Origin of the sequence: Selenihalanaerobacter shriftii, assembly GCF_900167185.1 — a bacterium.
GTDB classification, from domain to species: Bacteria; Bacillota; Halanaerobiia; order Halobacteroidales; family Acetohalobiaceae; genus Selenihalanaerobacter; species Selenihalanaerobacter shriftii.
This window is the reverse complement of the sequence record NZ_FUWM01000010.1, coordinates 83,747-125,861: the sequence shown is the minus strand read 5'-3', so window position 1 is coordinate 125,861 and position 42,115 is coordinate 83,747. Positions and strand designations below refer to the sequence as shown.

Sequence of the window (42,115 nt, the reverse complement as noted above, 5' to 3'; positions counted from 1 at the left end):
ATATACCCCTTGGGCTATTTCTGGCACATAAACTTCTCTATCAGACCAATCTGCGTTTTTAAAAGTAGTTAAACCCTTTTTTATTTCTCGGCTTATTGTTGTCCTATGACAGTTCATTTCTCGGGCTATTTCACTATAATTTTTATTTTGCTTATTATATAAATGAGCAATAATCTTACGAGCTCCTAGTTTTAAATGTTTCCCTTTTTCTCTTTCTATGATATAATTACTTTGACGCATATTTGTGCCTCCTTAATGTTTAAGTGTGGTTACTTAACATTTTATCAGAGGAACAAGTATGTGTCATTTTTTTATTAGCCCGTGCATTTAATTATACAATGCACCATTAACTAAATAATGATAATTGATTAGTCTCTGGCATTCCATCTAAACTACCATGTTCTTTCATAACTTCAATAACTGTTTTACTTACACTAGCTCTATTACTAAGCTCTTCGATAGATGTAAATTCACCATCTTGTCGAGCCTCTATAATGCTTTGTGCTGCACTTTTGCCTAAACCTTGTAAACTAATTAAAGGCGGTAATAATCCATCATCAGTAATTTGAAATTCATCTGCTTTAGACTTATAAATATCAACTTCAGTAAATTCAATCCCTCTAACCATTGCTTCAATCACTATTTCAAGTACAGTTAAAGTATTCTTATCTTTAGCTGTAGCATCATTTCCTTTAACTTTAATTTCTTGAATCTTCTCTTCCACAAAATCTCTTCCCTGTAAAACAATTTGAGAATCAAAGTCGTCAGCCTTAATAGTAAAATAAGTATTATAAAAAGCTTCTGGATGATGGACCTTAAAGTATGCAATTCTAAAAGCCATCATTACATAAGCTGCTGCGTGAGCTTTAGGAAACATATATTTTATCGTTTTACAGGATTTAATATACCATTCTGGAACATCATTCTCTCTCATTGCTGCTTCTTCTTCATTAGTTAATCCTTTTCCCTTTCGAACATGCTCCATAATCCAGAAAGCCTGAGAAGGTTCTACACCTTTTTGCAATAAGTAATTCATAATATCATCACGTACTGAAATGACTTCAGCTAACTCTGCAGTTCCTGCTTGAATTAAATCTTGAGCATTATTCAACCAGACATCAGTCCCGTGAGATAGTCCACTAATCCGAATCAGCTCAGCAAAAGTAGTTGGACGTGTTTCCCGCAGCATACCCCTTACAAAACTAGTACCAAATTCAGGTATCCCTAATGTCCCTAACTCCACTCCCACATCATCTTCTGTAACACCTAAAGGTTCTATAGTAGAAAAGATATTCATAGTTTCTGGATCATCTAAAGGAATATTCTGAGGGTCAATCCCTGTAATATCCTGTAACATCCTAATACTAGTCGGATCATCATGACCTAAAATATCTAGCTTTAATAGATTATCATGGATCGAATGAAAATCAAAATGAGTCGTCAATGTGTCAGTGTCCATATCATTAGCCGGTTTTTGGATTGGAGTAAAATCAAAAATTTCTTTATCTTGAGGTACAACTATCTGCCCTCCAGGATGCTGCCCAGTTGTTCGTTTTACTCCAATACAGCCTGATGATAGTCTGTTAGTCTCAGCTCTTCTCAAAACTAAATCATTATCATCTGCATGACCTTTAACAAAGCCATAAGCTGTCCGATCAGCAATAGTAGAGATAGTTCCTGCTCTATAAACATAATCTTTACCAAATAATGTTTCAGTATACTTATGAACTTCTGGCTGATATTCTCCAGAAAAGTTAAGATCAATATCTGGTACTTTATCTCCTTTAAATCCTAAGAAAACTTCAAAAGGAATATCAAAACCATCTTTAAGCAATTCCTCACCACATTCAGGACAATCCTTATCCACTAAATCAACTCCAACTCCACCGGATCCATCAGTAATAAACTCTGAATATTTACATTTCCGACAACGGTAATGAGGAGGTAACGGATTAACTTCCGTAATATCTGTCATTGTAGCGGCAAAAGAAGATCCTACTGACCCTCGGGAACCAACCAAATAACCATCATCTAACGACTTCTTAACTAATTTTTGTGAGGTTAAGTATATAACAGCATATCCATTACCAATAATAGAGTTTAGCTCTCTTTCTAACCGTTTTTCTACAAACTCAGGTAAAGGATCTCCATACCAAGATTTAGCTTTTTCATAAGCCATAGTTCTAACCTCTTCATCTGCCCCTTCTATAGTTGGAGTAAAGAGTTCATCAGGAATTATCTCAATCTCTTCTGTCATATCTGCTATTTTTTTAGGATTATCAATTACTAACTCTTTAGCTATATCTTCGTCAAAATAAGAAAATTCCTCTAACATTTCATTAGTCGCCCTAAAATATAAAGGTGCTTGCTCTGCTGCATCATTAAATCCTTGACCTTCCATTAATATTTGACGATAGATATCATCATCTGGATCTAAAAAGTGAACATCACCTGCTGCAACTACTGGCTTACCTAACTTTTTACCTAATTGATAAATCTTTCGATTAATTTCTTGTAAAGCTTCTACAGATTCTACTTCTCCTTTTTTTAATAAAAATTTATTATTTCCTGTCGGTTGAATCTCTAAATAATCATAAAAGTTAGCCAGATCTTCAAGCTCATTGTCAGGTTTACCATTTAATATAGCTTTATATAACTGTCCAGCTTCACAAGCTGAACCAATAATTAATCCTTCCCGCTTTTCTAATAAATCGCTCTTTAAAATCCTAGGTTTTCTATAGAAAGTCTCTATATGAGCTTTAGAAATTAATTTATAAAGATTCTTAAGCCCTTGTTGGTTCTTTACTAAAATAGTAGTATGATATGGATAAATACGTTTATGGTCAATCTCACTGGTCAATTCGTTAACTTCTGTTAAATTAAGAATTTCTTCTTCTTGAACTAATTCTATTAACTCTAAGAAAATTTCTGCTGTAACCTTAGCATCATCAATAGCTCGATGATGATTTTCTAAATTTTTATTAAATCTTTTAGCTAATTTATTTAATTTGTAACTCTTCATATCAGGCAAAATAGCTCTAGCTAAATTTAGAGTGTCCAATGCTGAATTAGTTAACTTAGATTCATTTAACTTACGTAATTTATCTTCAATAAATCCTAAATCAAAAGGAAGGTTATGGGCAACTATTGTGTTATCTCCAATAAATTCTAAAAAATCATCCATGATTTCTTCTAACTTAGGTGCATCCTTTACCATATTATTATTAATACCTGTCAGTTGTATGATTTCTGATGGAATCTTCTCTTCAGGATTAATAAACGTTTGATAGGAATCAATAATTTGACCTTCTTTTACTTTAACCGCTCCAATTTCTATAATTTGATTATTGTGGGGATTAAATCCTGTTGTCTCTAAATCAAAGATAACAAAAGTCTCTTCTAATATTTCTTTATCAGTAGGGTTAAAGATAATCGGTTCACCATCATCAATTAAGTAAGCTTCCAAACCATAAATCACTTTAATATCCCTATCTTTAGAAGCATTATAAGCCTCCGGAAAAGCCTGAGCAACTCCATGGTCAGTAATAGCAATAGCTGGATGTCCCCAGTCATCAGCGCGTTTAATAACCTCATTTACATTCACTATTGAATCCATAGCACTCATCTGAGTATGAAGATGCAATTCAATTCTCTTCTCATCAGCATCATCAGTCTTAACCTCTGGAATAAACCTACTAATATCTCGAGGCATTATAGTCAGTTCCTGAGTATACTTATCTATTTGGACTCTACCTCTAATCTTTAACGAATCACCTTCAAAAAGATTATTTGCAACATCTCCATCTTTATCTTCGAAAACTTTAGCGGTAATAGAGTCTGTACCATCAGTTAGGGCAAAAATAACTAAATTTCTACCACTTTTTAAGTTGCGAATCTGCAAATCTATTACTTCTCCACAGAAAGTTATACTCCGTTCTTCACTCTGTACTTCTTCAATTTTAGTAGCCTCTGATTTAATCTTCTTACCTTTAATGATTCCAGGTTTATTATTACCACTTTTACCATTCTGATTTGTTTGTGTATCAATGCTAGCCATTAAATTCTTAATATAATCATCATTTTCTTCTTGACGTTTTTTATCTAACTCTTCTACTTCTTCGCTATAATCACCTAATTTAAATTCAACTTCTACTCTTTGATCTAACTCTTTATCTATTAGCTTTGTAATTACACGATCACAGCTCTTTTCTCTTAATTTTTCAATCCCCAATTCATTCTTAAGTTCAATAACTAATTTCTGATCATTAACTAACTTCCACTTAGAATTTAACAGCCAGCCATTAGTTGCAGGAAATTTTTCCCTAACTTTAGTAGTTATTTTAGACCAAGACTCTTTCAATCTATCTGTTAAACTTCTTTCAAAATTACTTTCTGAACGATCTGAACTTTGCTGTATTTGACAATAATTAAATCGACATTCTACATCGGTTAAAGATTCAACTCTTTGTTCGATAACTCTTGTGATAATGTTCTCTAAATCTTTACTCTTTAAACTTCTTTCAGCTTGTCCATAAACTTCCAATCGTTTTGCTTCTAAATCTAATACAATATTCTTGAATTGAACCAGTTCAGGCATAATATTATCTACTATCTCGGCTAACTCTGCCATTAATTCTTGCTGGATTTTATTCTTCATAGCAGGTTTAATATATACACGAATCATTTAAACACTCCTTTAACTTCCGCTATCTTTCCACTCTACCTGAATGACTCCACTAGTTTGAGCCAAATGTTGAATTACTTGATTCTGATTAACATCACTAGGGACTCGAGCTTGTAAATTAACATAAATGTTAGGTTCATTCCTAATATGATCAATACTTACATCAATAATGTGTATATTATAGTCTCCTAAAACAGACCCCAGCTTACCTACTTCTCCTGGCTGATCAAAGACTTTAATTCTTAAATTCTTTAAGCCGCTTTTTTGAGCAATACTATGTTCAACAGTATTTAAAATACTTAAAGTTAAAATAATTAATACAGTTCCACTAATAGAGCTAAAATAAAAGCCTGCTCCTACAGCTAAACCGACACCAGCTACTGCCCATAAACTAGCTGCAGTAGTTAATCCCTTTACGGAAAAGCCTTCACGAATAATTGTACCGGCTCCTAAAAAACCGATCCCACTAACTACTTGAGCTGCAATTCGAGAAGGATCAGCAGCTCTAGACGCTTGGAAAAGTACATATAATTTTATAGAAACAATCATTATTAATGCTGAACCAATACATACTAAAATATTAGTTCTAAAACCTGCTGGTCGTGAATTGCTCTCTCGTTCCCAACCAACTAACCCTCCTAATAATGTTGCTAAAAGTAGCCTTAAAAATATTTCAGTCTGACTTAAAATTTGAATCACTCCTTAAAATCAAATGTTGTTGCTTAGTGAAACAAAGCAACAACATGGACTAATCTATCAATTCTTTCTACGATGATAAGGAATATTCTTTATTATTTCCCAATACATCTTTAATCGAGCTAAGAAACCTTTAACGATTCCAAGTTTCTCCTCTTTCATAACATGAGTTAGATCTTCTAAAACAACTTCTTTAATCTCAACCTCATTCTCTTTTACATACTTAGTTAGGGCAACTTCAACACCAAATCTAGTCATATCTAAATTCGATATACCTTGTAATACTTTTCGTTTAACACCTCGTTGCCCTGATAAAAATGGAGTGATTTTTTGTGCTAAATCGGTAGCTACTCTTCCTTGATTAAAAATTCCTACAGTCATATCTATATCTTCTTGTATAATCGGGTTTATTAATTTATTAATATGTCTTTTGGTTAATCCTACTAAATCGGCATCTAAAAAAAGAATTACTTGGGCATCAGTAGCCTCTATGCCTAATTTCATCGCTCCACCTTTTCCAATATTCTTTTCTAAATCAATTACTTCTACCATCTGTCTTTGTGCTACTGTAGCTGTATTATCTTCTGAACCATCGCTTACTACAATAGTCTCCGTGATTATATCATGATTCTTTACTACATTAATTACTTGGGCAATTCTTTCTTCTTCATTATAAGCCGGGATAATCGCGGCTATCTTCATTAATTAACCTCCCAAGTCTTAATTTTATTTTAATCTAGTTCATTTAATAATTCTGCTACCTTATCTATTACATTATCAACCTTAATGTTGAAGTCATCACCAGTACTTCTAACCTTAACTTCAACTTTACCTTCAGCTAAAGAACGAGAGCCTATAGTAATTCTAACAGATGCTCCAATTAAATCAGCATCATTAAATTTAACCCCTGCTCTTTCCTTACGTTCATCAAATAATACATCAATACCTGCTGACTTTAAATTTTGATATAATTCTTGCCCAGTTTCTAAGACTTCTCCATCACCTAATGTTAATAATGAAACTTCATAAGGCGCAATAGCTGCTGGCCAAATAATTCCATATTCATCATGATTCTGTTCAATAGCAGCAGCAACTGTACGGGTAATTCCAATACCGTAACATCCCATTACCATTGGTTGGGCTTTCCCATTATTATCTAAATAAGTTGCTCCCAGAGCTTCACTATATTTAGTTCCTAATTTGAAGACCTGTCCTACTTCAATTCCCTTAGTTAACGTTAAGTCTCCTCCACAATAAATACAAGACTCTTCTTCTTTAATTTCTCTAATATCAGCTATTTCATCTACATCAAAATCTCGCTTAGCATTAACATTTACATAATGGTAATCTGCTTCGTTTGCCCCAGTAACTCCATTAACTACTTCCATTACTGATGGGTCTGCTACTACTTTGACTTCCCCAGAAGTTTCTATTGGACCAGCAAATCCAGTAACAACTCCTGTATCGTCTAATAATTCTTCACCATCAGCCATCTCTAAGTTTGGTGCACCTAATAGATTCCTTAATTTAATCTCATTAAGCTGATAATCTCCTCGTACTAAAGCTAATACATAACCATCTTCTGTTTGATAAGCTAAAGTTTTGATTAACTTACTTTCAGGAAAATCTAAAAATTTAGCTAAACTTTCAATAGTGTCTACACCTGGAGTCTCAACTTTTTCTATCTCAGCTTTTTCTTCATCACCAATAACAAACTTTACATCTGAGACTGCTAATTCTAAATTAGCTGCATAATCACACTCACTACAAAAGACTACTGTGTCTTCTCCTGAATCGGCCAAAACCATAAATTCATGAGATTCACTACCACCAATAGCTCCATTATCTGCTACTACTGGTCTAAAGTCTAATCCACATCTATCAAAGATTCTATCATATGCATCAAACATCTTTTGATAATTTTCTTCTAATCCTGCTTCATCTACATCAAAACTATAACCATCTTTCATAATAAATTCTCTACCTCTTAACACACCAAAACGAGGTCTAATCTCATCTCTAAACTTTGTCTGAACTTGGTATAAATTTAATGGTAAATCTTTATAAGAACGTACTTCATCTCGTACTAAATCTGTGATAACCTCCTCATGAGTTGGCCCTAAACAGAAATCTCTATCATGTCTATCTTGTAACCGCATTAATTCTGGGCCATAATCATTCCACCTTTCAGATTCCTGCCATAACTCCGCCGGCTGTAAAGCGGGTAATAATAGTTCTTGAGCTCCTTCTCTATTCATTTCCTCTCTAACTATCTCTTCTATCTTTTGAATTACTTTCTGTCCTAATGGTAAATATGTATAAATTCCTGAGCTCAACTTACGCATCATGCCTGCTCTTAACATTAATTTATGACTAACTACTTCTGCTTCTGATGGTGTTTCTTTCAAAGTCGGTATATATGCTTTCGACATCTTCATAACCAATAAACCTCCCCTAATATTTCAATAACTTTATATTTAATTATCACTTCAACTTTATCAAATTAGTAAGTATTTGTCAATATATCATCATTATAAGTTCTCTATTTCAGTTAATAAAGTATCAACTAATTTATCTCCTGGTACTTTCTCAATAACTTCTCCTCTTTTAAAGAGTAAACCAACATCTTTACCTCCAGCAATTCCAATATCTGCTTCTCTAGCTTCACCAGGACCATTAACTACACATCCCATAATCGCTACTTTAATATTAGTATCTAAATTTTTGATCTTTTCTTCAACCTGGTTAGCCACACCAATTAAATTAATCTCACAACGGCCACAAGTAGGACATGAAATAATTTTTGGTCCTTTCTGACGTAGATTAAGAGATTTTAAAATTTCATAACCTACTTTAACTTCTTCAACAGGATCTCCTGTTAATGAAACTCTGATTGTATCACCTAATCCTCTACTTAAAATACTACCGATTCCAACTGCTGATTTAATAGTACCTGACCATTCTGTTCCTGCTTCAGTAATACCTAAATGTAATGGGTAATTCACCTTTTTAGCTATTAATTCATAAGCCTCTAATGTCATTAATACATCTGAAGCCTTAAGTGAAATAATAATATCTTCAAACCCATACTCCTCTAATAATCGAACATGTTTTAAAGCACTTTCGACCATTGCTTCCGCTGTTGGTGCTCCGTACTTTGTCAATAGTTCCTTTTCTAAAGAACCAGCATTAACTCCAATTCTAATAGGAACATCTTTTTTATTAGCTAACTCTGTTAACTCTTTAACCTTATCTTCTGAACCAATATTTCCAGGATTAATTCTTAATCCATCAATTCCTAATTCTAGAACACGCAAAGCTAATTTATGATTAAAATGAATATCAGCAATTAGCGGAATACTAATCTTTTCTTTAATCTCTTTTACTTTATTAGCAGCTTCCATATCAGGTATAGCTACTCTAATTAATTCACAACCTGCTTCTTCTAATTGTTTAATCTGTTCTATAGTAGACGCCACATCTCTAGTATCAGTATTAGTCATAGATTGTACTGAAATAGGGGCATCACCACCAATCTTAATGCCCCCTAGATTAACCTGTCTACTTTTAGCTCTCCCCATTACTTAGCTCCCCCACTCTGCCATCACAGTCCTTACATTGACGTTTGCAATCTTTTAACATTTTATAGACTAATATATCTAATCGTCGTACTCTTTCTAAAGCTTCTGTAAAATCTATTTCTAAATTATGACGTTCTTCATCCTTCTCATGATCCATATCGTCAGCATCAAAGACTAATTTTTGCATTGGCGTTAAGGTCACATTTTCACTAATAGGACTAGATGCACTATGAAAAAGAATAGCTAAAGAAATATCCCGTGACTTCCCTAAATCTTCTCCCTTAAAAATCAAAAGTTCATGTGCTCTCTCTGCTCCTTTAATAGTATGAATATCAAAATAATTATAGGATTCATAATCCCATTCCCCTTGATTTTCCCAGCTAGTATGACCTATATCATGTAAAAGACCAGCTTTAGTTGCCACATCCACACATAAATTCCGCTCTTCACCTAGTTGAAAGGCATGTTCTGCCGTAATTACAGCATGACGTAGACCTCCTTTAGGTAAATGCTTCCTAGCTACACTATCTGTAATTAAAGTTTCCAAAGTAACATGGTCTTCTAACATAATCCCCCTCCCTTCTTACAAGTACAATTATCACATTTTGTCGGCACATTCATCGCAATATCCATCATTTCTTCTAACCTGAGCTTCTGCTTCTTTACCACATTCCTTACAATTAGTTCCCATTAATTCGAAACATGATTCACAAAAACCATGTTTTTTAGCAAATTCAGGATCCGGTTTTCCACAGACTCGGCAACAGCAATCTTTACAATATCCATCATTCTCTTGAACTTGTTCAGGTACTACTTTTCCACAACCTTTACATGCATATTTTCCTTCTTTTTTCTTTTCTAATTCTCTGACACAATCCTCACAAAGATTAGAATGTTTTAAAATCCTAACATCCTTTACAGTCTGACCACAACGCTGACAATATCTCTCAGAACGACGACCATGTCCTTTACCCTCTTTATTAGGATCTAGCCATTTACTCCCTTTTCTTTTCTTCTGCTTAGCCATCAAGAATCACCTCAAATTTTAAAATATATTTACGATATCTTTATAAACAATAACTACCATCAATGCTAATAAAAGTACTAGACCAACAAAATGAACAAATCCTTCTTTTTCTGGATCTATTTCTTTACCACGAATAAGTTCAATTCCTAAGAATGCTAAACGTCCTCCATCTAAAGCAGGAAAAGGTAATAAATTCAGAATTCCTAAATTCACGCTTAAAATAGCCATTAAATTTAAAACTTTTAAAATACTAGCCTTAGCGGCATCACCAACTATTTGAGCAATCTTTACCGGACCAGCTACCTCTGGAGCCATCTGTCCAGTAATCATTCGCCAAACTCCACTAATAATTCCGACTGTCACTCCTATAGTCTGTTTAAACCCATATTTGATTGAAGTAAAGATGCCAACTTTTTCTCTGATTAATCTTGGTGCAATTCCTATTAACCCTACATCCCTCTTTGGATCCTTTTTTGGGGTTACTTTAATTTTTTCTATATTCCCATTTCTTTTAACAGTTAAAGTAAGCTCTTCTCCAGGATGATTATTAATCTTTTTAGCTAACTCTGACCAATTATCTACTCCTTCTTTATTTACAGATAAAATTTTATCATTAGCTTGTAAACCTGCTTTTTGAGCTGGTCTATCTGGTAATATAGTACCAATTACAGTTGATGAAGAACCTGAAACTGGTACTCCAAATATTGCAAAAATCAAAGAAAATACCACCATAGCTAGAATAAAGTTCATAAGTGGTCCTGTAAATATAACTGCAGCACGTTCAAAAACAGATTTTTGAAAAAGACATCTTTCATTTTCATAAGCTTGTTGATAATGCTCAACATCTTCTATCTCATCCTCATCATCCACTGGGAACTCACCTGTCATCTTGCAATAACCACCTAAAGGAAGTAACCTTATAGAATAAAGTGTTTCACCTCTCTGTTTACCTATGATTTGTGGTCCCATTCCAACTGCAAATTCCTCTACTAAAACCCCTGTTTTTTTAGCAACTATAAAATGTCCAAACTCATGAACAAAAACTAAAATACTAATGACAATTATAAACGATATAATCGTTGTTAACAAAGATTCTCACCCTCCTTCCAACTTTGAGCCCTAGCCCATTCGTCGGCATCCAATATATCATCTAATCCTGGTTTTTGAACAACTTGATGCTGATCCATAACCTTTTTAATTAATTGAGGAATCTCTATAAAACTTAAATCACCATTTAAAAACATCTCCACTGCTATTTCATTAGCAGCATTCAATACAGCAGGTAAAGTTCCTCCTGTCTTACCTGCTTTATAGGCATAACCTAAACAGGGAAACAATTCTGTATTAGGAGCTTCAAAATCTAAACTACCTATTTTAGCTAAGTCTAATCTTTCTAATCTATTTTCTGTTCTTTCCGGATAAGTTAATACATATTGAATCGGTACTTTCATATCAGGCAACCCTAATTCTGCTAAAATTGAAGCATCCTTAAACTGTACTAATGAATGGACAATACTTTGTGGATGAACTACTACTTCAATATCACTAAAATCAATATCGAATAACCATTTCGCCTCGATAACTTCTAATCCTTTATTCATTAAAGTTGCTGAATCTATAGTAATCTTACCCCCCATATCCCAATTTGGGTGGTTTAAAGCTTCTTCTACAGTTACATTAGCTAAATCCTGAGCAGTGCTCTCCCTAAAAGGACCACCAGATGCTGTTAAAATTAATTTCTCAATATCCTCTCTATTTTCCCCATCTAATGCCTGAAAAATCGCGTTATGTTCACTATCAATTGGAAGAATCCTTACTCCATATTCTTTTGCTTTAGCCATTACCAATTCTCCAGCGGTTACTAATGTTTCTTTGTTAGCTAAACCTATATCCTTCTTAGCTTTAATAGCTTCTAAAGTAGGGAATAATCCTGCTGCTCCTACTACTGAATTAATAACTAAATCAACTTCATCACTAGTTGCTACTTCAATTAATCCTTCCTGTCCTACCAATACTTTAGTATCTAAATCTGATAATTCATATTTTAACTCTTTTGCAGCTTCTTCATTCATTAGAACTGCAAATTGAGGTTCAAACTCTTTAACTTGTGCCGCTAATTTCTCTACATTTGTATTAGCAGTTAAAGCTAAAATCTCATAATTTAATTTTAGTTCATTAATGACTTCTAAAGTTTGTGTGCCAATTGATCCTGTAGAACCTAAAATAGTAATTGCTCTCATTACCAATCCTCCATTTTATTATTCAATTAAAATAGAAATAAATCCAGCTCGTGCTATTGCTTTAACTACAATTAAAACTGCTGGGCCTATAAAAAAACCACTTATCCCTAACAGTTGCACTCCTACATACATAGAAATTAAAGTAGCTAAAGGATGTAGACCTATATTCTTTCCAATAATCTTAGCCTCTGTTAATTGTCTAACTATCGCTATCAAAGTATATAAAACTAATAAAGCAATTCCAAAACTAGATTGCCCTATTATCAAGCTATAGATAACCAAAGGACCGAAAACTAGACTAGGTCCAATTACTGGAATCAAATCCAAAATCCCAGCTAAAAGCCCTAACGTAATAGCATAATCACTACCTAAAATTAATAATCCACTAATTGACAATATAGTAGTTATCGATATCAAAATTAACTCCGCTCGTATAAAGCCAACAGCTGCATCCATAATTTCAGCTTCTAATTTTCTAGTTTTTTGTTGCCATGCATTAGGGATTACCTTTAAAAAAGCTTCATTAATCAACTCTCTATCACGGCTAATGAAAAAGGTAGAAATTAAACTAATTAACAGAACAGTTATCAATCTAGGTAAACCCTTAAGTAGATTTAAAAATGAAGTAACCCCTATTCTAATTACTTCTCTTAATTGCTGATATAATTCTTGTAAATTATGAGTAATAACATCCTTAACTGTTGGTGGTAACTTTAATTCCGTTAATATTTTACTTAAATTTTGATTCTGTTCTACAACCCAGTCCATCTTCTCTCCTAACACTTTAAACTCTGGAATATTATTTGCTAACCTATTTAACTCAATGAATAATCTAGAGAAAAATATAGTAGTTACTAATATAATAATAATTAATATAATACCTAAACAAATAGCAACAGCTATTCCTCTACTTAATTTGAATTTTGTCTGTAGTAATTTAATAATTGGCTCAATTAATGAAGTAATAATAAAGGCTATTACAAAAGGGAGTAAATAGACTAGAATATATTTAAAAAAGATAACACTTAATAATACTACTCCTAAAATCACTAAACCCAATTTATAAACAGGCTTCATCTAATTTCACCCCTAAATTCATTTGACCAAAAACTGAAAATAATAATAAACTAATGGTAAAGTAAATAATAAACTATCAAACCTATCTAATATACCCCCATGTCCTGGAATTATATTTCCTGAATCCTTAATTTGGGCATCTCTTTTAAAAGCAGATTCTACTAAATCACCAAGTTGGGAAACTATAGCAAGCAAAACCCCTAAAACAATTCTTTCTTTGATCCCTATTGATAACCAAGACCCATAAATTAAAACTATTAATAAACTACCAGCTATTCCACCTAATGCACCTTCAATTGTCTTATTTGGACTGATATTAGGAGCTAATTTATGTTTACCGAAATTAAGACCAGTAAAGTAAGCAGCAGTATCTGCCATCCAGGTAGCCAAAATAGGTAACCAGACTAGCTTTCTCCCTATCTGCATGCCATCTAAATTAAAATTATAAATTAAAATTAAATAAAGTAATAATCCACAAACATATAGAATCCCTAACATAGTTACAGCCGTATCTAAAAGAGCTGACTTATCTTGGTCCTTACCACCAACTAAATTATTCAATAATAAAAGAAATAAAATGCTAATTATAATTAATTCAGGTTTAAAATATATCAAAAGCTGTTTACTATTTAAGTATGTAACAGTTAACAAAAATAGACCACTAAGTAGTCCTAAAGATCTATTAGGCCTAACACCTTTAGCAGATGCCAATCTATAAAATTCATTTAACCCTAAAGCAGCTAACAATAAAACAGTTAATAAGAATAATATTCCCCCTATATGTAAAATCAATATAAGTAATGGAATCCCAATAATGGCACTAATAACTCTCTTGTTTAACAATTTATATCACCTACTGTCTTTTTCTCTAATCTTTTAAACCACCAAATCTTCTTTCCCTACTCTGGTAATCAGCTATAGCTAATAAAAGGTCTTCTTCACTAAAGTCAGGCCAAAGTGTAGAAGTAAACCAAAACTCTGTATAGGCCAATTGCCACAATAAGAAATTACTGATTCTCATCTCACCACTAGGTCTAATTAACAATTGGGGATCAGGAATATCTTTAGTATATAACTCTTTACTCAATATTCTTTCATCTATCTCATCTAAATCTAATACTTCCTCTTGAACCTTAGTAATTAATTCCTTGGTAGCATCCACAATCTCAGCTCTTCCTCCATAATTCAAAGCAATATTCAAATTTAAAGCTTGATTTCTTTTAGTTAATTCTATAATATTTTCAACCTTATTTTTAATCTCAGTTGGTAGACCTTTCTGTCTACCTAATACTCTAATCTTAACTCCTTGCTCATGTAATTCCTTAGCATCATTATCTAATGTTCTACTAAAAAGTTTCATTAGAAAATTAACTTCTTTTTCTGGCCTTTCCCAATTCTCTGTAGAGAAAGCAAAGACTGTTAAATATTTTATCCCTAATTTTTTGACAATTTTAACAATTTCTTTTAATCTTCTTACTCCATTTTTATGTCCAGCTTTACGTGGAAGTCCTCTTTTTTTTGCCCATCTCCCATTTCCATCCATGATAATAGCTATATGTTCTGGTAAATCCCTAGATAAAACTCTATCTCGTAGTTCTTCTATATCTAATGTCTCTATTTCTTTTCTCGAATTAAAAAGCCCTGGATACATCACTTTGCCTCCTATCAATTACAACATAACCCCCTCTACTTCTTAGAGGGGGTTTATAATAAACTTTAATTTATTCTTCAATAGCTTCTACTGGGCACTCATCCGCACATACTCCACAATCTGAACAGAGTTCATCATCTATGACATACAGATCATCACCTTCTGAAATAGCCTCTAGTGGACATTCTTCAGCACATACACCACATACTACACATTCATCAGTAATATTATAAGCCATTTAACCATCCACCTCCTTCCCCTTATTCTTCCATTAATAACTACTAGCTCTTCATCTATTCGTTATTATCTAATCAATCTCTGAGTTGGGAATATGAGACTTTTAAAAGGTGGATTGGTTTTTATTATCACTAGATCATAATCAATTAAGATCATCTCACTCATACCCTACTCAGATGTAATATTTAAATTTCTAAAATATCACTCTCTTTTTTAGCTAATAATTCATCAATTTTATTAATATATTCATCTGTTAAATCTTGAATATTATCTAGTCCTCGATGATAATTATCTTCTGAAATATCACCGTTAGATTCTAATTCTTCTAGTTCATCATTAGCTTCTCGACGAATATCACGGATTACTATTCTTTTGTCCTCAGATTTAGTCTTAGCTAACTGGACAAATTCTTTTCTACGTTCTTCAGTTAATTGAGGAATATTAATTCTGATAACTTCACCATCATTGTTTGGAGTTAACCCTAAATCAGACTTTAAAATAGCTTTTTCTATTTGCTCTAAACTATTAGTATCCCAAGGCCGGACCAGCAACTGTCTTGGTTCTGGAGCAGAAACTTTAGCCATCTGATTAATCGGCGTTTGTGTCCCATAATAATCAACAGTAATCCCTTCAACTAGAGAAGGCTTAGCTCTTCCAGTTCTAATTGTAGCAAAATCCTTCTTAGTCGCATCAATTACCTGATCCATCTTTTTTCTAGTCTTATTTAATACTTGTTGAATCACTATTATTCCTCCTTATTAAAACTATCGGACAAAGGTCCCAATCTCTTTACCTAATACCACTTTCTTAATATTCTCCATTTCCTTAAGACCAAATACAACTATAGGGATCTTATTATCCATACATAAAGAGACAGCTGTAGAATCCATAACTCCCAACCCACGATTAATTACATCTATGTAATTTAACTCTTTAAACTTAATAGCATCTGGATTTTTAACCGGATCTGAATCATAAACCCCATCAACATTTTTAGCCATTAAAATAGCATCAGCAGAAATTTCTGCTGCTCTTAAAGCTGCAGTTGTGTCTGTAGAGAAAAATGGGTTACCAGTTCCAGCTGCAAAAATCACTACTCTACCTTTTTCTAAATGACGCATGGCCTTTCGTCTAATATAAGGTTCTGCCACCTGTCTCATAGCAATGGCTGTCTGAACTCGAGTCTCAATATCTAACTTTTCTAAAGCATCTTGCAAAGCTAGAGAATTAATTACAGTAGCTAACATCCCCATATAATCAGCAGTTCCGCGATCCATTCCTTTAGCGCTACCTGCTACACCTCTAAAAATATTACCGCCACCAACTACAATAGCAATTTCTACTCCTGTTTTTAAAACTTCTTTAACTTCCTTGGCAATTGAATTAATAAATTGCGGATCTATACCATATTCCTGATTACCACTTAATGCTTCTCCACTTAGTTTAATAATCACTCTTGAAAATTTTGCCTCGGGCATTAAAATAACCTCCAGTCTTTCATTACATTACATTTCGATATACATAATGAAATCCCTTTTTTTAGAAAAACTTTATTTAAAAAGGAGAACACGGAATCGTATTCTCCTTATTAAGTTTACTCTTTATTTTTCAACTTCATTCATTACTTCAGAAACAAAATCTTCCTCTTCAACCTCAATACCTTCACCTAATTCATACCGAGTAAACCTTCTAATATTAAGATTTTCTCCTAGTTCAGCAATCTTTTCAGTGATTAATTCTTCAACTGTCTTATCATCATCACGAATATAAGGCTGTTCTAAAAGACAATTTTGAGAGAAAAATTTATCTAATCTTCCTTTTACTATCTGATCTACAATATGTTCTGGTTTTCCATCATTAAGTGCTTGAGTTCTAAGTACATCTTTTTCATTTTCAATAGCTTCCTCTGAAACCTCATCGCGGGATAAATACTTTGGATTAGAAGCTGCAATATGCATAGCAATATTATCAACTAATTCTTTAAAGGCATCATTTTTAGCTACGAAGTCTGTTTCGCAATTTACTTCTAATAAAACTCCAATCTTACCACCCATATGAATGTAAGACTCCACTAATCCTTCTGCTGCTGTTCTTCCAGCTTTTTTTTCTGCTTCAGCAATCCCTTTTTCTCGTAAATACTTAACTGCTTCATCCATATCTCCATCAGTCTCTTCTAATGCCTTTTTACAATCTAAAATACCTGCACTAGTTTTTTCTCTTAACTTTTTAACATCTGCTGTTGAATATGACATTTTTCATCCCTCCTCCTTAAAATCAAACTTAAAAAAAGGGCGTTACAAGGGCTCTCCCCTTAGATAACACCCTTACTCATCTGCTTTAATTATTATTCTTCAGAATCTGTTGTTTCAGCTTCTTTAGCTTGTTCACCTTGGTTGCCTTCTAATACAGCATCAGCCGTGACTCCAGTTAATAGTTTAACTGCTCTAATAGCATCATCATTACCTGGAATTATATAGTCTATTAAGTCAGGATCACAATTTGAATCTACAATCCCTACAATAGGAATACCTAACTTATTAGCTTCAGCTACAGCAATTTCCTCTTTACGAGGGTCAACAATGTAAATGGCATCTGGAAGACCATTCATATTTCTAATTCCACCTAAAAATCTAACAAGCTTATTACGCTCTTTTTCTAATTCCATAACTTCCTTCTTAGGTAAAACCTCAAATAGTCCATCTTCTTCCATCTGCTCTAGTTCATTTAATCGCTCAATTCGCTTACGAATTGTTTGATAGTTAGTCAACATTCCACCTAACCATCTCTCATTTACATAAGGCATCCCACATCTCTCAGCTTCACGTTTAATTGTATCCTTAGCCTGTTTCTTAGTACCTACAAATAGAATTTCTTTACCGTCACTAGCAAGATCACGCACAAAGTTATAAGCAACCTCAGCTAACTTAACAGTTTGTTGTAAATCAATAATGTAAATTCCATTTCTTTCAGTAAATAAGTAAGACTTCATTTTTGGATTCCAACGCTTAGTCTGATGACCGAAGTGGACTCCTGATTCTAACATTTGCTTCATTGTCACTACAGCCATTAACCGCACCTCCTCTCTGGTTTTACTCCTCCACTTTCATCATCTCTCTATTAGACCTATTATTTATAGGCACCCTAATAGAAATCAAAAAGTGTGTGTAATATGGTATATAATCTATATACACCATTAGGTAGTATAACACAAAACTAATATAATATCAATAATTTTTACAAAAAACAAGAATCAGTAATCAATCATTTGATTTTAATGATTAATTACCGATAATTTTTAATAATACTTTTTCTATAGGAGTATTATCTTTAAACTTATATTTACCTGCTAAAATCATATTGCTGACTCCTAATTTTTCAATTAACTCTGATAATGCTGTCTTCTCTTCAATAATCTCTGCTTGATATAATTTATCCACCACTTTATTAGCAGTTGTTCCTTTTTTAATTTCAATTATTATATCTTTATTATAATCTAATAATTTAACACTCTTTAACCCTCTACTCTTTAATTGAGTTTTTATTTCCTCATCAGATAATTTATCAGGAAACTCCATCCCTAATTGTCTAGCCTTCTTAATTACTGTTGCTTTCTTGGTAATTGCTGCTGAATTTGCCTGTGAATCATCATCTTGCTCATTTAATCCACCATTAGCAATTAATAGTAAAGAAAATATAATAAGTAAAATACCAATACCTAATAAAGATTTCCTAAGCAATTACATCTCACCTCGATTATTTAACTTCCAAATTAATTCTACTTCTCTTTGTCCTAAATTCAGTTCCTGAGCAATTTCAGTAAAATTAAGGCCTGAATTATATAATTTAGCTACCTGTTCCTCTTTATCAAGAGTTGAATTTAAACTAGATAAATTAAGTTCTTTTTGGTTCTGTAAGGTATTCTCATCTACTTTATTTTGTTCTTGTGGCTCTTTCATTTCTGACTCTTGGGTCATTTCAGAATTTAAAGTATTGATAAATGCCATAGTATTATTATCTTTAAATGAACCTTCATTATTAAGCAATTGCTCTAACTTTGTCTGTTTATCATCTAGTTCATCAAGAATATTATAAAAATTATAATTCATTTCTTTTAATAATTTACTTAAGTTCTCTTCACGTTTCTTTAATTTTCTATTAAGCTGAATATAATCTGTTATAATCTCATCATCAACTTCTTTATCTTGATGATATGTTAAAAACAATGAAACCAGAATAAAAATTATTCCAACTACGAAGATTAAGATCTCCAATATCTTCCCTCCAACTCTCTTTATATCATACTTTAATATCGATATAATTCCCTCGGTTTTTTTGTTTTAATTTAGACTCCTGATCACTCTCTTGCTCACTATCTAAGTCCCTATTTTGCCCTTCATTATCATGATTTTTTTCATCTTCATCGTTTACTCGTTTCTGTAATGATTCCTCTGATTTATTGACTTGATTTTGCTTTCTCTCATTAACCTTCTGCATCTGATTAGTCAATTCCTGCTGTTGTGCTTGAGGTTGGTGTTGTTTATTCTGCTGCATTTTACTAACTTTTAATGAACGAGGGACTTGAGTATGGGGATTAATTGATTCAGCCATTCAAGTCACCACCTTTTTTAAGAATAAGAACCTTTCTTAATCTCTCCATCTGCTACATAAAATTGAAGATTAGATAATTGTTTTGTCACTTTCTTAACTTCTGTACCAATAGTAATCTCTACTCCTGAATAAAGTTTATCTTGAACTTTAATCTTACCATTTTTACCTTCTTCTAATCGAGTTTCTAAGCTGATCTTTTCTTTCTTTAACTCTTCTATATTTTTAGCTACTTTAAATCTAGTTCTAGTCTTTTGACTCAATAAATTTCTTTCCTTTTCCGATAACTCTCCATCATCCTCTTTTTGACGTTTTTTAAGATACTTAATTGTCTTTAAAGCCTCATCTAATTCTTTTTGATAATCCTCTAACTTCTTCATCAAATTATTATATTGATCTCTTAATGCTGGGGTAATACCTACAAATATCTTAGTTTTAGTAGCTAAATTAGACCCTACTACCTTAGCGTCTATTTCTCTACCTGCTCTAACTATTCCTCCTACAATTAAACCTTTATTCTCTATCCTAATTATTCTGGCTGCATCGATATCACTATGCATAATTGCTTCTGTTACTATTAGATCATTTTCAGTAGTTAATTTCCCATTTTCTATAAAGCGCACTTGAACATTTCCGTCAGCCTTTATTTCTCCTTTGTCTTTACCTATAAATCCATTCTTAATTAGAATTTCACCTTGAGCTTCTAATTTAGCACCATGAACGCTACCTTTTACATTTATATCATTTTTAGCCTTAATTTCCATTCCATCTCTAACATCACCTTCAACTACTACTGTTCCAACAAATTTAATATTCCCTGTAGATAAGTCTACGTCTCCATTTACAGTATGGACAGGCATAACTTCTATTTTATCTCCATTATAGGATACTTGTCCTTCAATTTCTGCTTGTAAATTAAGTTCATCAGAACTTAGAATAGTATTCTTACCCGATGGAATTTTTTTATCTTTGGGAGGTTTTGGTTTCACATCTTTACCAGTTACTGTAGTCCCTGGAGTTCCTGGCTTTGTCGGTTTCTTAGTTGCTAATATATCTCCAGGTTTAACATTGTTAATTCTATTTAGATTACGATAATCTACTGACCCATCTTCTAGTTTTTGTACTTTCTTCTCTTCACTTTTGATATTAAACTTAAAATTAACCTCTGCATCTTTTCCTAATAATGGTTCTACTCCTTCAGCAACCAATACTCTTTCTATTGCTTCATCAATAATTTCTTCATCATTAACCAATTCTTTTAGCTTCTCATTCTTGATTCCATAAGTTACTCCTACTTCTTCCAATGTATCTTCTATTCTCGTTAAAGTAGCTTCCTTACCACCTAATGGTAAACTAGTTGATAAGTAAGCCTTCATTCCATCAGCACTGACATCTACTCTTATTTCTGCATTTCGGTCTAACTCTTCCTTCCTAGGTGCAACCTTTACTGGTTCATAAATATCCTCAGTTAAGGCTTCACTAATTTTATCATAATTTACATCCTCTATTTCCTTAGCCCCTAATATTTCTTCAACTTCAATTAAACTTACCGCTTCTCCATTACCTTCTGGAGGTGTCAACTGAATATAAACTCCTTCTTCATCAATAATTAATTCTACATCTCCATCTTCTGCCTCTACTTCATCCTCAGTTTCTTTCTCTGAATTCTCAATTGACCCTTCATCTTCTTTTTCTTTCCCTAAATCATCAATTGATTCTTCTACTTCATCTTCTTTTTCATTTAAATTAATTCTAAAAACTTTCTTCTTGCCAATACCTAAAAACCCACTCTTCTCTTCAATTAGCTCTAATTCTAAATCTGTTTTATTAATCTTTTTATCAACTTTTAGTTCCAATTTTTTTAATGCCTTATCCTTAGCTTCAACTTCATTTTTAGCTTCTACTGTAACTTCCGTTGTCACCACCTCCTTTAATTAGTCAACCAATAATTCCTTCTTTCTACTAAGATAACCTCTTAATCTATAAATAGCTTTAGTGTGTAATTGTGAAACTCTAGCAGTAGTAAGTTCTAGCACTTTGCTAATCTCTGTTAAATTTAAACCTTCATAGTAATATAAAGTAATTACTAATCGTTCTTTATCTTTTAACTTTTCAATAGTTTCTCCTAAAATCCTCTTTATTTCTTCGTATCTAAAACTTCTTTCTGGATTAACTGCTTCTCCGTCGGAAATCATTTCTAGTAATGTAATCCCTTCTGTCTGACTCCCCTTAATAAAGCTATTTAATGAAGTCTGTTGAGGAATATTAACCTCTGTTAATAATTGATTATATTCTTCACTATTCAAATTTAATTCTTCTCTTAACTCTTGATCCGTCGGTAATCTACCTAACTCTTGAGATAATTTTGAATTAACCTGTGCTACTCTTTTAGCTTTATGCCGTACTGAAGTTGGCACCCAATCTAATTTTCTTAACTGGTCTATAATACTACCTTGAATTCTAGAAATAGCATAAGTAGAAAATTTAACCTGTCGCCGATGATCAAATCGTTCAATAGCATCAATTAAGCCTACTATCCCATAATTTTTAAGATCATCAAATTCAAACTTATCAGGAAGGTTAACTGTTATCCTGTTAACTACATATTTAACCAATGGTATATATTTAAGGATTAACTCTTCTTTAGCATCCTGGTTATCATTCTCTTTAAATTTAATCCATAATTCTTTTTCCTTTTCATGTTTATGTTTAGCTATCTTTATCCCTCCTTCTCCTTCTTCTTTTTATTAATCAGTTACCTTTTAAACTCTTAACCATTTCTGCTAATTTTTCTGGGTCTTGGTCTGCTAATTGATCTATCTCTTCGACTTCGTTATCTTTTTCTTCCTCTTCATAATCTATCTTTTCCAAATTTAATGGTTGAAAATCAGATTCTTCATCAGTTCCTTGGCTATCTTGATCTTGATTTTGATTAGCATACTGTTGAGCAGCTTGTTGTTGAGACACTGCTTTTATCTCTTCTCTTTGCTCTGAATTATTTTGCTGACTTTTGGAATTATCAATCTTAGTTAAATTAATTAATATATATCCTATTAACCCACCTAAAATACCAAAGAAAACAGCAGCTAATAAACTTCTTTTAATAATAACTATTATATTTAATTGGTTTGTTACAGTAATTATAGCTACTAATAAAAAAGCAATTACAGAAAAGATAATTGATAAAGCCTTTATTAAACCATTCAACCCTTTTCAACTCCCCTTTTTATAAAACCCGATCTTCACCTTTAACTGTCTTAATTAATACTTCACCATTTTCTAAATAAAATTCCATAGTCCGTCCATAATTTTTACCTACATCTTCTGCTAACAGTCTAATATTCTTCTCTTTTAAAATCTTCTTTACCGCTTCAATATTACGAGCTCCAATCTGCATTTGAGGATTAGAATTATCAAATTTGAACATATGTGCTCCTCCAGCAATCTTAGCTACTAGCCTTCTAAAATTCGCACCCTTTTGCCTCAATTTCTTCAACAGTAATTCTATAGAAGTGTCAGCATATTTAGCCGGATTCTTACTTTTACGGTTAGTAGGTACTTCTGGTAACATAATATGAGCTAATCCTCCTATTTTAGTTCTAGAATCATAAAGAGCAATACCTACACATGATCCTAATCCAGAAGTTATTAAAACGTCATCAACTTCTCCAATATTTAAGTCTGCCATTTTTACTCTAATCTTCTTCATATTTTGCCAACTCCAAGCTTGTCTAAAATTTTTTGCAGTGATTCAGGAGTAGGAATAAAGAAAAAATGTCCCTGAATTCCCTCATCACCATCTAAAAATTCAGTCTCTACTACTAAAGCATAATCCCCAATATGTCCAGCCTGTAAGAATGTTACTTCTAAAATAGCTCCTGCCATATCATAAGCTAAAGCTGGTACAGAAGGCAATAACGAAAAATCTGTCATTCTGCTTAAAGCATTTAAATAAGAATTAGTTAAAATATTTCCTATTTCTTCTAAAGTTGAATCTTGAATTTGGTCTGTCTTACTCTTTAAATCTAACTCTAATTTTTCATCTAACAACATATTTGTTAGCTTCTCCGCACTCTTTTCTTCTAAAGCAAATAAGATTTTCCCTGGTGCATCCCCAGCTACTTTAACTAAGATCCCAGCTATTAAAGTTTCTGCTCCTCCTAAAATCTCAGGAACTTCACTCAAAGGTAAAATATTGGCTTCCGGAACACTCATATCTATTCTTTGCTCTAATAATTGTGAAAAAGCAGTAGCTGCATTACCTGCTCCTATATTAGCTATTTCTTTTAAAGCATCTAACTGTATTGAAGAAAGTTCATTAATATTGATCTGTTCATTGTTCATCTAATAAACCCTCCTTTCTACTCCAAACTTCTAATCTTTTTGAACATTATTCAATCCTACCTCTTTTATTTTATCTGGACTTAAAATTGGCGTTAAATTTAATAAAATCAAAGATCTATCTTTAAATTTAAATACCTTTTTTAAGTATTTTTCATTAATTTCTCTATTAATTTTAACTGAAGGACTAATCTGCTTATTAGAAAGATCTAATATTTCTATTACTTCATCTACTACTATTCCTACTTTATTTCCTTCTGCTTCAACTATTATAATCCTTTCTTCTATTGGTTTTTTTGATTCTTTTAAATTAAATCTCTTTTTAAGATCAATAGTTGGAATAATCTGCCCTCTTAAGTTAATTATTCCTCTTATAAATTTTGGAACATTAGGTACTCTTGTAATTTCCTGCATTTCTATAATCTCTTGAGTTTCTAAAACCTTTACTCCATACTCTTTTTGATTTAACCTAAATATAACTAATTCTAAATCTGTTACTATTCCTTTAGATTGTAGTTGATTCATTATCCTAAGTCCCTCCTTTGAACAAAGCTTAAGCAATATTCAGCATATTTAAGATTAAAGCAATTTGACCATTACCTAAGATAGTTGCTCCAGAAATACTAGAAATATTACTTAAAAGTCCATTTAAAGGCTTAACTACTATCTTCTGTTGACTAATTAATTCATCAACTACTAACCCTTCTTTTTTTTCTCCAATCGAAATTATAATTATAGGCACTTCATCATCTGGATTATAGATAGGTTTTGTTAAAGCTAATCTATGATGTAAATATGTTAGTTCAATTTTTTCTTCTCTTAATACAAAAGAACTTTTTCCTTGACGTTCTTTTATATCTTTAACAGCCACATTATGTACTTCATCAATATGATTAAGAGGTAATACATATTTTTCTACATCAACTCTAACTATTAAGGCTTGAATTATGGATGAAGTTATTGGTAATTCAATGATAAATTTTGTACCTTCCCCTTTAATAGAATCTACTCTAATCTGTCCTCCTAATGATACAATTTTAGAGTTTACTACATCCATCCCTACCCCTCTACCAGATATACTTGTTACTTCTTCTGAAGTACTAAATCCTGACACAAAAATTAGATCGATAATCTCATCCTTCATCATTTCTTCTGCTTCTGCTGAATTGATAATTCCTTTTTCAATAGCCTTTCTCTTAATAACTTTATCATCTATACCAGAACCATCATCAGATACTACTATCTTTACCTCATTTCCATGTTGAGAAGCTGTTATCTTAACTGTACCAACCTTTTGCTTCTTATTTGCTATTCTTTCTTGTGGTTTCTCTATTCCATGATCAATACAATTCCTTAAAAGGTGAACCAATGGATCACCTAATTCTTCTATAATAACTCTATCTATTTCTATGTCCTCACCTTTAACTTCTAGCTTAACCTGTTTATCCATCTTTTTAGACAAGTCTCTAACCATCCGGGGAAATCTATCTATAATCTTAGTTAAGGAAATCATTCTTAATTCCATAATATCTCCATGTAATAGATTAATAGATTTATCTATATCTTCCCAGACTTCTTTCCTTTTTCTAAACTTATTTTCACGGTCAAGATTTACAACTTGTGATTTATTAATCATTAATTCTCCTACTAAATTCATTAAATCATCTAATTGATCAATCCCTACTTTAACAGTTGGATCCCAATTAAAATCAACATCTTTTGAATAATCATTTGCTTTTGATTCATAAGAGTCAATATTTAATTGATTAAGGGAAATCTCATTAATAATAACTTTAATAACCTCAACCTCAGCAGTAATTTTCGATTTTAATTTCTGTTTAGCTTCAATAGTGGATAAAATCAATGTGAAATTCGGAGTTTGTAATTTTCCTTGTTCAATAATTTCTAACTTTGGGGTAATTTTTATAATATCTCCATAATCTTTTAATCTGTTAATTATTGTAAATGCTCTAGCAGATATCAACTGTATATCTGAATTTAAGATTACTTTTATTAATAAACAATTTTTTCCTTGGTCTAGTTCTTCTTTCATATTTAAACTAATAGTTGAATCTAAAGTTAATTGTAGACTTCTTTCTCCAGTCTGTATTGAGTTAAACAACTTTTCGTTTGTTGAGAGATCAGTGATATTATCCAATTTAGAAATCACTTTATTAATCCTAGAATTAAATCCAGTATGCATTTTACCATTCTTCCGATTAATCTGTTTAATTATCTGTTCTAATAAATCTACTACTTCTAATAAATCATCAACTAATTCTGAATTGATTTTCAATTCTTGATTCCGCAAAGCATTAAATACATTCTCTAATTTATGAGTTAATCTAACTATTTCATCATACCCTATAATACTTGCCATCCCCTTAAGAGAATGAACTGCTCTAAATAGCTTATCAGCCTCTTTAAAGTCCTCTTTTAATCTCTCTAAATCTAAAAGATAGTGGTTTAAAGTTTGTAAATATTCATTAGCCTCTTCTATAAAGACTTTTAAATAACGAGAATTATCCACTTTACACCATCTACCTCCTCTACCTTCAGCCATTAATCAAAGAATTCTAGTTACTGTTATACTTCAATAAAGATTATAAAAGACCTTTTCTATGTAACTCTAATTGCTTTTGTAATACCCACTGAACTATTTCATCTTGACGTTTCTGAGAAATATTAATAAACTTGATTCCCGAACCTACCTTATCATTTCGATCAACAAACTCATCAACCCTAACTACTTTTCCAATTATTGTTTTAAAATCCAAATCATCTAAATCCAAACGTAATTCTATCAATGAATTCAATGGAATTTCCTCATTAACCCTAAGCAACATGCCCCCACCACTTATATCCTCACTTAAAGTTTCTTTAAACTCTTCTTGTTTATCTTCATTATATTTAACTCTTTTCGAATTACCTTTAGAATTTATAATATCTTCACCAACTAATTTTCGATACTCAACTGTAATTTTTATTGGGACTCGTACAAAATCTCTTCTTTGAATCTTATAAAGTTTATTTGGTTTTTCTACGCTAAAAGTTCCTATCTTATTATTCCTCTGTCTAGAATTGATTTTAGCTTTAAATTTATATTGTGCTCTTTGATCAGAAAAAAAGATTTCTAACTCAGTTCCTACAGGTAATGGCACTAAATTTTCTTTCTTAATCGGTAATGTAATCTGTATTTCATCATCATCTATTTTAGTTACTTGACTTATATACTCTCCTTCATATACTCCAGATTCAACATTCAATTCTACAGATTGATTAACTTTTAATTTTAAATCTGCCATTAAATACTCTCCTCCTTATCAGTCCTTATCTATGATGATAATCCAATTAGTTTTTTGAAAAATGATTTTACCCCTCCAGAATTTTTCTCCGGTTCAATATCTAACAATTGATTCCTAATTCTTTTAATTGCATTTGCAGCTTGACAATTAGGAAACTCTATAATAAATGGACATTGTTTTTTTACAGCCTTCACTACATTTTTATCACTAGGAATTAATCCTAAAACTTCTAAATCAATCTCTAAAAAATCGCCAGCCACTTTACTGATTCGTTTTGAAATGTTATTACCTTCTTGATTACTTTCAATTTGATTTACTACTAAATTAACTTTAGAATTCTCTTGATAACCTGCTATAACTTTAATTATTCCATAAGCATCTGTTACTGAAGTCGGTTCCGGAGTGGAAATGACAATAATTTCATCAGCAGCTAACGTGAAACTAATTACTGTTTTAGATAATCCAGCACCCGTATCTATTAAAATAATATCATAATTATCTTCTAGATTTTCTAAACCTTCTATTAAATTTTGTAACTGATATTCAGATAGATTAGCCAATTCTTCTACCCCAGATATACCTGGAATAATACTTAAACCTTCGGGGTCTTTCATTATTATTTCATTTATTCCTTTTTGTCCGTTGATTACATGACTTAAATTATACTGAGGAGTTAATCCTAAAACCACATCTATATTTCCCATTCCTAAATCAGCATCAATAACTGCTACTCGTTTATTCTTAGCTTGAAGTGATAATGCTAAATTTACTGTGAAATTTGTCTTACCTACTCCACCTTTACCACTAGTAACAGTATAAATATGGGCAAATTCACCTTCTCGTTGCTCTTTCTTATCTTTATGCCGATTATTCTTACCTTTAACTAATTCTCTTAACTTATGTGCTTGATCTTTTATCATAAATAGAACTACTCCTTTAAGAAGATATCAACTACTTTTTGAGGATCAATTGCTTCTATATCCTCCGGTACATTTTGTCCATCAGCTATATAAGATACAGGTATATCAAATTCATCTATTACATTCAAAATAGTACCTAACCCTCGAGTTTCATCAAGTTTAGTAAAGACCAAATTATCTATTCCTACTTTTTGAAATTTTAAAATAATATCTATAATATCACTTAACTTTGTAGTTAAATTTAATACTAAATAATTTTCATCTACATTGGCATTTTCTAGCAAAGTACTTAGCTCTGACATTTGCATTTGATTCTTCTGACTTCTTCCTGCTGTATCAATCAAGATTAAATCTTTATCAGAAAATTTATCTATAGCTTGATTTAATTCATTAACACTAAAAACTACTTCTAAAGGAGCTCCAATAATTTCACTGTAAGTCTTTAATTGGTCTACAGCAGCTATTCGATAAGTATCTGCTGTAATTAAAGCCACATCTTTATTTTTAACTAAACTAAAATCTGCTGCTAACTTAGCTATCGTGGTTGTCTTACCTACTCCTGTAGGCCCTAATAACGCCACTACTTTAGGTTGTTTATCATGAAGTATTAATGGTGAGGTTTGTTTTAAACGTTTTTTAATATCTGAAGCTATAACCTCTTTAATTCTATCCTGATTATTAAATTCTTGAGGAGTTAATTCCTCATTAATTGACTTTAATATATCCATTACTATCTCTTCTTTAACTCCTTGATTAAGTAATTTATCTATCATTTTTCGTAAAACTTCTGGTAAATGATCATATGAAGAATTCAATTGTTTAGTTTCTAATTCATTTAAAAGATTTCCCATCATTTGCTTCATCTGATGTAATTCATCCTGTAATCTTTCATATTCTTCATCAGATTCTTTTTTATCTAAGGTTGCTACTACTTCTACAATTTTTTTACCAAAAAAACCTAAAAAACCACCTTTATTTAATTTACGTGTATGAAGAATAATAGCATCAGCTCCAAGGTCAGCTTTAACCTTAAACATAGCTTCCTGCATGTTTTCGCCACGATAACGTTTAACTTGCATTATTATAAGCTCACCATCCCTACTGTTTGTACATTAATATTTGGCTCTAATTCATTAAAAGAAAGAACCGTTAAATCACTTGCCACTTGTTCTGTTAAGTTCTTAAAATGATATCTAATAATCGGTGAAGTTAATACTATTGGCTCATAACCTTGATTCATCATCCTTTGAATTTCTTGAGATAGATTATTAAGTAACTGTTGAGCTAAATTAGGTTCTAATGTCACATATGAACCTTGTTCAGTATGTTCAATTGAATTAGAAATAGTTTCTTCTAATTCCGGTGATAAAGTCAATACATGTATATTATTATTATCATCTCTATATAATTCTGAAATCTTACGTGATAATGCTTGACGAACATATTCAGTTAGTATATCTGTATCATTAGTATTCCGTGCTTGATCAGCCAAAGTTTCTAATATCGTTAATAAGTCTCTAACTGGAATTCCTTCTTTTAATAGATTCTGTAATACCTTTTGAATCTCACCAATGGTCATTAAATCTGGGATCAATTCATCAATTACTGCTGAATATTCTTCCTTTATGTTATCTATTAACTCTTTAACTTCCTGTCTACCTAATAATTCATGGGCATGCTGCTTAATCAATTCAGTCAAATGAGTAGCTATTACTGACGGTGGATCAACTACTGTATAACCGGCTAACTCTGCTTCTTCCTTCTGCTCTTCACTTATCCATAAAGCTGGTAAATCAAAAGCTGGTTCAGTAGTATCTACCCCAGTTAATTCTTGAGTAGCCATACCTGAATCCATAGCTAAATAATGATCAACCAATATCTCATGTTGAGCAATTTCGATTCCTCGTAAATTCACTTTATAATAATTAGGTTCTAACTGCATATTATCTCTAATTCTAATCGGTGGAATAATAACTCCTAATTCTAAAGCACATTGCCGTCTAATCATTGATACTCTATCTAAAAGGTCTCCTCCTTGTTCCGGAACTACTAATGGAATCAAGTTATAACCAACTTCTAATTCCATAGGATCAACCTTTAATAGTTCATCAAGACTATCCTGTTCTTGATATTGTGCTACTTCTTCCTCTTCTTCTGTTACTTCTTCTTTTTCCACCATTTATTTTTGTGACTGATATAATACATAGCCTAGTCCTGCTAACATAATAGATAATAATAAAAATGGAATTGTAGGTAATCCACTGACAAAAGAGAAAATTGCTAAAATTCCAGATACAATTAATAAACTCTTTGGTTGTGATAAAAGCTGATTAGCTAAATCTGTCCCCATATTTGATTCTGAGGCAGCTCTAGTTACCACAATACCTGTAGCAGTAGAAATTAAAAGAGCTGGAATCTGACTAACCAACCCATCACCTACTGTTAATAATGTGTATGTCTGTAAAGCTTCTGTGATAGGCATCCCTTGTTGTAAAACTCCAATTATTAAACCGCCAATTACATTTATTAAAGTAATTATAATTCCAGCAATGGCATCTCCCTTAACGAATTTACTGGCACCATCCATTGCTCCATAAAAATCTGCTTCATCTCTTATTTTTTTTCGTTGTTCTCTAGCCTCTACTTCTGTAATCAGTCCAGCATTTAAGTCAGCATCAATACTCATTTGCTTTCCTGGCATAGCATCTAAAGTAAAACGAGCAGCCACTTCAGCTACTCTCTCAGAACCTTTAGTAATTACTACAAATTGAATTACAACTAAAATTACAAAGACAACAAAACCTACTATATAATTTCCGCCTACTACAAATTCTCCAAAACTTAAGACTACTTCTCCAGCATAACCTTCCCCTAAAATCAATCTAGTTGTCGACACATTAAGAGCTAATCTAAAAAGAGTTGCTATCAACAATAAAGAAGGAAATACTGAAAATTCCAATGGTTCTACCATATATATTGAAACTAAAAGAATTGTCAATCCAAAAGCAATATTACAAGCTAATAATATATCCAATACAAAAGTAGGAAGTGGAATAATAAACATAACCACAATCAAAACAACTGCTAAAGCAAAAATAATATCACTATATTGAGTCAATCTTTCTTGAGGCACACTATTGGCAGAAGTTAACAAGCCTAATACCTCCTTTCAGCGTCTAACTGGTATACATAAGCTAATATTTCAGCTACCGCCTGATATAATTCTACTGGAATCTCTTCTCCAATTTCACTTTGTGCATATAATGCCCTAGCCAAAGGCTTTTCTTCTACAATCTCTATTTCATATTCCTTAGCTTTCTCTTTAATCTTTTGAGCTATTTCTCCTTTACCTTTACCGAGTACTATCGGCGCCTCCATTGTCTCTATATCAAATTTAATAGCTATTGCAATATGAGTAGGGTTCGTAATTACCACATCAGCATCTGGAATATCAGACATCATTCGACTCATAGCTAATTTCTGTTGTTCTTCTTTAATTCGTTTTTGGACTTCAGGATTACCCTCAGTCTGTTTTCTTTCTTCTTTTACCTCTTGTTTAGTCATCTTTAATTGCTGTTCATGTTCCCATTTTTGATATATAAAATCTCCAATACCTAAGATAATTAAAATTATACTAATTTTAATAGCTAAAGAATATATTATACTTCCTAATAAGTCAAGAGCTTGATCTAAGCCTACTCTGCCTAATAATATTAAATTAGGTAACTTATTTTTAACTGCTGAATATGCTACTGTTCCAACAATAATTATCTTTAAAACCGATTTTAAAAATTCAACTAATGTTTTTTTAGAAAATATATTCTTAAAACCAGAAATAGGGTCTAACTTATTAAACTTAGGCTGTAATACTTTTGGTGTAAAAAGAAACCCTGTCTGCAAGATCCCTACAGCACTACCTATAACAGCTGTTACAATCATAATAGGAGCAACTAATTGAACAACAAATTTAATAGTTTCAATTAAGAGAGTATGAAAGTTATTAGCAGTTAAATTAAGAGTTAAATAATCGGTAAAAAACCTTGTCATAAACTGCATAATATCCCCAATCATACTATCAATTAAAAAGAACATTACAATAAAACTGAATAATAAAGTAAAAGCCATTGAAAGATCCTGACTTTTAGCAACTTGTCCCTCTTCCCTTGATTCTCGTCGTCGTTTGGGGGTAGCATCTTCAGTTTTTTCTCCTGCAGGCATATTCTTACATCCCCTTTATTTTAGTTGCCTAAAATTTAGTTGCCTAAAATATTAATTATATTATTTAAATCCATAAACACATCTTTAAATAGTCCTTTCATAAGTGAAATGTAAATTGGAATTGATACTGAAAGTAATAACATACCTACTAAAATTTTAGTAGGTAATCCAACCACAAAAATATTAATCTGTGGTACAGCCCTAGCAACTAATCCAAAAGCTATATCAGTTAAAAACAAGACTGCCATTACTGGTAAAGCAATCTTAAAAGCTACAGGAAATAATTCACCAATAATCTTTAACATTTCTTCCAATAATACTTCTGAAAATCTCAACTTGGTTAAAGGAATAATCTTAAAACTTTTATGCAAAGCTCGTAATAGATAATGATGTCCATTAATCACTAAAAAAAGTAACGTTGCTAATATATTCTTGAATTGTCCAGTTAAAGCACTAGGATTCCCGTTTTGGGGATCCATTACATTAGCTAAAGCAAATCCCATTCTCATATCCATAAATTGTCCTGCCAACTGTATACTAGTGAATAATAATAAAACTATAAAACCTAGAATAAGTCCAATACTAACCTCAGTAAGAATATCGAATGAAAGATAAAGTATATTAGCTGGTAATTCTAAATTATTATTAGAAACTACATTCCTTAAAACTACAGTCAATAATAATGCTAAACCAATCCGAATCCGTTTAGGAATTACTCTACTACCGTAAAAAGGAACAAGCATAAATAAACCTGTAATTCTCACCATTATTAAGCTACTATGATATATCATCTGCATAAAAGCTAAATCCATAAACTATCTCCTTCACTATCCTACATAACTAGGTATATTAATAAATAAATTATGCACATAATCTAAAAGAGTTGTTAACATCCAAGGGCCGAAAATAATCATTGCTCCTAAAACAGCAATGATTTTGGGAATAAAGGCTAAAGTCTGTTCTTGAATTTGAGTAGTAGCCTGAAAGATACTGACCGCTAAACCAGTCAACAATCCTAAACCTAACATAGGAGCCGTTACCATTAAAACTTTTAATAATGATTTTCTACCTAGTTCTATTACTAATGCTTCTGACATAAGTAAGCTCCCTTCTTAAACTTATTTAAAGGTCATAAATAATGATTTAATAACTAAATACCAACCATCAACTAATACAAAAAGTAGAATCTTAAACGGTAATGAAATCATTACTGGCGGTAACATCATCATCCCCATAGACATTAAAGTACTAGCTACTATCATATCAATAACTATAAACGGAAGATAAATTATAAAACCAATTTGAAAAGCTATTCTTAATTCATTAATAATATAAGCTGGTACTAAAACATAAGTTGGTATTTCCGTTCGATCTTTAGGTCTAGACATTTCTGCCAAATCTACAAAAAGAGCTATATCCTTCTCCCTGGTCTGTTTGAACATAAATTCCCTTAATGGCTTAATCGCCTCTTGATAAGCTTCTACTTGATTAACTTCATCAGCTAAATAAGGTTGAACTGCATTATCATATATCTGCGTACCTACAGGTGCCATAATAAATATAGTCAAGAATATAGATAGTCCAATAATAATTTGATTTGGAGGTGCCTTTTGAGTAGCTAAAGCTCTACGAAGTAAAGATAAAACTACTACAACCCTAGTAAATGAGGTTAGCATAATCAATATCGCTGGTGCTAATGATAAAACCGTTAATAGTAAAATAATCTGTAATGGCAAAACTAAATCCTGACTACTATTTGCATTATCTACAGTTAAATTAATATCTGGTAAACTAAAATCTGGTGCTGCATGTACCACACCTTGATACCCAAGAACTACTATTAATAATAATCCTAGACATATCCAAATATATTTTTTTCTCAATTTGGTCATTATTTTATTCATCCTTATTAAAATACTTTTTTACTTCTGTTTTTAAATTAAAGTTTTTCCTCTCTGAGTCTTGTTGAATTAATTCTTCTATCCTCTCTGAATCTTCTATTCTACTCAATAATTCTATATTATCATTACTAACACCTATGACCCAAACTTCGTCCATGACTTCTACTAAATATAAACCTTGATCAGAATTAAAATGTAATTTTTCTATAATTCTAAGATTTCTATTAAATCCAGGCAGTCTGCTCTGCCTATTAATAAATTTTATTAATACAAAAAACAGAATAATAATTATTACTAAATAAAATGCAGTTTTAATTAACTGCCAGGAAAAATCCATCATAACACCTCTATCTAACCTGAAGTTTTATTAAATTCTTCTATAAATTATTAATTCTTTCCATTGGACTTACTATATCTGTGACTCTAAAACCAAAGTTTTCATCAATTACAACAACTTCTCCTTTAGCTACTAATTTACCGTTAACTAAAAGATCTACAGATTCACCTGCTAACTTATCTAATTCAATTACTGATCCATTACCTAATTCTAAAATATCTTTAATTAACATCTTGGTTTTACCTAACCTAACTGTGACCTGCAAAGGTACATCTTGGATTAAACTAATATTATTCTGTTCTACATTCTGACCATTAGCACCTAATTGGCCAAATTGAACCGACTGTACATTAACACTTTCATCTCGACTAACAGCCCCACTCTTGCTAGCTTCCATACGTTGTTGCCCTTGTTGATTTTGAACAGGTGTTTGCTTTTGCTGTGGTTGTTGATTCCCATTAACCTGCTGACTATTATCATCCATCTGATTTGAAGTTGGTTCATCACCACTGGTTTCCTCTGCTGATGTAGCATGATCTGATTCAGTAGTCTCCTCATCAGAAGGCGGATTCATCAAGTACTCAACTAATTCTTTAGCAAAATCTACGGGCATTAACTGTATAATCTCGCTATCTATTAAGTCTCCAATGCTTAAGTTAAATGATACTTTTACGATTGGTTGGTCTGGATCTATTTTTCGATTCTCGATTTCACCAGAATTTAATGTTAATAGCTCAGAATGTGGTGGAGAAATATTAACTTTATCACCTTGCATAATTGTAGACATAGAAGTAGAAGCTGAACCCATCATTTGATTCATGGCTTCACTAATTGCACTTAAATGCAAATCATTTATTTCATCATCTGGGTCATTACCATCCCCACCCATCATTAGGTCGGAAATAATTGCCGCATCCGTTTGTCTAATTATTAAAATATTAAGCCCTTCTAACCCTTCAACATATTCAACATCTACTAAAACACATGGTCTTTCATATTCATTAATTAAATCATTAAGTGTTGTTAAAGAAACTTCTGGAGCTGTAATATCGACTGTTTGATTTAATAAACTATAAAGAGCAGTAGCAGCCGACCCCATAGATATATTACCAATTTCTCCAATAGCATCCTTCTCTACATCATTTAAAGTCACACCTGCTACAGCACCAGATTCTTGTTCTTCGTTATTCTCATTTTCATCATCTTCTGAATCTAATAAAGCATTGATCTCATCTTGTGATAAAACCTCTTTATTCATCTTGCCACTCCTCCTCAAGAACATCACTAATCTCAACAGCTAATTTACTTCCTAAAACCCCAGGCCTTGCCCTAAATTTAGGTTTTTTTCCAACTTTAATTATTGCTTCAGTATCAGCTTTCTGATCTAATTTTATCACATCTCCTGTTTGTAAGTCTAATAAATCTGCAACCGTAATCGTAGCATTGGCCAAGTTAGCTACAACAGGTAATTTTGCCTTACTTAACCTATCTTTTAATTGTTCTAAACTACCATCATTCTTCCCTTCATGAGAAGTTGAAAACCAATACTGTGCATTCAATTTATTAACTATTGGCTCCAATACAATATAAGGAATACAGACATTAATTAATCCATCAGATTGAGCAATCCGAGAGTCAAAAGTTGCTAGAATTACCATGTCATTACTCGGAACAATCTGTGTAAACTGTGGATTAGACTCTAAAGATTTAATTCTAGGTTTTAATTCAACTACATTCTCCCACGCTTCTATAAATGCTCCTAAACTATTCTTAAGTACTTTTTTTATTACCATCTCTTCAATATCTGTAAAATCCCGAATATTCTTTGGAGGAGTTCCTTGACCACCAAATAATCTTTCAATAATTGCATAACCAATTCCAGGATTCAATTCTAAAATAAATTCTCCAGGTAACGGATTGAATTCACAAATACTCATAATTGTCGGCTGTGGCAAAGAACGTACAAATTCATCATATGATAACTGTTCAATAGAAGTTAATTCTATTTGAACTACTGATCTAAGCTGTGTAGAAAAACTAGTGGTCAATAATCTAGCAAAATTTTCATAAATCATTCTTAAAGTTCTTAATTGATCCTTTGAAAGCTTATCAGGATGTTTAAAATCATAAACTTGTACAGTCTTTTCTTCGCTCTCTTTCTTTATCTCTTCAGCCTCTACTTTACCTGAATTAAGATCATGTAATAAAGAGTCTATTTCATTTTGGGATAAAACTTTATCACTTGACATTTATAGTCCCCCCTACTGAACAACAAACTCTGTAAAGAAAACATTACTAATATTTCCTTCCGAGACTAATTTATCTAACTCCCGTCTAATCTCTTCTCGTAAATCACGAGTGCCAGCTTTAGTTTTAATATCATTTTGTTGTTTATTTCTTAATATAGAGATTACTGCATCTCTAACTTGTGGATTTCTTTTCTTAAGCTCTTCAATAATATCTTCATTACTAACTTCTAATACCAAATTTAATCTAATATATCGCTGTCCATTAGCTAAATTAACCACAAAATCTCCTACTTTATAAGTCGGTCCTAATTTAGTAATTGATTTTTTTTCTTTAGCAGTTTGATTCTTACTTCCTCCTACTTGTTGCAACATAAAATATGACGTACCTGCAGCAATAATTAATGATAGTACAACCATGGCTACTAACATTAATTTGAAATTTTGCCCCTCATCACTCATCTAAATTGCCTCCTTTTGTATCAGCACCCTTATCAGATTTATTTTTCAAAACAATTACATCGACTCTTCTATTTAATGCCCTATTCTTAATAGTGTCATTGGGTCGAATTGGTTTATACTTAGCATAACCTGCCGCAGATAACTTGGAAGGGTCTATTCCGTTATCCTCAATAAAATGTTTAACTACATTAGTAGCTCTAGCAGTCGACAATTCCCAATTAGATGGATATTTAGAATTATTTATAGGCAAGTTATCAGTATGGCCTTCTACCATGATTTTATTAGGTACTTGATCAATAATACCTGCAATCTTATTTAAAATATTATATGAATTCTCTTTAATTTTAGCCTCTCCTAAATCAAATAATACCTTCCCAGTAAATCTAATAGTTAAACCTCGATCTGTCATTTCCAATTTAATATCATTTTTTAAATTATTATCCTTTATATATTTAGAAATTTTTTGATGAATTCTATTAAATTGTTGTAATCCCATTTCGTTATTCTTAACTCCAGCGGTAATTAGATCTGAAGAAGAAATCGTTTTTCCACCTTCTAAAACCCCTAATTTTCCTTGAAGAGCCTCAACTACCATTTGAAATTTTTGCGCATCAACTGATGAAAAAGAATATAATAATACAAAGAATGCTAATAATAAAGTCATCATGTCTCCATATGTAGTTAGCCAATTACTACCGCCTGATCCTTCATCTGATTTCTTTTTTTTACGACGCGGCATTATTTTCCACCGCCATTTCACCTTCCATGCTTCCTTCTTCCTCTAAAGATTCACGAATAGACCCAGATAGGAAAGCTTTTAGCTTTTCTTCTACAATTCTTGGATTCTCTCCCGCTTGAATTGATAAGATTCCCTCAATCATAACTTCTTTAACCAAAATTTCTTCTTCACTGCGCATCTCAAGCTTTTTAGTTATAGGAAGAAAGATTAAATTAGCCATAAAAGTACCATAAAAAGTAGTAATTAAAGCAGTAGCTAATCCACCACCTATGTTATCTGGACTATCTAACTTACTCAACATCTGAATTAATCCGATTAAAGTTCCCATCATACCAAAAGCTGGTGATAATTCAGCCATAGTTTCAAAAATCCGACGACTAGTACCATGTCTTTCTTCTAAAAAAGCTAATTCTGTCTCTAGAATACTTCTTACTAAATCTGAATCTGTACCATCAACTACTAATTGAATACCTTTTTTTAAAAAAGGGTCGTCTAAATCATTTGCTTCATCCTCTAAAGCTAATAGACCTTCCCGTCTAGCTTTTTCAGCAAAACTAACTAAGGTAGAAATAACTTCTTGAGGATTCATGCTCTGTTCATAAAAAACTATTTTTATAACTTGAACTAAATCCTTAATATGATCTAACGAAAAACTAATTGTAGCTCCTGCTAAAGTTCCTCCAGCTACTATCATTAAAGAACTTATACTAATGAAGATAATCGGTTGTCCTCCAAGAAGTATAGCTCCTAAAATCAAAACTAATCCTACTCCAAATCCACCTACTGTTGCTAAATCTAACTTCATTCTCCCACCTCATTTCTAGAACATAATCTATTCAAATCCCTTATTTATCTCTTGCTTATATTTAATCACTCGTCCTATGATCAATTCACTACCCTCTTGTACAACTATCTTTCTTCCAGTTGTTAATGAAATAATAGTGTCTGGAGTAGATTCTATTAACTCTATTAGCTCACAATTGATTACTAATACTTTACCATTTAGCTTAGTAACTTCAATCAAAGAATTCACCCCTTTTTATTTAATGTCAATGTCAATGTCAATGTCAATGTCAGTGTCAGTTGTCAGTGGCAGAACCCCTAACTACTGACACCGCCACTGATTACTAACACTAACTACAATCTCCTCACTAACTCAATTATCTCTTTAAGTTAACTAATGTCTGTAACATCTCATCAGATGTACTGATTATTTTAGAGTTTGACTGGAAACCTCTTTGAGCTGTAATCATTTCTGTAAATTGTTGAGCTAAATCAACATTAGACATTTCTAAAGTTCCTGGTGCTATCATTCCTCGTCCGCCAGTACCGGCTAAACCGATTTGAGGATCTCCTGAGTTATTAGAAACACTAAATAATGTGTCTCCTTCTCTTGACATTCCTGCTGGATTACTAAAACTAGCAATTCCTATCTTAGCTAATGTTTTATTATAACCATTATCATAAGAACCAGTAATTGCACCTGATCCATCTATAGTAAAGCTTTTTAAATCACCTTGTCCATAACCATCAGAAGTATCAAAATCAGCCGTCATATCTCCGGCAAATTGTGTGAAATTAGAAAAATCTAAAGCAACTGCCTGACCATCAGCTGCTCCTCCATTAGGATCAAAAGTTAAGTCTACTGTTCCACCTCCAACAACATTACCATCGGCATCAAAATTAATAGTATGTGGAGAATTACTTAACCAACTTGCAGTACTCATTGTTGCATCACTAACATCTACATCATTATTCTCGATTTCCCAAGTATTGTCTCCCACTTTCTTAGCAGTTAAATCAATTGTATGTAATGTTCCTTGGGAATCATAGACATCTGTAGTAATTGTTCTTTTAGCATTTAATGTATAATCTCCTTCTACTGTTTCACCAGCAGCTTCTGCTCCTTTGAATAAAGGAGTAGATGATAAAGAATCACTAACACTTGGTAGATCTAAGGCAACAGTGTCACCGGTGCCTCCTATATCAATTGTTGGTTCATTGCCTGCTATTGTTAAATCAGTTCCACTACCATCCTTAGCAGTGTTAATTCCTAAAATCTTCCCTGCTTCATCTAAAGTAATATATCCTGTCCCGTTAGTAATATTACTTGAAGAATTTTCTGCTGAAAGTGAAAATTTCCACTGATTAAAGTTTTCTGTCTTATTTAAACTTACACTAACATTATCAGTAGCACCACTAGTTCCATCTTCTATCTGAATCTTACTAGGACTTGCAGTTAAAGTATTCTCTGCTGCTGCATTTAAATTACCAGTATAATTTATATTTGTAGTAGCTGACGCATCCATAGTCTCATCTAAAGTTATATCTTCAATATTTTCAGCATTAGTTTTAGAAATAGTGCCATCTTCTGCGGCTTTCCAACCTTGAATTCGATAACCATTAGATGAATTTACTAAAAATCCATCTTCATCAAATGAAAGTGAACCTGCTCTAGTATATACATTCTGCTTTCCATCATTCACCATAAAGAATCCTTCACCCTGAATGGAAACATCAGTCATCTTTCCAGTAGACTGTAAATTACCTTGTTCCATACTAGTATCTATACTTCCTAAAGCAACTCCTAAACCAACCTGTTGAGGATTAGTACCTCCTCGACCATTCTGAGGAGAAGATGCTCCTTTTAATGTTTGACTTAACATTTCTTTAAAAGTAACTCTACTTCCCTTATAACCAACCGTATTCACATTAGATATATTATTACCTATTACATCCATCTTTGTCTGATGAGCTTTTAATCCTGACACACCAGCATACATCGAACGCATCATAACTTCATCGACCTCCTAAATTTTTAAAATCATTAAATTACAAACCGCTTCGTTCAGTCCACGGCTTTTAAGGCTTCCTCATCAGAGGTCCAGCCTTAATTCTTAATCCATAACCACTGCACTATCAATATTAGTAAAAACATTCTCTTTCATACTCTGATTGTCAACAGCAGTAATGACTGTCTTATTCTCGACACTAACTACGAATCCTACTTTATTAACTAGAATTAGTGATTCCTTTGATCCTTTATCCTCAGCTTTAGTAACTGCCTTCTCTAATTTTTTCAAATCATTATTTGTTAAATTTATATTTCGAGCATTTAATCGCTTTTTAGCATGTCCTGAAAATTTAATTTCAGTCTTGTGCTCTAATTCTTTCTGAAAAATTTCATTAAAGGAACCTTTTTTCTGTTTTTTATTAACTTGATTATTCTGCTTTTGCTGCGGTTTCTGTAAAGGACCAATAGGTCTCTTTGAATAGATTCGATTATCCATCTATATCCACCTACCTCTCAAATCATCCAAGAACTTCATTAACGCTTCCTAAGTTATAATCTTGTCCATTAATTACTAATCTAGGACCATCATCTTTCATCTTTACTTTCTCTACAATCCCTGTTACTTCATCTCCAGTATTTGAATCTAAGACTGTAACTTCCTTATTAACCAGTCCACTCATTTGCGTTAACTGCTGCATATCTAAAGATTTAGTTAAGTTTGAATTCATACTATTCATCTGTTCTAAAGAAGAAAATTGAGCAGTTTGAGCAATGAACTCCTTATTATCCATTGGCTTTAAAGGATCCTGATGCTTTAATTGAGTAATTAGTAGTTTTAAAAATTCATCCTTACCCATAGCAGAACTATTGTTCTTAAGTTTTGTTGGCTCCCCAGTCACCGCAGCTCCTGATGTCGGCATTATACCATTCATATTTTCACCTCCAAATTAAATAACATAATCTATAGAATCACTACCTATGTGAGAGTTTATTAATGACGATGAATTTAACTCTTTTATCTCTACTTCATCTATCAATTCAGAATCGACTTTCT

The 42,115-nt window shown here is 32.1% G+C and carries 46 protein-coding genes and 1 pseudogene (1 of these 47 only partly in view); all 47 read right to left on the bottom strand.

Translation table 11 applies throughout. The features are described from left to right. Positions 1-240, bottom strand: a 240-nt coding sequence (locus tag B5D41_RS07140) for a helix-turn-helix domain-containing protein (protein WP_143555676.1), incomplete at its 3' end; no start/stop codon positions are given. A 106-nt stretch (positions 241-346) separates the two neighbouring features. Then, on the bottom strand, positions 347-4,684 hold the full coding sequence (locus tag B5D41_RS07135) for a PolC-type DNA polymerase III (RefSeq protein WP_143555675.1): 4,338 nt from the start codon (positions 4,682-4,684) through the stop codon (positions 347-349). A gap of 12 nt (positions 4,685-4,696) precedes the next feature. Continuing rightward, positions 4,697-5,383, bottom strand: coding sequence for an MgtC/SapB family protein (locus B5D41_RS07130; protein ID WP_234983913.1), 687 nt, complete (start codon positions 5,381-5,383; stop codon positions 4,697-4,699). A 57-nt stretch (positions 5,384-5,440) separates the two neighbouring features. Then, complete coding sequence (locus tag B5D41_RS07125) at positions 5,441-6,082, bottom strand: glycosyltransferase family 2 protein (RefSeq protein WP_078809934.1); 642 nt, start codon at positions 6,080-6,082, stop codon at positions 5,441-5,443. Between the two features lie 29 nt (positions 6,083-6,111). After that, positions 6,112-7,818: a proline--tRNA ligase gene (locus tag B5D41_RS07120; protein WP_078809933.1), complete on the bottom strand. Its 1,707-nt coding sequence runs from the start codon at positions 7,816-7,818 to the stop codon at positions 6,112-6,114. Between the two features lie 93 nt (positions 7,819-7,911). Then, complete coding sequence (gene ispG, locus B5D41_RS07115; RefSeq protein ID WP_078809932.1) at positions 7,912-8,961, bottom strand: flavodoxin-dependent (E)-4-hydroxy-3-methylbut-2-enyl-diphosphate synthase; 1,050 nt, start codon at positions 8,959-8,961, stop codon at positions 7,912-7,914. Continuing rightward, entirely contained in the window at positions 8,948-9,529 is a 582-nt protein-coding gene (locus B5D41_RS07110; RefSeq protein WP_078809931.1) for an HD domain-containing protein, read from the bottom strand. Before B5D41_RS07110 ends, ispG begins: the two co-directional genes overlap by 14 nt. A gap of 30 nt (positions 9,530-9,559) precedes the next feature. Continuing rightward, on the bottom strand, positions 9,560-9,988 hold the full coding sequence (locus B5D41_RS07105; RefSeq protein WP_078809930.1) for a hypothetical protein: 429 nt from the start codon (positions 9,986-9,988) through the stop codon (positions 9,560-9,562). Between the two features lie 18 nt (positions 9,989-10,006). Further along, positions 10,007-11,077, bottom strand: coding sequence for an RIP metalloprotease RseP (gene rseP, locus B5D41_RS07100; RefSeq protein ID WP_078809929.1), 1,071 nt, complete (start codon positions 11,075-11,077; stop codon positions 10,007-10,009). Further along, positions 11,071-12,228, bottom strand: coding sequence for a 1-deoxy-D-xylulose-5-phosphate reductoisomerase (locus B5D41_RS07095; protein ID WP_078809928.1), 1,158 nt, complete (start codon positions 12,226-12,228; stop codon positions 11,071-11,073). The genes rseP and B5D41_RS07095 overlap by 7 nt, the downstream gene beginning before the upstream one ends. Before the next feature lie 18 nt (positions 12,229-12,246). Beyond that, positions 12,247-13,305, bottom strand: a complete 1,059-nt coding sequence (ytvI, locus tag B5D41_RS07090) for a sporulation integral membrane protein YtvI (RefSeq protein WP_078809927.1) — start codon at positions 13,303-13,305, stop codon at positions 12,247-12,249. A gap of 18 nt (positions 13,306-13,323) precedes the next feature. Continuing rightward, positions 13,324-14,148 carry a phosphatidate cytidylyltransferase gene (locus B5D41_RS07085; RefSeq protein WP_078809926.1) on the bottom strand — a complete coding sequence of 275 codons (825 nt, stop codon included), beginning with the start codon at positions 14,146-14,148 and terminating at the stop codon, positions 13,324-13,326. Between the two features lie 25 nt (positions 14,149-14,173). Then, entirely contained in the window at positions 14,174-14,974 is an 801-nt protein-coding gene (locus B5D41_RS07080) for an isoprenyl transferase (RefSeq protein WP_234983912.1), read from the bottom strand. A gap of 52 nt (positions 14,975-15,026) precedes the next feature. Continuing rightward, a complete protein-coding gene (locus B5D41_RS07075) occupies positions 15,027-15,194 on the bottom strand; it encodes a DUF362 domain-containing protein (protein WP_078809924.1) in 168 nt (55 codons plus the stop codon). A gap of 184 nt (positions 15,195-15,378) precedes the next feature. Continuing rightward, positions 15,379-15,936: a ribosome recycling factor gene (frr, locus tag B5D41_RS07070; RefSeq protein ID WP_078809923.1), complete on the bottom strand. Its 558-nt coding sequence runs from the start codon at positions 15,934-15,936 to the stop codon at positions 15,379-15,381. Positions 15,937-15,957: 21 nt separating this feature from the next. After that, entirely contained in the window at positions 15,958-16,671 is a 714-nt protein-coding gene (gene pyrH / locus B5D41_RS07065) for a UMP kinase (RefSeq protein ID WP_078809922.1), read from the bottom strand. Between the two features lie 123 nt (positions 16,672-16,794). Further along, the gene (gene tsf, locus B5D41_RS07060; protein WP_078809921.1) at positions 16,795-17,445 is read right to left on the bottom strand and encodes a translation elongation factor Ts; all 651 of its coding nucleotides are present in this window, start codon (positions 17,443-17,445) and stop codon (positions 16,795-16,797) included. 92 nt (positions 17,446-17,537) lie between these two features. Then, positions 17,538-18,260 (bottom strand): 30S ribosomal protein S2, encoded by a 723-nt coding sequence (gene rpsB / locus B5D41_RS07055; RefSeq protein WP_078809920.1) that lies wholly within the window; start codon positions 18,258-18,260, stop codon positions 17,538-17,540. A gap of 211 nt (positions 18,261-18,471) precedes the next feature. Continuing rightward, entirely contained in the window at positions 18,472-18,930 is a 459-nt protein-coding gene (locus B5D41_RS07050; protein WP_078809919.1) for a hypothetical protein, read from the bottom strand. Then, positions 18,931-19,464 carry a DUF6115 domain-containing protein gene (locus B5D41_RS07045; RefSeq protein ID WP_078809918.1) on the bottom strand — a complete coding sequence of 178 codons (534 nt, stop codon included), beginning with the start codon at positions 19,462-19,464 and terminating at the stop codon, positions 18,931-18,933. It abuts the gene before it with no gap. Between the two features lie 25 nt (positions 19,465-19,489). Beyond that, a complete protein-coding gene (locus B5D41_RS07040) occupies positions 19,490-19,801 on the bottom strand; it encodes a hypothetical protein (protein WP_078809917.1) in 312 nt (103 codons plus the stop codon). A 17-nt stretch (positions 19,802-19,818) separates the two neighbouring features. Next, on the bottom strand, positions 19,819-21,720 hold the full coding sequence (locus tag B5D41_RS07035; RefSeq protein ID WP_078809916.1) for a FapA family protein: 1,902 nt from the start codon (positions 21,718-21,720) through the stop codon (positions 19,819-19,821). Between the two features lie 12 nt (positions 21,721-21,732). Further along, on the bottom strand, positions 21,733-22,476 hold the full coding sequence (locus tag B5D41_RS07030) for a FliA/WhiG family RNA polymerase sigma factor (RefSeq protein ID WP_268794140.1): 744 nt from the start codon (positions 22,474-22,476) through the stop codon (positions 21,733-21,735). Between the two features lie 73 nt (positions 22,477-22,549). Beyond that, the gene (locus B5D41_RS07025; RefSeq protein ID WP_078809914.1) at positions 22,550-23,005 is read right to left on the bottom strand and encodes a hypothetical protein; all 456 of its coding nucleotides are present in this window, start codon (positions 23,003-23,005) and stop codon (positions 22,550-22,552) included. Between the two features lie 19 nt (positions 23,006-23,024). Beyond that, positions 23,025-23,507 (bottom strand): chemotaxis protein CheD, encoded by a 483-nt coding sequence (locus B5D41_RS07020; protein WP_078809913.1) that lies wholly within the window; start codon positions 23,505-23,507, stop codon positions 23,025-23,027. Then, positions 23,504-24,142: a chemotaxis protein CheC gene (locus tag B5D41_RS07015; protein ID WP_078809912.1), complete on the bottom strand. Its 639-nt coding sequence runs from the start codon at positions 24,140-24,142 to the stop codon at positions 23,504-23,506. The genes B5D41_RS07020 and B5D41_RS07015 overlap by 4 nt, the downstream gene beginning before the upstream one ends. Before the next feature lie 30 nt (positions 24,143-24,172). Then, positions 24,173-24,664, bottom strand: coding sequence for a chemotaxis protein CheW (locus B5D41_RS07010; RefSeq protein ID WP_078809911.1), 492 nt, complete (start codon positions 24,662-24,664; stop codon positions 24,173-24,175). Between the two features lie 28 nt (positions 24,665-24,692). After that, positions 24,693-26,669: a chemotaxis protein CheA gene (locus tag B5D41_RS07005; protein WP_159442915.1), complete on the bottom strand. Its 1,977-nt coding sequence runs from the start codon at positions 26,667-26,669 to the stop codon at positions 24,693-24,695. Between the two features lie 73 nt (positions 26,670-26,742). Next, the gene (locus B5D41_RS07000) at positions 26,743-27,444 is read right to left on the bottom strand and encodes a flagellar brake protein (RefSeq protein WP_078809909.1); all 702 of its coding nucleotides are present in this window, start codon (positions 27,442-27,444) and stop codon (positions 26,743-26,745) included. Positions 27,445-27,473: 29 nt separating this feature from the next. Then, on the bottom strand, positions 27,474-28,364 hold the full coding sequence (locus B5D41_RS06995; protein ID WP_234983910.1) for a MinD/ParA family protein: 891 nt from the start codon (positions 28,362-28,364) through the stop codon (positions 27,474-27,476). An 8-nt stretch (positions 28,365-28,372) separates the two neighbouring features. Continuing rightward, complete coding sequence (gene flhF, locus B5D41_RS06990; protein ID WP_078809908.1) at positions 28,373-29,443, bottom strand: flagellar biosynthesis GTPase FlhF; 1,071 nt, start codon at positions 29,441-29,443, stop codon at positions 28,373-28,375. Between the two features lie 2 nt (positions 29,444-29,445). Then, positions 29,446-31,518 (bottom strand): annotated as a pseudogene (flhA, locus tag B5D41_RS06985) (flagellar biosynthesis protein FlhA). Positions 31,519-31,520: 2 nt separating this feature from the next. Continuing rightward, positions 31,521-32,582, bottom strand: a complete 1,062-nt coding sequence (flhB, locus tag B5D41_RS06980) for a flagellar biosynthesis protein FlhB (protein WP_078809907.1) — start codon at positions 32,580-32,582, stop codon at positions 31,521-31,523. 35 nt (positions 32,583-32,617) lie between these two features. Then, positions 32,618-33,394, bottom strand: coding sequence for a flagellar biosynthetic protein FliR (gene fliR, locus B5D41_RS06975; RefSeq protein ID WP_078809906.1), 777 nt, complete (start codon positions 33,392-33,394; stop codon positions 32,618-32,620). Positions 33,395-33,409: 15 nt separating this feature from the next. After that, entirely contained in the window at positions 33,410-33,679 is a 270-nt protein-coding gene (fliQ, locus tag B5D41_RS06970; RefSeq protein ID WP_078809905.1) for a flagellar biosynthesis protein FliQ, read from the bottom strand. A 21-nt stretch (positions 33,680-33,700) separates the two neighbouring features. Further along, entirely contained in the window at positions 33,701-34,474 is a 774-nt protein-coding gene (gene fliP, locus B5D41_RS06965) for a flagellar type III secretion system pore protein FliP (RefSeq protein WP_078809904.1), read from the bottom strand. 4 nt (positions 34,475-34,478) lie between these two features. Continuing rightward, a complete protein-coding gene (locus B5D41_RS06960) occupies positions 34,479-34,820 on the bottom strand; it encodes a flagellar biosynthetic protein FliO (RefSeq protein WP_159442914.1) in 342 nt (113 codons plus the stop codon). A gap of 40 nt (positions 34,821-34,860) precedes the next feature. Then, complete coding sequence (fliY, locus tag B5D41_RS06955; protein ID WP_078809902.1) at positions 34,861-36,078, bottom strand: flagellar motor switch phosphatase FliY; 1,218 nt, start codon at positions 36,076-36,078, stop codon at positions 34,861-34,863. Beyond that, on the bottom strand, positions 36,071-37,069 hold the full coding sequence (gene fliM / locus B5D41_RS06950; protein ID WP_078809901.1) for a flagellar motor switch protein FliM: 999 nt from the start codon (positions 37,067-37,069) through the stop codon (positions 36,071-36,073). Before fliM ends, fliY begins: the two co-directional genes overlap by 8 nt. Positions 37,070-37,081: 12 nt before the next feature. Further along, a complete protein-coding gene (locus tag B5D41_RS06945) occupies positions 37,082-37,528 on the bottom strand; it encodes a flagellar basal body-associated FliL family protein (RefSeq protein ID WP_078809900.1) in 447 nt (148 codons plus the stop codon). Then, positions 37,521-38,267, bottom strand: coding sequence for an OmpA/MotB family protein (locus tag B5D41_RS06940; RefSeq protein ID WP_078809899.1), 747 nt, complete (start codon positions 38,265-38,267; stop codon positions 37,521-37,523). The genes B5D41_RS06945 and B5D41_RS06940 overlap by 8 nt, the downstream gene beginning before the upstream one ends. After that, complete coding sequence (locus B5D41_RS06935) at positions 38,254-39,072, bottom strand: motility protein A (protein ID WP_078809898.1); 819 nt, start codon at positions 39,070-39,072, stop codon at positions 38,254-38,256. Before B5D41_RS06935 ends, B5D41_RS06940 begins: the two co-directional genes overlap by 14 nt. A gap of 27 nt (positions 39,073-39,099) precedes the next feature. Next, positions 39,100-39,291: a flagellar FlbD family protein gene (locus tag B5D41_RS06930; RefSeq protein ID WP_078809897.1), complete on the bottom strand. Its 192-nt coding sequence runs from the start codon at positions 39,289-39,291 to the stop codon at positions 39,100-39,102. Between the two features lie 136 nt (positions 39,292-39,427). After that, complete coding sequence (locus B5D41_RS06925; RefSeq protein WP_078809896.1) at positions 39,428-41,062, bottom strand: flagellar hook protein FlgE; 1,635 nt, start codon at positions 41,060-41,062, stop codon at positions 39,428-39,430. A gap of 102 nt (positions 41,063-41,164) precedes the next feature. Beyond that, the gene (locus tag B5D41_RS06920; RefSeq protein WP_078809895.1) at positions 41,165-41,557 is read right to left on the bottom strand and encodes a TIGR02530 family flagellar biosynthesis protein; all 393 of its coding nucleotides are present in this window, start codon (positions 41,555-41,557) and stop codon (positions 41,165-41,167) included. A 22-nt stretch (positions 41,558-41,579) separates the two neighbouring features. Beyond that, positions 41,580-41,993 carry a flagellar hook capping FlgD N-terminal domain-containing protein gene (locus B5D41_RS06915; protein WP_078809894.1) on the bottom strand — a complete coding sequence of 138 codons (414 nt, stop codon included), beginning with the start codon at positions 41,991-41,993 and terminating at the stop codon, positions 41,580-41,582. A gap of 15 nt (positions 41,994-42,008) precedes the next feature. After that, positions 42,009-42,115, bottom strand: the end of a protein-coding gene (locus tag B5D41_RS06910) for a flagellar hook-length control protein FliK (RefSeq protein WP_078809893.1). Its footprint extends 1,480 nt past the window's final position; the window shows 107 of its 1,587 coding nt (coding positions 1,481-1,587); the start codon falls outside the window, past its right edge; the stop codon is at positions 42,009-42,011.

Excerpts from the sequence above, each read along its gene's own strand:
- B5D41_RS06935 (WP_078809898.1), bottom strand. The coding sequence starts at position 39,072 with ATGAAGTTAGATTTAGCAACAGTAGGTGGATTTGGAGTAGGATTAGTT.
- B5D41_RS07015 (WP_078809912.1), bottom strand. The coding sequence starts at position 24,142 with ATGAACAATGAACAGATCAATATTAATGAACTTTCTTCAATACAGTTA.
- B5D41_RS06995 (WP_234983910.1), bottom strand. The coding sequence starts at position 28,364 with ATGATAAAAGATCAAGCACATAAGTTAAGAGAATTAGTTAAAGGTAAG.
- B5D41_RS07135 (WP_143555675.1), bottom strand. The coding sequence starts at position 4,684 with ATGATTCGTGTATATATTAAACCTGCTATGAAGAATAAAATCCAGCAA.
- B5D41_RS07000 (WP_078809909.1), bottom strand. The coding sequence starts at position 27,444 with ATGGCAGATTTAAAATTAAAAGTTAATCAATCTGTAGAATTGAATGTT.
- B5D41_RS06960 (WP_159442914.1), bottom strand. The coding sequence starts at position 34,820 with ATGGATTTTTCCTGGCAGTTAATTAAAACTGCATTTTATTTAGTAATA.
- B5D41_RS07095 (WP_078809928.1), bottom strand. The coding sequence starts at position 12,228 with ATGAGAGCAATTACTATTTTAGGTTCTACAGGATCAATTGGCACACAA.
- B5D41_RS07105 (WP_078809930.1), bottom strand. The coding sequence starts at position 9,988 with ATGGCTAAGCAGAAGAAAAGAAAAGGGAGTAAATGGCTAGATCCTAAT.
- ytvI (WP_078809927.1), bottom strand. The coding sequence starts at position 13,305 with ATGAAGCCTGTTTATAAATTGGGTTTAGTGATTTTAGGAGTAGTATTA.
- flhF (WP_078809908.1), bottom strand. The coding sequence starts at position 29,443 with ATGCAAGTTAAACGTTATCGTGGCGAAAACATGCAGGAAGCTATGTTT.
- tsf (WP_078809921.1), bottom strand. The coding sequence starts at position 17,445 with ATGTCATATTCAACAGCAGATGTTAAAAAGTTAAGAGAAAAAACTAGT.
- rpsB (WP_078809920.1), bottom strand. The coding sequence starts at position 18,260 with ATGGCTGTAGTGACAATGAAGCAAATGTTAGAATCAGGAGTCCACTTC.
- fliQ (WP_078809905.1), bottom strand. The coding sequence starts at position 33,679 with ATGTCAGAAGCATTAGTAATAGAACTAGGTAGAAAATCATTATTAAAA.
- B5D41_RS06925 (WP_078809896.1), bottom strand. The coding sequence starts at position 41,062 with ATGATGCGTTCGATGTATGCTGGTGTGTCAGGATTAAAAGCTCATCAG.
- B5D41_RS07020 (WP_078809913.1), bottom strand. The coding sequence starts at position 23,507 with ATGAAGAAGATTAGAGTAAAAATGGCAGACTTAAATATTGGAGAAGTT.
- B5D41_RS06920 (WP_078809895.1), bottom strand. The coding sequence starts at position 41,557 with ATGGATAATCGAATCTATTCAAAGAGACCTATTGGTCCTTTACAGAAA.
- flhB (WP_078809907.1), bottom strand. The coding sequence starts at position 32,582 with ATGCCTGCAGGAGAAAAAACTGAAGATGCTACCCCCAAACGACGACGA.
- B5D41_RS07040 (WP_078809917.1), bottom strand. The coding sequence starts at position 19,801 with ATGGCTGAATCAATTAATCCCCATACTCAAGTCCCTCGTTCATTAAAA.
- B5D41_RS06915 (WP_078809894.1), bottom strand. The coding sequence starts at position 41,993 with ATGAATGGTATAATGCCGACATCAGGAGCTGCGGTGACTGGGGAGCCA.
- B5D41_RS06945 (WP_078809900.1), bottom strand. The coding sequence starts at position 37,528 with ATGAGTGATGAGGGGCAAAATTTCAAATTAATGTTAGTAGCCATGGTT.
- fliP (WP_078809904.1), bottom strand. The coding sequence starts at position 34,474 with ATGACCAAATTGAGAAAAAAATATATTTGGATATGTCTAGGATTATTA.
- fliY (WP_078809902.1), bottom strand. The coding sequence starts at position 36,078 with ATGAATAAAGAGGTTTTATCACAAGATGAGATCAATGCTTTATTAGAT.
- ispG (WP_078809932.1), bottom strand. The coding sequence starts at position 8,961 with ATGGGGAGAGCTAAAAGTAGACAGGTTAATCTAGGGGGCATTAAGATT.
- B5D41_RS07010 (WP_078809911.1), bottom strand. The coding sequence starts at position 24,664 with ATGAATCAACTACAATCTAAAGGAATAGTAACAGATTTAGAATTAGTT.
- B5D41_RS07125 (WP_078809934.1), bottom strand. The coding sequence starts at position 6,082 with ATGAAGATAGCCGCGATTATCCCGGCTTATAATGAAGAAGAAAGAATT.
- pyrH (WP_078809922.1), bottom strand. The coding sequence starts at position 16,671 with ATGCCCGAGGCAAAATTTTCAAGAGTGATTATTAAACTAAGTGGAGAA.
- B5D41_RS07120 (WP_078809933.1), bottom strand. The coding sequence starts at position 7,818 with ATGAAGATGTCGAAAGCATATATACCGACTTTGAAAGAAACACCATCA.
- B5D41_RS07075 (WP_078809924.1), bottom strand. The coding sequence starts at position 15,194 with ATGGCTTATAATATTACTGATGAATGTGTAGTATGTGGTGTATGTGCT.
- B5D41_RS06940 (WP_078809899.1), bottom strand. The coding sequence starts at position 38,267 with ATGCCGCGTCGTAAAAAAAAGAAATCAGATGAAGGATCAGGCGGTAGT.
- B5D41_RS07110 (WP_078809931.1), bottom strand. The coding sequence starts at position 9,529 with ATGTTAGAAGACCATGTTACTTTGGAAACTTTAATTACAGATAGTGTA.
- fliR (WP_078809906.1), bottom strand. The coding sequence starts at position 33,394 with ATGGATTTAGCTTTTATGCAGATGATATATCATAGTAGCTTAATAATG.
- fliM (WP_078809901.1), bottom strand. The coding sequence starts at position 37,069 with ATGTCAAGTGATAAAGTTTTATCCCAAAATGAAATAGACTCTTTATTA.